The sequence below is a fragment of the Vibrio sp. 10N genome, from assembly GCF_036245475.1.
GTDB lineage: Bacteria > Pseudomonadota > Gammaproteobacteria > Enterobacterales > Vibrionaceae > Vibrio.
The window spans coordinates 1-57,671 of record NZ_BTPM01000003.1 but is presented as its reverse complement, the minus strand read 5'-3'; the positions used below and the strand labels follow the sequence as shown (position 1 = coordinate 57,671).

63 protein-coding genes and 1 pseudogene (1 of these 64 running past the window's edge) are annotated in these 57,671 nt (G+C 43.4%); 63 read left to right on the top strand and 1 reads right to left on the bottom strand.

Annotation, left to right across the window (positions count from 1 at the left end; all coding sequences use genetic code 11):
• From AAA946_RS23990 to AAA946_RS23840, 32 genes are all read left to right on the top strand, one after another.
• Window positions 1–1,232 carry the 3' portion of a ParA family protein gene (locus AAA946_RS23990; RefSeq protein WP_338167298.1) on the top strand. Its footprint begins 19 nt before the window's first position, so 1,232 of the gene's 1,251 nt are visible here — the last part of the coding sequence; its start codon lies beyond the left edge, outside the window; it ends in the stop codon at window positions 1,230–1,232.
• 9 nt (window positions 1,233–1,241) lie between these two features.
• Entirely contained in the window at window positions 1,242–2,216 is a 975-nt protein-coding gene (locus AAA946_RS23985) for a ParB family protein (protein WP_338167297.1), read from the top strand.
• A 974-nt stretch (window positions 2,217–3,190) separates the two neighbouring features.
• Complete coding sequence (gene mobH / locus AAA946_RS23980) at window positions 3,191–4,843, top strand: MobH family relaxase (RefSeq protein WP_338167296.1); 1,653 nt, start codon at window positions 3,191–3,193, stop codon at window positions 4,841–4,843.
• The gene (locus AAA946_RS23975; RefSeq protein WP_338167295.1) at window positions 4,840–5,175 is read left to right on the top strand and encodes a hypothetical protein; all 336 of its coding nucleotides are present in this window, start codon (window positions 4,840–4,842) and stop codon (window positions 5,173–5,175) included. The genes mobH and AAA946_RS23975 overlap by 4 nt, the downstream gene beginning before the upstream one ends.
• Entirely contained in the window at window positions 5,150–6,694 is a 1,545-nt protein-coding gene (traD, locus tag AAA946_RS23970) for a conjugative transfer system coupling protein TraD (RefSeq protein WP_338167294.1), read from the top strand. The genes AAA946_RS23975 and traD overlap by 26 nt, the downstream gene beginning before the upstream one ends.
• A gap of 2 nt (window positions 6,695–6,696) precedes the next feature.
• Entirely contained in the window at window positions 6,697–7,341 is a 645-nt protein-coding gene (locus AAA946_RS23965) for a DUF4400 domain-containing protein (RefSeq protein ID WP_338167293.1), read from the top strand.
• 437 nt (window positions 7,342–7,778) lie between these two features.
• Window positions 7,779–8,147 (top strand): type IV conjugative transfer system protein TraL, encoded by a 369-nt coding sequence (gene traL / locus AAA946_RS23960; protein ID WP_338167292.1) that lies wholly within the window; start codon window positions 7,779–7,781, stop codon window positions 8,145–8,147.
• Window positions 8,148–8,152: 5 nt separating this feature from the next.
• On the top strand, window positions 8,153–8,764 hold the full coding sequence (locus AAA946_RS23955) for a TraE/TraK family type IV conjugative transfer system protein (protein WP_338167291.1): 612 nt from the start codon (window positions 8,153–8,155) through the stop codon (window positions 8,762–8,764).
• Window positions 8,757–9,551, top strand: a complete 795-nt coding sequence (locus AAA946_RS23950) for a TraK domain-containing protein (RefSeq protein ID WP_338167290.1) — start codon at window positions 8,757–8,759, stop codon at window positions 9,549–9,551. The genes AAA946_RS23955 and AAA946_RS23950 overlap by 8 nt, the downstream gene beginning before the upstream one ends.
• Before the next feature lies 1 nt (window position 9,552).
• Window positions 9,553–10,905 carry a TrbI/VirB10 family protein gene (locus tag AAA946_RS23945; protein ID WP_338167289.1) on the top strand — a complete coding sequence of 451 codons (1,353 nt, stop codon included), beginning with the start codon at window positions 9,553–9,555 and terminating at the stop codon, window positions 10,903–10,905.
• Window positions 10,902–11,597 carry a type IV conjugative transfer system lipoprotein TraV gene (traV, locus tag AAA946_RS23940; RefSeq protein ID WP_338167288.1) on the top strand — a complete coding sequence of 232 codons (696 nt, stop codon included), beginning with the start codon at window positions 10,902–10,904 and terminating at the stop codon, window positions 11,595–11,597. The genes AAA946_RS23945 and traV overlap by 4 nt, the downstream gene beginning before the upstream one ends.
• A 2-nt stretch (window positions 11,598–11,599) precedes the next feature.
• Complete coding sequence (traA, locus tag AAA946_RS23935; protein ID WP_338167287.1) at window positions 11,600–11,932, top strand: TraA family conjugative transfer protein; 333 nt, start codon at window positions 11,600–11,602, stop codon at window positions 11,930–11,932.
• A gap of 23 nt (window positions 11,933–11,955) precedes the next feature.
• Entirely contained in the window at window positions 11,956–12,675 is a 720-nt protein-coding gene (locus AAA946_RS23930; RefSeq protein ID WP_338167286.1) for a hypothetical protein, read from the top strand.
• Window positions 12,676–12,680: 5 nt separating this feature from the next.
• A complete protein-coding gene (traC, locus tag AAA946_RS23925; RefSeq protein ID WP_338167285.1) occupies window positions 12,681–15,278 on the top strand; it encodes a type IV secretion system protein TraC in 2,598 nt (865 codons plus the stop codon).
• The gene (locus AAA946_RS23920) at window positions 15,271–15,801 is read left to right on the top strand and encodes a S26 family signal peptidase (RefSeq protein ID WP_338167284.1); all 531 of its coding nucleotides are present in this window, start codon (window positions 15,271–15,273) and stop codon (window positions 15,799–15,801) included. Before traC ends, AAA946_RS23920 begins: the two co-directional genes overlap by 8 nt.
• Window positions 15,795–16,925, top strand: coding sequence for a TrbC family F-type conjugative pilus assembly protein (locus AAA946_RS23915; RefSeq protein ID WP_338167283.1), 1,131 nt, complete (start codon window positions 15,795–15,797; stop codon window positions 16,923–16,925). Before AAA946_RS23920 ends, AAA946_RS23915 begins: the two co-directional genes overlap by 7 nt.
• Window positions 16,922–18,010, top strand: a complete 1,089-nt coding sequence (locus AAA946_RS23910) for a TraU family protein (protein WP_338167282.1) — start codon at window positions 16,922–16,924, stop codon at window positions 18,008–18,010. The genes AAA946_RS23915 and AAA946_RS23910 overlap by 4 nt, the downstream gene beginning before the upstream one ends.
• Before the next feature lie 31 nt (window positions 18,011–18,041).
• A complete protein-coding gene (locus AAA946_RS23905) occupies window positions 18,042–18,473 on the top strand; it encodes a lytic transglycosylase domain-containing protein (protein WP_338167281.1) in 432 nt (143 codons plus the stop codon).
• A gap of 117 nt (window positions 18,474–18,590) precedes the next feature.
• A complete protein-coding gene (locus AAA946_RS23900) occupies window positions 18,591–19,238 on the top strand; it encodes a hypothetical protein (RefSeq protein WP_338167280.1) in 648 nt (215 codons plus the stop codon).
• Window positions 19,239–19,545: 307 nt separating this feature from the next.
• Window positions 19,546–23,838, top strand: coding sequence for a conjugal transfer protein TraN (gene traN / locus AAA946_RS23895; protein ID WP_338167279.1), 4,293 nt, complete (start codon window positions 19,546–19,548; stop codon window positions 23,836–23,838).
• Between the two features lie 93 nt (window positions 23,839–23,931).
• Window positions 23,932–24,798, top strand: coding sequence for a hypothetical protein (locus tag AAA946_RS23890; RefSeq protein ID WP_338167278.1), 867 nt, complete (start codon window positions 23,932–23,934; stop codon window positions 24,796–24,798).
• 62 nt (window positions 24,799–24,860) lie between these two features.
• A complete protein-coding gene (locus AAA946_RS23885) occupies window positions 24,861–26,027 on the top strand; it encodes a hypothetical protein (protein WP_338167277.1) in 1,167 nt (388 codons plus the stop codon).
• Window positions 26,014–26,385 carry a hypothetical protein gene (locus AAA946_RS23880; protein WP_338167276.1) on the top strand — a complete coding sequence of 124 codons (372 nt, stop codon included), beginning with the start codon at window positions 26,014–26,016 and terminating at the stop codon, window positions 26,383–26,385. The genes AAA946_RS23885 and AAA946_RS23880 overlap by 14 nt, the downstream gene beginning before the upstream one ends.
• Entirely contained in the window at window positions 26,386–26,979 is a 594-nt protein-coding gene (locus tag AAA946_RS23875; protein WP_338167275.1) for a hypothetical protein, read from the top strand. It abuts the gene before it with no gap.
• Window positions 26,980–27,086: 107 nt separating this feature from the next.
• A complete protein-coding gene (locus AAA946_RS23870) occupies window positions 27,087–27,839 on the top strand; it encodes a DUF2726 domain-containing protein (protein ID WP_338167274.1) in 753 nt (250 codons plus the stop codon).
• A gap of 23 nt (window positions 27,840–27,862) precedes the next feature.
• Window positions 27,863–28,564, top strand: a complete 702-nt coding sequence (locus tag AAA946_RS23865; protein WP_338167273.1) for a hypothetical protein — start codon at window positions 27,863–27,865, stop codon at window positions 28,562–28,564.
• 282 nt (window positions 28,565–28,846) lie between these two features.
• Window positions 28,847–29,092 carry a WGR domain-containing protein gene (locus tag AAA946_RS24195; protein WP_445206137.1) on the top strand — a complete coding sequence of 82 codons (246 nt, stop codon included), beginning with the start codon at window positions 28,847–28,849 and terminating at the stop codon, window positions 29,090–29,092.
• Between the two features lie 335 nt (window positions 29,093–29,427).
• Window positions 29,428–29,730: a hypothetical protein gene (locus tag AAA946_RS23860; protein WP_338167272.1), complete on the top strand. Its 303-nt coding sequence runs from the start codon at window positions 29,428–29,430 to the stop codon at window positions 29,728–29,730.
• A gap of 159 nt (window positions 29,731–29,889) precedes the next feature.
• A complete protein-coding gene (locus AAA946_RS23855; RefSeq protein ID WP_338167271.1) occupies window positions 29,890–30,645 on the top strand; it encodes a DUF4942 domain-containing protein in 756 nt (251 codons plus the stop codon).
• 42 nt (window positions 30,646–30,687) lie between these two features.
• Window positions 30,688–30,990 carry a hypothetical protein gene (locus AAA946_RS23850; protein ID WP_338167270.1) on the top strand — a complete coding sequence of 101 codons (303 nt, stop codon included), beginning with the start codon at window positions 30,688–30,690 and terminating at the stop codon, window positions 30,988–30,990.
• Between the two features lie 58 nt (window positions 30,991–31,048).
• Entirely contained in the window at window positions 31,049–31,249 is a 201-nt protein-coding gene (locus tag AAA946_RS23845; RefSeq protein WP_338167269.1) for a hypothetical protein, read from the top strand.
• A gap of 13 nt (window positions 31,250–31,262) precedes the next feature.
• A complete protein-coding gene (locus AAA946_RS23840; RefSeq protein ID WP_338167268.1) occupies window positions 31,263–31,706 on the top strand; it encodes a GNAT family N-acetyltransferase in 444 nt (147 codons plus the stop codon).
• 57 nt (window positions 31,707–31,763) lie between these two features.
• On the opposite strand, the gene AAA946_RS23835 is transcribed toward AAA946_RS23840, so the two are convergent.
• Window positions 31,764–32,567, bottom strand: coding sequence for a hypothetical protein (locus AAA946_RS23835; RefSeq protein ID WP_338167267.1), 804 nt, complete (start codon window positions 32,565–32,567; stop codon window positions 31,764–31,766).
• 56 nt (window positions 32,568–32,623) lie between these two features.
• On the opposite strand from AAA946_RS23835, the gene AAA946_RS23830 reads away from it, so the two are divergent.
• The 31 genes and pseudogenes from AAA946_RS23830 (at window position 32,624) to AAA946_RS23680 (ending at window position 57,327) form a co-directional block, all read left to right on the top strand.
• Window positions 32,624–33,343, top strand: a complete 720-nt coding sequence (locus tag AAA946_RS23830; protein WP_338167266.1) for a tyrosine-type recombinase/integrase — start codon at window positions 32,624–32,626, stop codon at window positions 33,341–33,343.
• 15 nt (window positions 33,344–33,358) lie between these two features.
• Window positions 33,359–33,679 (top strand): hypothetical protein, encoded by a 321-nt coding sequence (locus tag AAA946_RS23825; protein WP_338167265.1) that lies wholly within the window; start codon window positions 33,359–33,361, stop codon window positions 33,677–33,679.
• 15 nt (window positions 33,680–33,694) lie between these two features.
• Window positions 33,695–34,498, top strand: coding sequence for a DsbA family protein (locus tag AAA946_RS23820; RefSeq protein ID WP_338167264.1), 804 nt, complete (start codon window positions 33,695–33,697; stop codon window positions 34,496–34,498).
• Window positions 34,499–34,626: 128 nt separating this feature from the next.
• Window positions 34,627–35,034, top strand: a complete 408-nt coding sequence (locus AAA946_RS23815) for a hypothetical protein (protein WP_338167263.1) — start codon at window positions 34,627–34,629, stop codon at window positions 35,032–35,034.
• A gap of 10 nt (window positions 35,035–35,044) precedes the next feature.
• Window positions 35,045–35,299 carry a hypothetical protein gene (locus AAA946_RS23810; protein WP_338167262.1) on the top strand — a complete coding sequence of 85 codons (255 nt, stop codon included), beginning with the start codon at window positions 35,045–35,047 and terminating at the stop codon, window positions 35,297–35,299.
• Between the two features lie 528 nt (window positions 35,300–35,827).
• Window positions 35,828–36,082: a hypothetical protein gene (locus tag AAA946_RS23805; RefSeq protein ID WP_338167261.1), complete on the top strand. Its 255-nt coding sequence runs from the start codon at window positions 35,828–35,830 to the stop codon at window positions 36,080–36,082.
• A 78-nt stretch (window positions 36,083–36,160) separates the two neighbouring features.
• Complete coding sequence (locus tag AAA946_RS23800) at window positions 36,161–36,385, top strand: hypothetical protein (protein WP_338167260.1); 225 nt, start codon at window positions 36,161–36,163, stop codon at window positions 36,383–36,385.
• 251 nt (window positions 36,386–36,636) lie between these two features.
• Window positions 36,637–37,272: pseudogene (locus AAA946_RS23795) on the top strand (RecT family recombinase); the annotation flags it as partial.
• Window positions 37,273–37,686: 414 nt separating this feature from the next.
• Window positions 37,687–38,127 (top strand): hypothetical protein, encoded by a 441-nt coding sequence (locus AAA946_RS23790; RefSeq protein ID WP_338167259.1) that lies wholly within the window; start codon window positions 37,687–37,689, stop codon window positions 38,125–38,127.
• A gap of 122 nt (window positions 38,128–38,249) precedes the next feature.
• A complete protein-coding gene (locus AAA946_RS23785) occupies window positions 38,250–39,449 on the top strand; it encodes a YqaJ viral recombinase family protein (protein WP_338167258.1) in 1,200 nt (399 codons plus the stop codon).
• A 9-nt stretch (window positions 39,450–39,458) separates the two neighbouring features.
• A complete protein-coding gene (locus AAA946_RS23780) occupies window positions 39,459–39,710 on the top strand; it encodes a hypothetical protein (protein ID WP_338167257.1) in 252 nt (83 codons plus the stop codon).
• Window positions 39,711–39,803: 93 nt separating this feature from the next.
• Window positions 39,804–40,769 carry an AAA family ATPase gene (locus AAA946_RS23775; protein WP_338167256.1) on the top strand — a complete coding sequence of 322 codons (966 nt, stop codon included), beginning with the start codon at window positions 39,804–39,806 and terminating at the stop codon, window positions 40,767–40,769.
• A gap of 84 nt (window positions 40,770–40,853) precedes the next feature.
• Window positions 40,854–41,066, top strand: coding sequence for a hypothetical protein (locus tag AAA946_RS23770; protein ID WP_338167255.1), 213 nt, complete (start codon window positions 40,854–40,856; stop codon window positions 41,064–41,066).
• A 255-nt stretch (window positions 41,067–41,321) separates the two neighbouring features.
• A complete protein-coding gene (locus tag AAA946_RS23765) occupies window positions 41,322–42,308 on the top strand; it encodes a DUF3150 domain-containing protein (RefSeq protein ID WP_338167254.1) in 987 nt (328 codons plus the stop codon).
• Between the two features lie 330 nt (window positions 42,309–42,638).
• Complete coding sequence (locus AAA946_RS23760; protein ID WP_338167253.1) at window positions 42,639–43,043, top strand: hypothetical protein; 405 nt, start codon at window positions 42,639–42,641, stop codon at window positions 43,041–43,043.
• Between the two features lie 10 nt (window positions 43,044–43,053).
• The gene (locus AAA946_RS23755; protein ID WP_338167252.1) at window positions 43,054–43,428 is read left to right on the top strand and encodes a hypothetical protein; all 375 of its coding nucleotides are present in this window, start codon (window positions 43,054–43,056) and stop codon (window positions 43,426–43,428) included.
• Window positions 43,418–43,657, top strand: coding sequence for a hypothetical protein (locus AAA946_RS23750; RefSeq protein WP_338167251.1), 240 nt, complete (start codon window positions 43,418–43,420; stop codon window positions 43,655–43,657). Before AAA946_RS23755 ends, AAA946_RS23750 begins: the two co-directional genes overlap by 11 nt.
• A gap of 163 nt (window positions 43,658–43,820) precedes the next feature.
• Window positions 43,821–44,255, top strand: a complete 435-nt coding sequence (locus tag AAA946_RS23745) for a hypothetical protein (protein ID WP_338167250.1) — start codon at window positions 43,821–43,823, stop codon at window positions 44,253–44,255.
• Entirely contained in the window at window positions 44,245–44,703 is a 459-nt protein-coding gene (locus AAA946_RS23740) for a hypothetical protein (RefSeq protein ID WP_338167249.1), read from the top strand. Before AAA946_RS23745 ends, AAA946_RS23740 begins: the two co-directional genes overlap by 11 nt.
• The gene (locus AAA946_RS23735; RefSeq protein WP_338167248.1) at window positions 44,700–44,993 is read left to right on the top strand and encodes a hypothetical protein; all 294 of its coding nucleotides are present in this window, start codon (window positions 44,700–44,702) and stop codon (window positions 44,991–44,993) included. The genes AAA946_RS23740 and AAA946_RS23735 overlap by 4 nt, the downstream gene beginning before the upstream one ends.
• Before the next feature lie 67 nt (window positions 44,994–45,060).
• Window positions 45,061–45,666 carry a hypothetical protein gene (locus AAA946_RS23730; RefSeq protein ID WP_338167247.1) on the top strand — a complete coding sequence of 202 codons (606 nt, stop codon included), beginning with the start codon at window positions 45,061–45,063 and terminating at the stop codon, window positions 45,664–45,666.
• 76 nt (window positions 45,667–45,742) lie between these two features.
• On the top strand, window positions 45,743–46,132 hold the full coding sequence (locus tag AAA946_RS23725; RefSeq protein ID WP_338167246.1) for a hypothetical protein: 390 nt from the start codon (window positions 45,743–45,745) through the stop codon (window positions 46,130–46,132).
• 202 nt (window positions 46,133–46,334) lie between these two features.
• Entirely contained in the window at window positions 46,335–47,291 is a 957-nt protein-coding gene (locus AAA946_RS23720) for a phosphoadenosine phosphosulfate reductase domain-containing protein (RefSeq protein ID WP_338167245.1), read from the top strand.
• A 72-nt stretch (window positions 47,292–47,363) separates the two neighbouring features.
• Window positions 47,364–49,256, top strand: a complete 1,893-nt coding sequence (locus AAA946_RS23715; RefSeq protein ID WP_338167244.1) for a vWA domain-containing protein — start codon at window positions 47,364–47,366, stop codon at window positions 49,254–49,256.
• A 75-nt stretch (window positions 49,257–49,331) separates the two neighbouring features.
• Window positions 49,332–49,640, top strand: a complete 309-nt coding sequence (locus AAA946_RS23710; protein ID WP_338167243.1) for a hypothetical protein — start codon at window positions 49,332–49,334, stop codon at window positions 49,638–49,640.
• 245 nt (window positions 49,641–49,885) lie between these two features.
• A complete protein-coding gene (locus AAA946_RS23705; RefSeq protein WP_338167242.1) occupies window positions 49,886–50,164 on the top strand; it encodes a hypothetical protein in 279 nt (92 codons plus the stop codon).
• Window positions 50,161–51,288, top strand: a complete 1,128-nt coding sequence (locus tag AAA946_RS23700) for a DUF7146 domain-containing protein (protein WP_338167241.1) — start codon at window positions 50,161–50,163, stop codon at window positions 51,286–51,288. The genes AAA946_RS23705 and AAA946_RS23700 overlap by 4 nt, the downstream gene beginning before the upstream one ends.
• Before the next feature lie 12 nt (window positions 51,289–51,300).
• Window positions 51,301–51,543, top strand: a complete 243-nt coding sequence (locus AAA946_RS23695) for a hypothetical protein (protein ID WP_338167240.1) — start codon at window positions 51,301–51,303, stop codon at window positions 51,541–51,543.
• Window positions 51,544–51,711: 168 nt separating this feature from the next.
• The gene (gene traF, locus AAA946_RS23690) at window positions 51,712–52,686 is read left to right on the top strand and encodes a conjugal transfer protein TraF (protein ID WP_338167239.1); all 975 of its coding nucleotides are present in this window, start codon (window positions 51,712–51,714) and stop codon (window positions 52,684–52,686) included.
• A 4-nt stretch (window positions 52,687–52,690) separates the two neighbouring features.
• The gene (locus AAA946_RS23685; RefSeq protein WP_338167238.1) at window positions 52,691–54,094 is read left to right on the top strand and encodes a conjugal transfer protein TraH; all 1,404 of its coding nucleotides are present in this window, start codon (window positions 52,691–52,693) and stop codon (window positions 54,092–54,094) included.
• 5 nt (window positions 54,095–54,099) lie between these two features.
• The gene (locus tag AAA946_RS23680) at window positions 54,100–57,327 is read left to right on the top strand and encodes a conjugal transfer protein TraG N-terminal domain-containing protein (protein WP_338167237.1); all 3,228 of its coding nucleotides are present in this window, start codon (window positions 54,100–54,102) and stop codon (window positions 57,325–57,327) included.
• Window positions 57,328–57,671 lie beyond the last annotated feature (344 nt).

The window sequence follows — 57,671 nt, the reverse complement described above, 5'->3', positions numbered from 1 at the left end:
CGATAGCGCAAACAGCACAAAACATGAACAATGAGCTTGTTGACTTAGAAGAGGCTCTAAAATCACAGTTGCGAGTAGCAGTAACGGACGAAGACTTGGTGGATGGGGTTGATAGGCTCGTGTATAACCATTCTATGAACAAAACGGCTGTAATAAAGCTGCTTGGTACAACCAAACCAACATTTAAGAAGAAAGTGGAAGAGGCTGAGGAACTAGGTATTATTGGTGAGCATACCTCTCAGGGAGTTCAGCACCTTTACACAAATGAACAAATTCACGTTCTTATGGAGCACTTCGGACTACCTACTTTCTTTGAGCGATATGACGGCCAGTTAATCGTAGTCGCTAATCACAAAGGTGGAACCGGTAAGACTTCAACAACAGTAACACTGGCTACCGCTACCGCATTAGACTTACCGCTCAACGCTCGCGTACTTATACTCGACCTTGATCCTCAAGGCTCTGCTGGACAAGGAACAATGCAGGTCGCAGATAGCAGTATCTTTGTTACGATGACGGACATTCTATTGGCTGAGTTCGAGCCTGAAAATGAAGAGAACGCGGTTAATGCTCTGCTTGCCAACGGCTATACGCTAGAGGACATCATTAAGCAATGTGCCTTCTCTACGCATCTATCAAACCTATCAGTTATAACGGCCTTCCCTAGCGATGAGCGCTTTGTCGATACTTATTGGAGCTTAGATGAGGCCAATCAAGATCGATTGCTGAGAAAGTTTTCTGAGGTGGTATTGCCTGTTCTTAAAGAGATATTCGATGTTATCTACGCGGATATGCCGCCTCAAGACAGTCCTATCACATGGTCAGCTTTGGAGGCCGCAGACATGATTCTTACACCTGTCACGCCGCGTTATTATGATTATGCTTCGACTGCCAATTTCATGAGCACCCTAGCGACGCGTCTGAGCACCCTGCCTTCTAAGGGTGCGAAACTGGCATGGCAAAAAATCGCTGTCGTTAACTACCAAGAGTCAAGCCGTCCAGAATATGACACGTTCCAAAAACTACTACGTTCTGTCAGAAATAACATGATGACGGAGACGATTAATCATAGTGACGCATTTACTGCCACCGCTGCACTTGGCCGCACAGTACTGGACATCAAAAAATCAGAAGAGCTATGCACGAATGGTCAATTTGATATTGCGGTTAGTTCTGTGAATGCATTTTACAAGCAGTTCCGTGGTGAACTTATGCAAGTTGCGGCGAAATAGGGCGATATTATGAAAAGAACACCACCAGGAAAAAGAGGCTCATTTACTGCTAAATCTGGCCTTGAGCTAAGTTCAAATGGCCCAATGACTAAGACGCTCACTTTTGGAAAAGTAAAGTACACCGCTAGACATAAAGTGTTGAAGTGGGAAGAGGTAGTGAAGAAGACAGTCGTTCACCATTTAAACCTGCGAAACCAAGAGTCTCTGGACAGTGACGCCGTTCGAGATATCTTGGAGGAAACTCGCAGAGAAGGTGAGATCAAGCAAGAAGGTGTAGCCTATTATAACAAAGAGCTAGACCGTTATGAGATTATTGACGCAAGCCGTCGTCGCTTATGCGCGATAGAAGAGAAAGTTAGTTTGCCGCTTTGGGTTTTAGATGAACAACCTGATGCGAAGGAAATTCAAGCCTATATTGATTTGACTCAGAAGGTGAAGCGTTTTTCTTGGAGAGAAGTTGGTATTGGATATTTAAAACACGCTGATGAGAAAGGTATCGATAAAAGTGATTTGGTCGCACTAGCTAAAGAGTTTGGCGTTAGCAAAGAAACGATGCGAAAGAAGGTCAACGCGGCGAACATAGACAAACGACTCATATTGTCGTTTCCTGATAGCGAATCTGTACCAACCACTACCTATGCAAAACTTGGTAAGATAGAAGCGACGTTGATGAAGTCGAAGATTAGTGTCGATGATTTTGTTGAAGATTCCAAGGCTTCATTTGAGCATGATGATTCAGACGTTGAAGGTATTCAAAAAGCGCTATTGGCTCATTATGAAGATAGAATCTCGAAGCTTAGTACGGCAAAACCTAAACGCAAAACTCGTGAAGAGTCGTTAGCGAAGTTTAGTAATCCTAAGCAGTACGCCCGTATTAAAACAAGCTCAGACGGTCACAAGACTACGTTGGAGTTCTCTAGATTACCTAAGTCAGTAATCGATGAGATAGAAGAGTTGGTGAAGCAAAAACTGACCGAGATATAGATAGATTTCCCACACACAATAAAAACCACAACCTCTTGCCCTGCAAGGGGTTGTTCGTTTTGAACACTTAAAAACAACCCCCCTTGTTCCCGCATATCGTTAGGGGAAACCTACGATGTAGGAGGCACCGAAAATGCGGCGTTACTATACTATTTGCTTAAACTATTGCGGAACGTATTGAGACATTTGAATGTGATATGGTGCTATAACTAAATGTAAGATGGCTGTGATGTAAAGTACGTGGTTGACTCGAACGAATCTAGAATCAGCACTCGCGCCATGTCATCGCTGTACGCTTCCATAGTTACCTTTAACCTTCCCTCATAGGGAGCACACATAGCGCAAACTACAGATGCCCCATTCAACTCTATTGATGGTATTTTCCTTAATCTAATATCGCTTGTTAGTATTATGGCAGCCTCTAATGCACTACTTGCTTCCACTAATTTATAATTAAACCAATCGCTTACGCAAAATATCATTAATACCCCCTGTGTTTTGAATGGAGATTACTAGTGAATTAATGGGGTTGTAGGAGTTATAGGCTCTTTTTGCGACTCAAATCAAATACAACCATACGTTGCTAGCAATGACTTGTAACCACAGCGTTATAGCTATAGCTGGAACGCCTTGCCTATATCAGTCGTAAAGCCTAACGGGTAAGCCCATCTTTACAAAATGATTAGGTATATGTGTGCTGCCGAAGTGCCAATCGTGCAGTTCAATTGTCGGTGGATAACAAAGTTCGAAACTTTTCGGTGCCTTTTGTCGTCGTTTGCCTTCTACTCTAAGAAGGTTTTGTCCAAAAGATTGTTAGTGGTCTAGCAAACTATATTAGGGTCAAACTAAAATTTTTTGGTAGGTTGGGAATCAACTCTAAAAAAACTCATATTCATTACATCGATCGTAAGTGGCTCAAATTTTGGAAATAGTAAAAATGATGTAACATAATCTTATAAAATAAGGATTGTAATATGTTGTTTGCGCTAATAAAACGACTGTTGAATAGAAATGTTCAACATGAACGCTATGGACTAGATAATTTAAATGACGATGTAATTGGCTACCCCCCCACCCCGCAGGGTATTCCAGTTGTACAGACTCCCGTACTTTTAGAGAGAATGAACGAGGACATCAAGTTCATTCAATGCGAGCTTGGACTATCAGATGATGAGTTTGACACCTATGTTAGACCCGTGATGATACGCTTTATAGAGTTGGTCGATCTCCTACCTGCTTCTGAGTACAAACATCATAGTACCGGTGGTGGTTTGGTCTATCACTCTTTTGATGTTGCAAAGCGAGCGATGAGAGCGGCACAACATACGCAATACCCCGCTACAAATGTATCTCAAGCCAAAACACAGCAATCCAATCGACACTGGAAAACAGCCAGTGTCTTATCTGCACTATTACATGATGGCGGTAAGGTCGTATCAGATGTCAGTGTTTGGAACGGTGATAGCGAAAACCCGCTTACTTGGGACGCACACTCTGACCAAACAATAAATCAATGGGCGAAACAGCATAAACTTGGTCGCTACTACATCAAGTACATGAAAAATCGCCACCAAAAACACCACAATGCGTCTATATCCGTGATGCAACGTATCATTCCGAAACAAACGTGGTCGTGGCTCGGTAACTGTGAGGATGGAAAAGCTATCCATAACACAATGCTAGAAGCGGTGTCCGGAAATAATCCCTCACATCCGATGTGCCAAATTGTGTCCAAGAGTGATGCGGAATCGGTCAGGCATGACATGTTGCACAACCACTCTCATGTGACCAAAGAAATTAAACGAACCCCCCTGTCAGAATTACTTGCTGATTTGATAAAACACAGAGTTCTCAACGAACAATGGTTAGTGAATCAGAAGAATGCAAAGCTGTGGTTTATCGACGACGAAATCTATGTTCTCTGGGACGCGTCAGTGAGTGAACTGGTTGAAGAGTTACTTACGGCTGGCTACATGATTCCAGCAGTGCCAGATGTTCTCGCTCGTATCTGCATTGAAGAAGGCATGGCAACAGAATACGACGCTGAGACATTGTATAGTCCTATTAGGCCAGAAATACTCGGAACGAAGGCAAAGCCAGTGACATTACAATGTCTCAAATTTAACCGCGTCGAAAGGCTTGTCCCATCGCCAGAAAAGCTCTATTCGCTAAAGCAACACCCAAGTAAGAAGAAAGGGAAAGAGGTTGCTAAAGATCATGGTCCTGCGAACGCTGATACGACACAGCCAGATCCAACACCACAAAGCACCCAAGAAAGCGGCAGTCGTTTCGAAACATTCCGAACAAGTATGGCCTCAATACTGTGTGCCTTATCAAAGGTAGCGCCTAAGACGGAAAGCGACGGTAATCTAGCGGAATCTAGCGAAAGCACAGCGACTTCTGAATCAAATGCACCGGTCAACACAACTGACCAGGATGTGCTTTTTGAACACCCCATAGCACGAAAGCTATTTGAGCTTGGCTACCAAGTGAATAAGGGCAAAGTTGTTATTGAACAACAGAGTTTGACGATAGCGATGTCCCAATTGGAATCTGCGGGCTTCAATGTTAACCCAATGAATTATCAAGAAGTCTTAGATAATCAACATGAGGTTGTAGTGGTATGAGCAAAAAAGACGATCCCAATTACTATGAGTTCCCCTACAGAAAGAATTACGAACTGCGCATAGCCGCTCTTTGGATAGCTACGAGTTTTGCTTTGTTCATTACTCCCCTAGTCATTGATGTACCCATGTCAATTTACTACATGGCGGGAGTCGCGTCGTTAATACTCGCGGTGATTTTGGGAAGGAATGGCATTGAATTGGCGATAAGAAAAAGCCGACTGAAAGGCTACAAGGTCGAAGCCATTGACCCAACAGCCAGTTCAACACTGGCTCTTTTCGGTATTAAAGACAAGGAAATCATAAAAAATGTCACTCGCAAGCAAAGAAAATAGCCTGTTCCTTGGCTGGGGCGGTGAATGGGGTCATGGTGAGGCTCAAGTCGTCTATGACCTCTTAAAGCGTGATGTGAAAAGCATTGTTGGAAAACAACGTGTTAGCAAGGGAAGTGGTTTTATACAGGGGATTCTTGAGCACGAAACTGATATCCGCTTTCCGTTCGCCTACGCTGACGGTCACAACCTCATAACCGGTGCGTCCGGTTCCGGTAAAACACGATTCTTCGATTTGGTGTTGAATCAGCTTATTCTCCGAAACGAAACGTGCATCTTTCTATGCCCGAAAGGTGATAGAGAAATACGAGAGATAGCAAAGTCTGCCTGTGCTGCAATGGGCAAACCCGAGCGCTATGTAATGTGGCACCCTGCCTATCCCGAAGAGTCGATTCGTATTAATCCGTTAAAGAACTTTAGCAGAGCGTCAGAGTTGGCGGCTCGTGTCACAGCTCTGATACCTGAAGATGGCGACTCGTTCTATCGTGATATTGCTAACACGGTCCTTCAGTACATCATCGACGCGATGCACATGATGTCTGAACAAGTTACGTTGATGTCGATTCGCTACTACTACGAACATTTTCCTACTCTCATCGAGAAAGCGTGTTTGGCATGGTTTGAACAGAACAAAGTAGAATGGAAGGACGCGTTATTTGTACCGCTTGAAGAAACCACTGACGCCGAGGTTAGAGCTGCGCTATGTACAAAGTTTTATCAAAACAAAGTCGCTCAAAAATATAGAAATAGCTCTATAGACTCAATGTGCTCTATGTACTTTGAGAAGCGTCGCGTACTTGAGCAGTCAACAGCAAACCTTCTGGCTAACTTAGCAAAAGTGACCTCTGGTGAGCTGGCAGAACTTCTATCACCTTCGGATAACAATGATAGCCGTCCTTCCTTTGATATGGAGTCAATCATTAAAACCAACAAGGTTTTGATGATCGGCACCGATTCTCTCTCCGACAGAATCGTATCGTCAGCCATCGGTAAAATGATATTAGCTGATTCTGCTGCTGTAGCTGCGAATCGATACAATTTTGGTGAAGATGAAGACAAGGTAATTAACCTCTTTGTTGATGAGGCCAGTGAAATGCTTTGTGAGCCGCTAATTCAAATGATCAACAAGGCGAGAGGGGCACGGTTCCGCTTATGGGTTGCCACTCAAACTATTTCAGATCTAGTCGCGGAACTTGGCAGTGAAGCCAAAGCTGATCAGATTATAGCGTCAACCAACAATTTTATTTCTTTTCGCTGTGCGGATACTGCGACTCAAGAACGTGTGTGTGCCAAAAACCCTCCCACAAAAGTTCGATACGTGATGCGAACGCAAGGGTTCAACGCTTCTAACTCTGAGATTGATGGGTTAGGGGCCAATATTGGTGAACGTTTAATGGAAGAAGAAGCCGATCTTTTTCCGAAGGAGCTAATGGGGCAGCTTCCCGATCTAGAATATGTGGCGTCATTTGCTGGAGGCAAGCTGTTTAAAGGGCGTATTCCCGTTCTTGGAAATGTGAGGTAACGATGGCTGAACAAACTGTCACTCGAAAACCGCTTTGGTTCCTTATGATTATTATAGCAACGCAAATTGCGGTAGTCGCCTCCTTGTCTTCAAGGGAACTTATAGTAGAGAGCTTTGAGACAGAGATCGGTTACATGCAAGACATATATGGAGAAGCTGCTACAGACGATATAGTGGGGCGTTCTCTATCGTTCTCACAGACTGTCTACATTAATAGTGGGGCATTAGAGCTAACAAAGAGTGTGCTACTACCAGTAGACTATCTCGACGGTACTCTAGCAAAGTCTGATGCGCTCTACTCTTTGTGGCAAGTAGTCGATGATATTGCAGGAAATATATATATTGCCATAGCTTATACCACGATGAGAGTGCTGTCATTTGCGCATTGGTTGCCACTGGTTGCTCTACTAGGCATTCCAGCCGTGCTTACTGGCTACTTGCAGAGGGAGATTAAGAAGGAATCCTTCGAGTACTCATCACCATTGAGGTTTGGTTTGAGCCAAAAGATGCTTTATATGCTGCCGATCATTGTATACAGCGTTTTCGTATTCCCATTCTCTATATCACCGCTGGTTATGGTTGTGCTGGTAGTTGTATTTTCTGCGTGTGTGTCTGTACTTATATCAAACGCTATAAAGAGAGTTTAGTAGTAACTGATAATTCTATGTCCGAGTGATTCATTGTGATGAATAACCTCTATCGGTGAGGTGTCAATAAGAAGCGACAAAAGAACTATGACACTAAAATAGCCATTGTTTCAAAGAAACAATGGCTATTTCTTTATTGGTTATTGATATTATTGTCGTAATGTAAATATGCGAGCTATTTCAATAATAAAGGCCTAGTAAAAAGGATGGAGTATATAGAATATTCAGGAATATTACTCTGTATTTTTAGGTCTTAATTAAATTATTGGTTTTATATGCTTCTTTATTGTGTGATGATAGTCGTTTATGTCGTGTCAATGGCCGATTCTATGCCTTTTGCTCTTCTTTCATGTTTTGGAAAAATTAATAGTCGAGATAGAATTGCCTATGAATAAATATTATTAATCTTAGTTCATAAATGACAGTGGGAGGTCACTATGCACGACGATGAATCTATTTCTATTCCAAATCTAGTTGATGAGATGGATCATTTTCTAATCTGGCAGGTAGATGAAGTTTGCATTATCGGGTTCGGTCTTATTCTAGGTATAGTAATTGGAAGTCCGATGACTGGATTTGTCATTGGCGCTATTTTTGTAAAATTCTACAAGCGTACCAGAGACGGGAAGCCCAAGGGATACTTTATTCATCGTTTTAGAGATTTAGGTTTTATGCCTGACTCTAAGAGTAAGGGAACGTCGGTCGATAATTTCAAAAATATGTTTAAGAGGATTCATAAAAGGGGTGTCATTAAGGAGCCCCAATCGTCTTATCAACCGGCACTTGTTGATAGATTTATACGTTAGTTGGAATGCTAGTAATGGACTTCAAAAAATATACAAGTAACTTCAAGTTCCTCCATTCATCGCAAAAGTTTCACATGGTCAGCAATACAGTCTTGGTAGTGCTGTTATCCGGCTCTCTTGTTATGAACATGCAGCAAGAAACAGTGGTGATAAATGGGCTGTCAGATTATTGCGAGGAAACGGCGATCTCACCAAATTGGATGAACGACGCTAACCATGAAAAGTTAGGTTATTTTGTTGCCACAGCGCTCGGGAATATCACACCGTCAACTGCAAAATACACGGATGCATCAGTAATGGAGTATGTGTCGCCGGAGATATACGAAGATGTTAAATCGGCGATGCATGACCAGCTTAAAGGCATTGTTCAAGATAGATTGACCATGCAGTTTTTTCCTGAGAGAGCGTTTGTAGAAGACGGTGTTACTTTTGTGACAGGGAAAGGTCGAATATCAGGACCAACGAACAGTGGTAATAAGTTTATTCGTACTTACGAATTTAAGTTCGATGTGAACAATTACACACCATCCATTACATATATCAACGTCTACGACGAAGCCCCTCGTGATAGAAAATGGAAAGAGAAGAAAGCAAAGGAGGCTGAGAAGAATGGTTAGATTGATGGTCACACTCACAGTATTGGTGTTCTCGGCAAATGTACTTTCTACACAGTTTGCAAGTATGACTGACGGCTTATTACCGAGTACGGCAAGCGATGCAAATAAGCCAGAAGTTCACGTTATATCAAACTCTCATGTTAACCGTATTGTTACGCCATTCGTCAATCCTTCTCTCAAAATGGATAGCGTGGGAGGGGTGGTCTACAAACAACAAGACAATGTGATCTATTTGTCTACCGGAAAAGGCAACAGGAATGATATCGCGGCCTTTGTGACGGAAAAAGGCGATGAAACGGTGGCGATTCCCGTTGTACTAAAGCCAAAGGCGATTGGTCCTCAACAAATTGAGATTGGTAGTACGCATAGTTTCTCATCTAACGCGATGGCCCAGCGCTTTGAGCGAAGCTATCCCCGAGATCAAACTATTGAGCGTGTCCTCAATGAACTAGGTAAAGGTGATCTACCAGAAGGTTACTCACTGCGTGGCGTGTCTGCGACGTATCTTCCGAAATGTACTCAATCAGGGCTGATATTCGATTTTTATCGCGGCCAGTTAGCGAGTGGCGGCGATTACGTGGTTAGCATTGGTACGGTTAAGAACAGTTCGAAAAGTGTCATTGAGTTTAAAGAAAATAACTGCGGTTCGAATGACGTTATCGCGGTAGCTAGCTATCCAAAAACTGTACTAAAACCAAATCAAGTCTCTGAAGTTTTCGTCATGTTTTACCGCAACAAACCGTCGGTTGGGGTGAAGCGAGATCGAAAGTCATTGATTGGGGGCTAGTATGACAAAGTGGTTATCCAAGTACTTAAAACCGTCACAAATATCGAAGCTATACGCGGGATTAGCGCTCATCGCTATTTTTGCTGTATCGGTCACGATCACCGAAATAAATGCGCCCACAAAGCGAGAGAGAGTGCCGGAAACGAATGTAACTAACATCATTACCTCCCAACAAACGCGTGAAATGGGGCTTGATGCAATAGCTGACAAAATGAAGTCGATGGCGATTGAGCAAGAAAAGCAGCAAAAAGAAGTACAGCGTTTGAGGGATGAAAACAAAAAGTTGAAAAAAGAAACAGTGAACTCTGTGGAACTGGCAAAGGCAGTAAAGAAAACAGAAGCAGAGTTAGTCAAACTGAAACAACAAAACTCAGACCTAGAAACTAACGTGAATCAACGCGTGAGTGATGCCGTTGAATATGCGCTAAAGAAACATAAAGTCAGTACCATCTTAACGGGAGGTAATTCATCGACAACGAGTCACGGTCAACCTATGTCAAGGCCAGAATTTTCTTCCGCAAACACCAATTCGACAACAATTCCGAACTTGCCAGTGCCACAACGCAAGAAGTCTGCACAAACAGATAATAGCTCAGCATTTCGCTATGGAGACTCGACGCAAGCCGCGTCGAGCAATACCGAACCTGTTGCTTCGGTATCAGAAGAAAGAAATGAAGCGCTTCTCATGATTATTGAGCCTGAAGTGGCGGCGGTGTCAGAAGGACAATCCGAAATATACCTACCGAAAGGGGCAATGCTTACGGGCGTACTCATTACCGGTGTCGATGCTCCGACAACATCAAGCGCACAAGAACAGCCAATGCCAGTACTCGTTCGAGTTAAGAAAGAGGCCATTCTCCCTAATTTTCGCACCCTTCAAGAAGTGAGAGAGTGTTTTGCTTTGATGGCTGGCTATGGCGACTTGGGCTCTGAGCGAGCGCATTTTAGAGGTGAATCTATAACGTGCGTTAAAGACGATGGCACCGTCATTGAACAATCGTTCGCGTCCTACGCAGTGGGAGAAGACGGCAAAGCTGGGATTAAAGGCATATTAGTTACACGAAATTCTACTGTTCTTGCCAATACAATGATGGCTGGTTTCGCATCCGGTTTGGCTAGTGCATTCAATGTTACACCTGTTCCGGTTATAGCAACGGAATCTAATGGTACTCAGCAATATCAGGATGTGTTTTCGCCAAGTGCAGTTCAGGGGGGCGCTGCTAAAGGTGCTTCTAGAGCTATGGACAAGTTAGCGGATTACTACCTCAAGTTAGCCGATGCAATGCACCCAGTTATCGAAGTATCTGCGGGGCGCACAGTTGATATGGTCATTACGGAAGGGACGACTCTATGATATATCGCAATTACTCCACACTAGCTCTTTCTGTATTGGCATTGTCTGGATGCTCAATAGGCCAATCTGAGTTTACGTGTTCGATGGGCTCGGAAAGCAGTATTTGTGCAAGCTCAAGGACTATCTATAAAGCGACGAATGGTGACATTGAAGAGAATGAAACAATCACTTATGTCGAAGACGGCGAACGTAAGCAAATGACTGTAGCAGAGCTAGAAGCGATGCGAGAAGGAACATTGAGCCCTGATAAGAAAGGAGAGATCAAGAAAGACAATTACGCACCTAGAAATGACTTCAAGCAGATAAATACAGGCAAACCCAAGCCGAAAGTGGTCTATGTACCCGCAACAGTCGTTGAACCGAAAATGCCCTACTCGTACAGCTATGATGGTCAAGCGCTTAGAAGCGATGCAAAGGTTATGAGAATTTGGATTAGCCCTTGGGTTGATGTCAATGACACATTGCATATGAGTAAAGTTCTATTTACTGATATGGAAAAAAAGAAGTGGACTATCGCTGATAGCTCTCAGCTGAATAGGCCGCAAACAACACTAACCAAACCGGTGGTTACTAAGACGACCGCTACTAACCCACAAGGCGATGAGCCGAAGAAGCGAGCGTTTGTGCCGCCACCGCCTGAAATTGAAAAACTGCAACAAATGTTTCCACAAAACACCCAAAACGGAGATTAGAAATGGAAAACTTTAAACTAAACGTCAGCAAGATTGAACTAACCAATGGACAAATGAATATGTTGTTCCTTTGTTCCCTTTTGGCATTGGTGTTCATGATGAACTCTAGTGCTTTGGCGGGAGCAGACAGTACATTCGATACATGGGTTTCGCAGATGACTGATTGGATCTCGGGATCACTTGGTAAAGGGATCGCAATTGGCTTCGTTCTTATTGGTATCGTCGTGGGTATGGTGCAGCAATCGTTGATGGCCTTTGCCATTGGTGTCGGTTGTGCATTAGGTCTGAACTACACACCTAGTATTCTGTCATCAATGTTCACAGCCGGCCTTTAATGCTAAGAGGGGGTGCGTTAGTTATGTATCGAGCAATCACCGTTTTGGCTTTATTACTGGTGTTCTTTGGTGCGTCTGCTAATGATGCTCCCGATCCAACAATTGCATTTAGAACGGTTGAAAAGGCAGAGAACATTCCAAATTCACGTTCGATAGTAATGTTTGAAAAAGGTGAAACGGTGGTTATCACGGATAATCCGAGATACGTCGTGAAAGGAGAATTGTTCGATATGTGGAAGAATGAGCCAGTAACATCAAGGCTAGAGCTCAAGAAATCCCGTCGAGTAATGCCATTGGAATCGTTAAAGCTTGATAGCTCTGGTTTATTTGAAACTACGGTCAATGATCACCATGACAAGACGTTAACGATATTCATCGATCCGACTTCAGATAGTGCATCAGAGCAAGTTCACATTATTAATAAATACGCGAGCGCGTATCGTTTGAGATTTGTTTTTACCTCAGTAGAAGCGACGGAGGACTCAGTAACTCGTCTGTTGACATTTGCATGTCGTGTTCAATCAAAACAGGCAAGTCAAATCGTGAGTTCCATTGTTCAGGAGCCAGATAGTGCCACAGACACGACGGCTACCTTTTGCCTTCAAGAGCAAGTCATCAAAACATACGCTTTTTCACAGTTTCTAAATATATCAACACTACCTACTTTGGTTGCCTCGAACGGTGTCTATTCGGAAGGGATGCCAAAGCCTTTTATTGGTTGGTTAGCTGAGAACATGGAGTAACAGCAATGTTCAAATTTTCGTTTAATCAGAATAGCGCCTCACAATTATTTAGGCCGCTAGCTTTTGATAAAAGTAACGACATTTTTTTGTGCGATGACGATACGATGGCGTTTTCATACATTTGCAATCCTGTATCTGGTTGGGATAGCCAAATGGTCGCCGCGATTCAATTGATGCTTAATGATCCATATCCAGTGAACTCAACCTTGCAGTTCGCGCTGTGGGCGAACCCTGATATTAGAGCGTTTCTTTCGGCTTCTGAAAAGTTGCGAATCAAGTGCAAAGATGAATTGATGCGTGCTTCTCATAATGCTCACCTCGGTTTCTTATGGGGAGGAACGAGTCAGCCGGTTGAAACCATTCAAGCGACAAAAGTACGCAATTTTCAAGTGGTCTTAACATTTAAAATACCAATATCTTCAGCAGAGAAGAGCGCTGAAGATATCGAGACACTAGTGGCAATACGTCGAAAGATGGAAGAGCGATTGAAGAAGGCGCATTTAGATCCTCTAAGAGTAACCAATGATCGTTACTTGTCGCTGCTAGATACGATGTTGCATTGGACACCTGATGCGGAATGGCGAAAGGTGACTCAAACAAAGGCGTGTGAAGACACACCACTTAACGAACAAGTTTGCCAACAGGATACGTTGATTGAAAAAACGCGCCACGGCGTTGTTATTCGTAATGGTCAACATAAAACTCATGTCAATATGTTGACAGCTCGTAGGTTTCCAAAAAATACGTACACCGGAGCGGCGTTCGGTTGGTTTGGGGATATTTTTGATGGGCATGGCTGCGTAACTCAGAATTTCTTGATCACTCTGAACATGAGTTTTCCCGATCACTCATCTGTTAAAGGGGCGGTCCAGAGCAAAAAAACTCGTTATATTCGCAATACGTTTTCTGCACTTACTCGCTTCGCACCACTCATAAAAGAGATCAACGATGATTTAGAAGAAGTGGACGCAGCACTTCGTAAGGACAATAAAGCTGTTAAAGTGACGTTAAATGCAGCTGTGTTCGGAAATAGTGAAACAGATGCGGAAGACGGCGTTACTGCGCTGCAAGGTTATATGCAGCAAACTGGCTTGAACATGATGAAAGAGGATTCTTTCTCGATACCATCATTTATTACCAGTTTACCTTTTGGGGCGTGTGAAAAAGCGGTGAATCAGAGTCAACGTTATTTCACAATGACAACCAAACATGCAGTCCCTCTATTGCCTATCTTTGCAGAGTGGAAAGGGACCAATACACCTGCCTTACAGTTCGTGAGTCGATCGGGTCAGATTATGAACTTCGACCTTTTTGACTCTCAAACCAACTATAACCTTCTGATTTACGCCGAAAGTGGTGCGGGTAAAAGTTTCCTTACCAATGAGATTGTTCGCTCATACCTGTCTATGGGGCATAAGGCGTGGACGATTGATGCCGGTGAGAGCTACAAGAAGCTATCAAAGTCTTTTGAAGGTAATTATACCGCGTTCAATGAAAACAATACGCTGTCGATTAATCCATTCACAATGATCCCAGAAGGGGATGAAAAGGCGTTTAGAGACTCATTGGAAATGTTGGCCGGTAGTATTATTGCAATGGCCTTTACGCGTGAAGCTCCTACTGACTTACAGCACTCGGAAATCGAGCGAATTTTGACTCTGGTTTGGGAGAAAAAAGGTCGTGCCGCGTTAATTGATGATGTCGCCAACTTATGTATAGAACAAGACGATCCACGCGTTCGTGATATCGGTATCCAGTTGTTTGCGTTTACAACAAAAGGTCAGTTTGGCGAGTACTTTGATAAGCCGCACAATATCGAGTTCAAAGGTGACTTCAACGTACTTGAACTTGATGGTCTAGATAAAACACCAAGACTGCAAGCTGTGGTTCTTTTTATGCTCATGGTTCAGATCTCACATGCTCTGTACGATGAGTATAAAGATGACCGTTCAATAAAGCGTTTGGTCATTATCGATGAGGCTTGGGACTTACTTGGTAACTCTCCGGCGGTTACTGCGTTTATGGAAAAAGCATTCCGTCGTGTGCGAAAGTATAACGGTGCCGGCGTTATTGTTACGCAGTCCATTAAAGATTTGCAGAAGTCCGAAGCTGCAAAGGCTATAGCCGAGAACGCAGCAAACTCGCTCATCTTAAAGCAAAAGGATTCAACCATATCGGAAGCTGAAGAAAACAACCTCATGTCGCTTCCTCCTGCTGCGTATCGATTGCTCAAGCGCGTTACCACTGAAAAAGGACATTATTCAGAGATCTTCTTTAGCTCAAACGTGGGTATGGGGATTGGTCGCTTAATCGTAGACCCAATGCGCGTGATGATGTTTTCAACGAACCCTAATGACAACAAGGCTATTGATGACCAGATAAGCATGGGGCTTAGTCCTGAAAATGCCATGATGGAAGTCGTAAAACAACGTGAAATGCTTCGATATAGCATTGAAAAGCCCTCTTTTCTGACCGCTAACTTACGTGCTATAGAAGCGAAGAGCGCTGCGCAAGCGATGTTGTCTATCAATACAGTGGCTCCTTTACAGCGCCGTATAACAGATATTAAGCAAGACGGCATCAAGAGAGCCGCGAATGAGTGAAGTTAAGAGCAGCAAGCGTTCGCATCCATTGTCGTTCCCAATCAAAATGATTTGGTTGGGCATTTTCATGGTGATTGTATTTGATATCGCTATAACAGCTTTTAGCAAGCACTACTCGATTGCAATCGACCCTCAAGAGGTGAGGTGTATCGAAGAATATCGAGTCTACTTCATGGATAAGAAAGTTGGAGAGATACAAAGAGGCCATATATATGCGTTCTCTGCGAAAAATCTTGAACCCTATTTTAAGGACGGCTCATGGCTAGGAAAATACGCCTCTGGTATTGAAGGCGATACGATTGTTATTAATAAACATGGCGTGTTTGTGAATGATAGAAAGGTCGCAGACGGCTTTGCGGTAGCAAAAAAAGCTGGCCTTGACGTTGAAACACTCTATCGCACTTTTACTGTTGGCAAAGGAAAGATTTTCTTCACTGGTACTGCTGAACGTAGCTACGACTCGCGCTACTACGGGTTGGTCGATGTCAGTCAGATTGTGGGCGAGGCGACACCGATATGGTAAACCTCAGACTCAGCGCACTTCTAATGTCGTCCATTGTGGCGATGCACTCCCACACTAGCAGCGCCACAGCCGCGCACGACTTAGCTAGTCAAAAGGCAACGGCCATTGAACAGGGAACCGCATTACTCACGGATGATTACATTAACAATCTTATTATGGCAAGTGAGTCTATTGCGCGTTCACATGCCAGTGAAGAACTTATTAAACACCGTCCATCACGAACGCACTATAAAGTGCTGATATCTGCCTCTATGGGGGAAAAAGAACTTCGCAACTTGCTGATGGCCTATAAACACCGCCAAGACGTATCGTTTGTAATTCGTGGATTATTGCCAGAAGAACGAACTATTACGGACGCGGGAAAACGCATTATTCGTTTGGTGGCAGATTTTGATACGGTGCCTAACGTTACCCTAGACCCTAGACCGTTTCGTGCTGTGAAAGCCGAGTATGTTCCGCAAGTACTCGCCTACGATGGTTCGAAGTTGGTGGCATCGGCGTCGGGTATTACAAATCTGACATGGTTAGCTGACCAACTAAAACGAGGCGAAACGGGCTTTATCGGTGAGTTTGGTGCGACAACGAAAATAGCAGAACGTGACTTGGAAGATATCCTTCGAGAGCGTTTTAATGCACTGGATAAGCAAGCGCTCATTGATGGGGCCAAAGAGCGCTTTTGGGATAATCGCCAATACCTAACGCTCCCTAAAGTTCAAAAAACACAGCGTCGTACTTTCAGTCCAGATTTGATTTTGCAGCAAGACATCATCACGGAAGAAGGCTATGTCATCGCACTAAAAGGACAGCAGTTTAATACGCTAAAGCACATGCCCTTTACACAACGCTTAGTTGTCTTTGATGCCACGGATAAAACGCAATTGGAGTACGTGAAGTCTTTGCCTGAATCGACACTGAGAACGAAATACATCACGACCAAGTTTGATAACTCATTGAAGTGGGATGCAGTGAAAAGTGTTGAAAGATACCTTGGCGCTGAAGTGTTTCAATTGAACTCAGACATTATCAGTGCCTTTGATGTTCGAGCGGTTCCGTCTGTTGTGACCGCAAATAACCAAGACGACTATTTCATTATTGATGAAGTCAGAATGGAGGGCGTTCGATGAAAACACATGCCTTTCTATTATCAGCTTTGTTAATGACAGCAGGTACGACGTATGGGGCTACGCCGTCAAATCTTGGAGAGTGTCAAAATGCCGGTATCTTGGATAGCTCCATGTTCTCTGATGTGCCGTGGAATGCTATGTATCCGATCAAACTGGCAGGTATTACATTGGGTCCAGATGGAGGCGGTGCGCCCGATGCAGCTTCAGATAAAGTCTTCTGCTCCTGCCAAGATGACCTCGGCATTTTTGTACCTGGCTTTACTCAAGCGATGTACGAACCATCAAGGTTGATTGAACTAGTACGTCAGCCAGATTGCATGATGACACTCAATGGCACCGATATGTCGATAACTAATGGACGTATGAGAGGCAATATCGGCAGTACAGAAACCTTAGAGGGCGACAAACCCGCGTTTTGGCACTATCACTACTACGCTTACCCGCTATTGGTCCTTTTGGAAATGCTCTATCCAAGCCGTTGTGGTGATGGGTATATCGATATGGACTTAATGTACATATCGGAGCTTGACCCCACTTGGATGGACTCTGAGCTTGGTTTTTTCGCTAACCCTGAGAGCGCCATATTCTCTAACCCTATCTCTATAGCCGCGTGTATGGCCGACGCTGCCGCAGCGACGGTAGGCAAGCCGATAGATTCTATGTATTGGTGCGCTGGCGCATGGGGTGAGCTCTATCCGTTTACCGGCTTTATCAAATCTAAGAGCTCGATACCAAGCAAAACCAGTTTACTCGCAACACGTTCCGTAGCAGCGCTGCACCGACGTTTGTTGGCGCATCAAACGATGGGCAATGATGCACTGTGTGAATCGAAGATATTTCCAACTATTCCTAAGTCTCAGTACAAGATGAACATGATGTATCCCGTGCCCGAGCGCGGTGACAACCGAGTCTTTGCTATTGAGAAAGAAGATGGGACGGTAGAAAAGAGAACGGGCGGCGACGGCGGGGCTCATGAGATAGGCGCACCGGCCATTATGTGGGGTGAGTGGCGCAATATTCCTTCTAGAGAAGACAATATTTACATGCTGTGGAAATGGAATGACTGCTGCATAACCTACTACTAGTTAAGCGCATAAGAATAGGCATTTGGCATATATGTATCGAGTTACTTTAATACTCTTGATGTTTTCAATGAACAGCTACGGCTTCTGTTTTGATGAGGCCGGTAAAAAGTTCGATATTAACCCATTGCTACTCAAAGCCATTGCTTATACAGAATCACGGCTCGACCCGAACGCAATCAATGACTCGAATACGAATGGCACAACGGATTACGGGTTGATGCAAATTAATAGCTCTTGGTTCGCTCGGCTCGCTGATTTCGGAGTTTCCGAGAACAGTGTTATTAATGAACCCTGCACCAATGTTTATGTTGGGGCTTGGATATTAGCGCAGAACATGGCTCAAACTGGCGACGGTTGGTTAGCGGTGGGCGCATATAACGCGGGATATCGTGAGTCTCGAAAGAAAGCAAGAGATAGGTATATCGACCTTGTACAAATCAATTTGATGGAGTTGCAGAAATGAAAATCATCCTTTTGATTCTGGTCAGCTCTATCGTGATGATGGGTTGCGAAAGCACGGTTATGTGTAAACCAAGCAACTTTATTATCGAGCAACAACGTCAATCAACGGAGAAATGAAATGGCGAACAAACGTAAATACTCAAGACCCAATATCGAACGACAACTTGTCGTTAACTCACAATCGAGCATTGATGCGTGTGAGAACTTCGTCAACCGTACTATGTCCTCTTTGTACGCGCTGGATGTCATCCTGTACTACATTGCTGACGGCCAAGTAGCAGAAGCGGCCAACGATGAAGTTAAACGTATCTTTGATGCCAAACACGATGTCTTTGATCAAGATGTTTTGAAACTCAGTGAAAGGGTCGAAGCGTGTGAGGCTGATGAGGCCAAGTACACGGAAGAGTTTTCTCGAAACTACAAAATCTACTCCCCGCTATGCGCAAGCTATCTCAAGCTGATTATGAAGTTTGAACGCTGTATTAATCTTATTGACTCCCTTTGGTTTGCTGGTGAAGTCACATCGAAAAGTCGCACTACGCAAGTCATGAAATTAGGTCGCCACCTACGCAATCTATCCAGTCAGATTAATAATATTTCTCGCCGTGCGATGGAAATTGCTCGCAACGAAGGTAAAGAGTCAGAAGTGACCGAGGCAGTTAAAGAAATTGGTGCCGAAGAAGCACTAGCCGAAGCGGTTATTGAAAGTAAAAAGAACGCCAAAACAGTAGAAAAAGCCGAAGCTGAAGAAGAGATCGTCGCATAAAACATACCCCCTTTGTCATGAAGGGGGAATCGAGGTACAAATGAACAATGTCGCGTATGCAAGTAACGCCGTCACCTTAGATGACTATTTTCATTCAAACATTTGTAATGGAAAGTCCATCTATTGTGCATTTGAATTGGAGTCTGGCTCCATCGAAGCGAAGTACATTGCTCAACAAATGACCAGGTGCGGCGTTGAAAAAATCGAATTTCAGAATGGCTTAGTTCTGTACCCTGACTGCTCAGTATCGACTAGGAGTAGAGCTGAGCTCTATGTCGTATTTGAAAGAAACGGAGGGGTTTTTTAAGTGCTTAGAGATCGTTTCTTTGGTCGTGTAGGTAAAGCAATCAGCTACACGCTGATTATTACCACGCAGACGTTGACAGCGCATATTGCTTACGCGCAAGACAGAATGGCGAATGCTATTGCTGAAGCGAACCAATTAGCGACGCAATTAAGCAGCCGTTCATTGCCTCGCATCAATGCTGATGGTGATGTGATTGTCAATGGGCAAGTGTTATCGAGTAGCAAGCAGTTAACCGGTCAAAAGAGCAACGATTACCTACCAGCCGAGACAAATACCTACGGCAATGACGGAAAAACCCTATTGCAAGGTCAGCAAGCTCAAAAAAAATATGATCAAAAAACGGCAGAAACCGCAGAAACATCCGGTGAAATTGCTTATCACATTCTGAAAACATCCTTCAGCTCTCAGAAGCCTGATTTGACCAATGACCCAATGTGGAACAACACCGATAATGTGTTGGCGAATCTTCCAGATATTGCCAAAGGCTTTGCGAACTGTGAAATCGATAAAGAGTTGGTCAGCAGTGGTAACAGTTACCATGTGCCAAAATACGAAACCTGCGAAAAGCTTCCGGCTATTGAAGAGTCTTTTACCATTGTTCATGACTATGAGGTGGGGATAATAAAACACCATAGCGGCCCCGTGAACATTGGTGAATGTGGTGATGGCTGTTTGAGAACGTGGGTTGGTACTGTAGGTAATGACTACTGGGGAGGGCGATGCGTCTTAGAAACAGAGGAAATGGAGCTAGAGGTCATTCAGCCCGACGCTATCATCAGTGCTAAGCTTGAGAGGGCTAAGTTTGATGATTATTTCCGAGTATCATTAAATGAGGACATCATCTACATTGGACCCTATAGCAGCTTTCCAACTTGGGCTATTGGTAAAGGCTGCGAGTTAAGTACCTCTTGGGATAAATGGCCTGATATTGATATCACGGGTTCATTTACCCAAATAGGTGAGTACGATACTGTCAAATTTAAGAATGAAACCCTTGTCGATTCCGGTGGCGATGATAAAGGTGGCGAAGGCTTTTCTTCCATTCTTATTCACTATGATCCAACCAAACTCATATATAACGACGTATGGACTACATTAGAGCAAATCGACAAAGCTCTGGAGATCAAAAAACAACTTGATGATGGCTATTGTACCGGTCATATAACCTGTACCGACATGCCAGCTCTCGATGAAAATGGTTGTCGTACCGACAATGGCATAAAGGTTTGCGAAAGCGACTTCCAATCAAACCCTATATTTGATCTTGGCATTAGCCCATTTTGTAAGCGTGTTGATGTTGTGTCTGATTGCGGGTTTAACGATGGTCAAATTTGCTTTACGAACATGGATGGCATCGAAACGTGCTTTGATAATGACACGATAGATAGAAATACCTGTCAGCAATATGAAGAAGATCCTGAATGCAGCTATATAAAGACGGAATGTGTCGGTGGCGCACAGGGTGACAGCGGGAATTGCTACGTTCAAGAAGATACCTATGACTGCGGTTTTACTGCCAGTACCGGCCAAGAAACGGAAGAAGAGGTTCTGCGTTGTGACGGCCAAATACAATGCATCGGTGAAAGCTGCTATTCGCCGGTTCGAGATATGCCAAACGAAGACTTTGGTGAAGTTAATGCCTACCTAGAAATGCTCAAATACGCCCGTTCTGATATGAGCTGCGTCGGTGTTCCTGAACGCCCGTTCGACCCTGAATCGCCGCCTGATCGATACTATCCCGTAGAGGGCTGCGCCGAGGGGTATGTCTATAACGCGACGTTAGATAAATGCTTGAGCAACTTAGGTTGCGACTATGATGATGCGAACTTCTACGCTGCGTCACATCGAAACGGTATTCAAGTGGTCAAGCAGAATGCCGTTATCGCGGATAACAGTTCTGTGACGCAATGTATTGCAGTTCAAAAAGGACAACAGGCATACACTTGCGGAAATGCTGTACAGCGTCTAGGAACGGATGTTTTCCATGAAGTGTGTACCAGTGATGTGGATGGCACTATTCCGAATAGCTGCCCGAATAATGAACATGATCTAAATAGCCTAACTGGGTATTGCGAAGTCCCTCCTATTTTGGAATGTCCTGAAAACTATGAGTTAGTAGAAGGAGACAATAAGTTTGACTATTTAGATGACAACTGCATATCAGTTAGGCTGAGTATCAATAAAAATTGCCCTAATGGTTATTCGTATGACTCTAATAGTGACACTTGTAAAAGAAAGGAGGCTACACCTGCTATTCCAATATGCCCAAGTGGATATACGTTGAGCGGGAATATATGTGAAAAGTACAGTTACTCTTCACCAAGTATTGTTTGTCCTTCAGGCTTTAACGAGAGTAATGGGAGTTGTCGAAAGTTAACAAATCCCACATCAAGGACAAGCTATTGCAAAACGCCAAGTTCGTGTACAGGTAATACACAATTGCTCGATAGTAGTAGCTGTAAGTACCAATGTAATAGAAGTGGTGCAAGTGAAAATATAGGAATTGAGTATGGTACCAAAGGATATACTTGTGGTGGAAAAACATACGTAAATGGTAAGTGTTATTCATCCGAATACGCTGATAAGGTAAAAGTATGCCCTAGTGGTTATACCCTAATTCACGGAACCTGCTCAAAACTAGAAACGAGAGGGATTATAAATACTTGCCCCAATGGGTACTCATTAGTAGGCAATCAATGTAAGCGTGAACTGACTACGAACTATACACCAGTTTGTAATAGTCCATTTGTACTTCATCCCAATAGGTCAGAATGCTGGATGCAGCCGGAAACTATGCCAGTAGAAATGAGCTGTCCTTCCCAGTTTCCTGTGTGGAATGAACAAGAAATGCGCTGTGTGGTTGACCGCTATGATGCTATCAATACCACATCTGTAGAGTTCAAAGATAACGACCAAGCTAACAGCGAGCAAGTTGCCAACGTCCAACTAAAACAGCTTATGCAAACCGTATTGGCACCGTTCGCCTATCTGATGGATGCGGCGATTCCGTCCGTTGTTGCTAACGCTGAGCTTCATGACACAGAAGAGTCACAAGTCACTCAAGAGTCGATGAATAAGTACATCGCTGGTAAGTTTGGTGAAATCGCAGAGACGATGGAAAACGACTTAGAGACGTACCAAATGGCGCAAACGCAGTTAGGCGTGAGAGCTATGGCGGCGGCACCTCAAGTTCAGGCCAATTCAGCGCCACAAGTCCAATCCTTCGCTGCCCCTCAGTCGGCCTCTGCCGGTGGCGACCAAAATGTGACTTGCGAGCTATTCAGAGGCGAGGCAATGGAGTGCAAGATTGCCGTGGGCGGTATGCAAAACTGCTGTGAAAACCCTGTCGCGGTCAGCCTATCAGATTACATTTCACTGACTAGAAGCATGATGAGTATGGATGCCATGACCGGCGCGGTATTTAACATCGAAGGCTATCACGGTGTATGGGAAATGGGCAAAGGGTACGTTGCGGAAGGTGCTGATGCCGCATGGAACTTTGTATCATCGCCGTGGGCGAGTGGTGCTGATGCTGCAACCGGTGTTGGACAGGCTGCGGGTGAAGCTGCAACAGAAGGCATGATGCATACGTTCTCGCAAGCGGTAATGACATACACGAATGAGTTTTTGAAGAGTGTATTCAGTGATGAAGTAGCTAAGTTGTTCTTTAAAACCACAGTAGATACAGCAACAAAGGAAACAGTCATTCAAGCTTCAGCGCAAATGGCGGCTGTTGGACAGGTCTTGATGTATTGCTATTACGCTTACTTAGCCTACGTCGTATTCAATTTGCTCATAAATATTATTTATGCTTGTGAAGATGAAGAGCTCGATTTGGCAATGAAGCGCGATTTACTGTCTACGCACTACATAGGCTCTTACTGCAAAACAGAAGTCTTATTTGCATGTATTGAGAAGCGAAATGTCCATTGTGCGTTTGATAGCCCGTTGTCGAGAATCATGATGGAGCAGATCTATAAGCAACCGCAAATGGGGCTGGATTGGGGAACGCCTGAGAGTCCGAATTGTCGTGGAATTGGCATAGCAGAGTTGGATAAGGTCGATTGGGATCAAGTGAATCTGGATGAGTGGATTGGGATTCTAATTAAAACCGATAATTATACCGATATGGTTGATATAGATTTGGACTCGCTGACTGGTAGCGGCTCATCCTTAAAAACAAACGATGATAGAATGGATGTGTTAGAGCGTAACCAAGAGCGCTTCAAAGAGGTGGACATTGATGGCATACGCCGTGACGCATACGAAGATGGTTGGAATAGAAATCAATAATTTAGAACTGGTTAGCATATATCGATGTTCGATTTTGGAATTTATAAAGAGCTGAGATAATAGAATTAAAAGACAACAAAACGGATTTTTAGCATGAAGATAAAAACAACACTGACTTTGATGACGGCATTGGTTCTAAGTGGTTGCCAATCTACACCAGAGCCAGTAGAACCACGAGAGTTTGATTCCAACGCCAGCTATGCGTACAACATCGCCAATCAAACGTCTTTAATGCGAAATGACAGCCCTTTGAGAGACTTTACGCGTGAAGAAGTAAATGATGTTAAAGCCAAACTGACGCGTCCGAGTGGTGCGGAAGCATCAGTGGTGTTGGGTTCTTTAACTATCTTGACAGGTAATCTAACGGGCATTATCAATGTTGCTGGCGGTGGCGCTGCTTACTTAGCTAATTCAGGTCATACCGCAGCAAATAGTCGTTTCATTGTGGTGTTGAAGAAATCAGACTTTGATAGCAAGCTAGACGCGGCAAACTATATTGTTCGAGTAACACATCAAGCAGCAACTCAAGCGCTTACATATTACGGCAAAGTAGAGATTGAAACAGACGATTCCCCTTTCGATATTCTGACAATCGATGGAGAATTATCTGGTCTTGTAACGGCGAAGGACGTAAGGGCTGAATTATTACAAGAAGGGCACTTTGAAGTAGATGGTGAAATTCAAGAGGTATATACGTATGGTGTTACATTTGGGAATAATGACGCATCACATTTACTAGTTACGCCACCGTCACCATTGTTGTTGGCGTCTACTAAAAACGAAGTGCGTTTTGATGATTTTTATAAAAGATATACAAAGGCGTTGCCAAGTCAATTCTATATATACACACCGTCATTTCCCAAGGCGAGAGGAAATAAAAAGGTCTATACGTACCCTAGCGTAATCGTCCCTGCTATCTACACCCAAGGTAAAAAACACGAATTTGTTAAGCCAGAGTAGTAACCTGCTCATTTGCGCCTTTAGCCTTGCTATTGGCGCTTTTTTTTGAAATGGATGTTCACATGAAACCCAAACATATCGGACCATTATTAGCTATTTTATTAGCCGGTCACGCTTACGCCGAAGTCAGTGTAATAACAGACAACAAAAGCCATATAGTACTTAATGTAAGTGAAAAATACGTGTTGGGTGATAACGACACACTGACCAGCGCAAAAGGTATCGTACTTGAACAGGCAAAGAGATCTGCGACGGACTATGCCGGAACCTACGTTGAATCGACATTGGTTGTTGATGGAAACAAGATAACGAAAGAGCAAGTTAAGGTGCTCTCTGCGGGATTCTTAGAGGTAACGGACAGTGACTTCAAACGTAGTGTTAATCAATCTGGAAGCATAGTGTTAACCGGTGATTCAACGATTCGTTTGTCAAAGAAGGCGATTAATGACGGTTTAGCCAAACTAAAATCCGACCCCGAGCGTCTTGCTAAAATAGAACAGCTAAAGACCAAGAACGCCAAGCTACAGGCGCAGCTTGTTGAGCTAACCAAGAAAATCAACAGTTCAGGTACGACTCGCGCAGACCTGATGGCTTCGCGGGATGCGATATTGTCTGACCTGAACTCCAACCGCGAAGCAACAAAGCAAGTTTTTGAGCAAGGTACGCTTTTTCAACTGGCTATGCTCGATGACAATGAATATGAGTTAGCGCTCAAAGATATTCAGGACAATGTTTACGGGTACTTCAAGAATGAAATGGAAGTTACTCTTGGTAAGCCGAAAATGTCAAAATCTGGAAGTGGATATGATGTTTCCATTAAAGCAAGTTGGAACATAAAATCTAAGCCTGTACGTGATACTCTCGATAAGTATTTTAATTCCAAATATAATGAGAGAACTTATATTTCGTACTTGTCTGTAAGCGAAAATAGCGCTGATAGACAGAAAGAGCCATATACTAGAAAACTGTATGATTATATCGTTGATAATAATCTGGCGATAAAGGTAAGTATTGGTGATAAATATCGATACATACCACTTTCAGCAGGTTCGAAATTTATAAGTCATAAGGGTGTTAAAATCAATTACTCGGACAATAAATCGAATAATTTAGCGCATAATGGTTCAGAAAATCCAGTGCGAATATACATGAGCGAATTACAGCTTAAAGCCGCTACTAAGGTTGAGGCCGAGGTTGTGGTTCTACGAGGTAAGTATGCGAACCGTTAGTGGTAAGTCTGCGCTGATATTGTTCGCTGCGATTGTGCCATTTTTCGCTCAAGCAATAGAAGCGTCTGGTTGCGTGGAAACAACCGGTAGCCTTTCAAAAGATAGAGTTATTGCTAACGCGTTGGCTAAAGGAAATTTAGCTCACGAGCTGGGTTCGACCGTCACGGCCAGTTCGAATTTGGAAACTAAGACCATTGAAAGTAACGGTTCGATTGAAACAGTAGATACTCTCACCGAGAGCGTATCGTTAAAGAGTGAAAATTATATCGAGCGGGTTTTAGTTACCGCTCAAGGTTATGAGCAAGTGAATGGATCAAAGCATTACTGTGTTCACTTGAGACAACAGGAGAGTCGATAGATGAAACATAAACTAACTACCCTAGCAACTGTGCTTATTTTGGCTGGCTGTGCTTCTAGTGGGCCAACGAAGACCGAAATAGTGAAAGACCAGCTAGCGGCGAAAGAGCTTCAAACGTCGGCTGAGCAGAAAGCGGCTGAAGCTACGCTTTCAACGATGCCAGCATGGGTCATAAATCCACCAAAGTCCGATGAAGTAGGCGTGTATGGCGTCGGTATAGGCGAAAGCAAAAAAGTGGATGTTGCCATGAAAAAAGGCCAGTTGAATGCGCAATACGAATTGGCAAAATCCTTTGGACAAGCATTATCGGGAAATGAGCGTTCATATATTAAAGATGGGTCTGTAGGTTCGACGGATGACTACACGCAGCTGATCGATTCAATAGTAGCTGAAGTGCCTATCAACGGATACGAGGTCATTGAAAACAAGGTAGTTGCCGAAAATGGCAAGTTTACCAATTACACATTGATGCGTTTGACCTACGATCAATTTGGGAAAGGTCTGACGGTGGCAGAGCAAAAAAGTACGGATGAAAAAATTAAGTCGGAATTTAGCGACTTATACCAGAGGTTAGATTCGATTAAACAAAATTGAATAATATAAGTCAGATGACATTGAGAAGATGAGCATTTTGCAATAAGTATTGGCAAAGTGCTCATGAGTTAAAATTGACTGGCATTTCTCTAAGGAATGAAGATTTAATGTTCGCAGGAAATATATTTGGGGTTATAGTTTCAGCAGGTATCGTAATGATATTTGTGTTGTTGATATTGAAATCGCTTGCCTTCACTAAAAAGAGTGGTATAAAACCATCATTAAGCATTTTTAATAGAGCATCCTACCGTAGTACGAATTACCTTTGCACAAAAGCAGAACAGAACTTTCTTTCTCAACTGTTGAATAAACTCCCTCTTGAATTGGTCTATGTCAGTGCAAAAGTGAGACTAGCTGATTTAGCACTACCAATTAACTCAAAAGATATTGGGTCATTTAATAAAGTCGCAAGAAAGCACGTTGATTTTGTTATATGTAGTCGAACGGATAGTAAGATATTGGCGTGTATCGAGCTAGACGATTCCAGCCATGCTTCTCGTTCGGCGCAGAAGCGCGATGGTGAAAAAAACAAAGCATTGAGTGACGCTGGCATTCCATTATTCAGAGTTACGGCGTCACGCGGGTATTCTCAGAAAATTCAGCAAATAGTTCGGTTCCTAAATTTAGAGCCAATGAAAAACACATCAACAGTAAAGCGCTCGAACGAAATTAAAAAAAGTCCTGTGAAAAAGGTGGAGGAACAAAAAATACCTCGAACTAATAAAGTCGTAAAAAAAGATATGAGTGCATGCCCAAGATGCAATAGTGGTATGGAGAAAATCGAAATGAAATGGCCCAATAGAGGATTTTCTTTTCAAACTTGCACTGTATGTTCGTTTAGAACCGAGCCTGAAAAATAAAGCACATACCTTTGGAATTGACGATGGAACAGTTTATTCTCAACTACCTTACTAATCTTGGCTATCTGGTAATGCCGGTAATGGCTATAGTTGTTGGACACAATATATTGCTGCGATTGTTTGGTCGTATGATTGGCGATAATACAGTCACACGGTTTGTCTACTACGTGCTTGGTATTGTTGGCGTCCCACTTCATGAAATATCCCATGCGTTCACTGCGTGGCTATTTGGACATAAAGTAACTCAAGTCAAGCTCTACGGAGTAGGAGAAGGGGGGTTGTCAGGCCATGTATTACACAGTTGGAATCCGCGTAGCATATATCAACGGCAAGGTTTGTTTTGGATTGGCATTTCGCCGCTTATCGTTACGATACTTGCGGTGAACATGATTGTAGATACGCCTGTTGAGCTAGGACCACTTGAAGGCTGGCGCTCCGTTGCTTGGTACGAACTGCTTGCGGTTGGCATGGTTGCATTTTACTGCATACCAAGCATTGCAGATTTAAAGAATGCTGTGAAAGGGGCAGTGGTTGTCGCGTTGGTCGCTCCCATTCTTATGTTGATGGCACCTTATGTCGGGTTTGTGGGTATGGAAAAAATCGTAGCGAAGTATTGGAGCTGTTTGTGGGGAGTGCTGCTGTTCTCAATGTCGGGTTGGTTGATTTTTATTAACCTATCCCTATTAGAGATAGGCATTAAAAAAACATACAGGTTATTTTGGTAGCTGTGAATATACCTTGTCTGATTTTGCCATTATAAATATAAAGAAAACGATTAGTGCAATTGTTAATACAGCTCCAAGTAGCTCGTTTAATGTGGTTAGTTGGACCAAGAATAAGAGTGACGCAAAGAGTGACAAAACAAGAGTTATGTCAATGAGGCGCGTTATGACAGGGTGTTTTTTTCTTACTAATGCGTAGCGGTACGATAGATTTATCATAATTTCTAGCCTATTATCAATAGGGGTTTATTTGTCTGAACATAACAATAAAACAACGTAGATGGAATGTTTGATTCCAAGGGTGGATTTATTTTTTTATATTTCACAAAAAATACACGATATTATGCTCTGGAATACAAGAGAGATTTATTTGATATTGTTGTACAAAAACATTATGGTCGAATTGGCACACAGTTAGGGCAGAATAGAACGCATCCTTTCACTGAAGAGTCCGAGGCGATGGCCTTCTTTGAGTCAGAATGCCAACGAAGACTCAAGCGGGGTTATGTTTTGTGTGACGCTGTAACTTAATGATAATGAGCCCTTATCTTGCCCATTACCCGCATGATTTGTAATCTGTGCATCTAACCTTAAAAACTAATCATCTTTTAAGGTTGTGGTATGGGGTTAATAGATTGGGATTTTGATTAATAACATTGAAAAACATATACTTAGCTCGCCTGTCTGGTTTGGGGCGTGACCGTGTTAAAAGGAACTGTTAGATATGAAATCTAGCGTCCAAAATGAACAGTAGCGGTTTGTATCGATATACCTTGAAAAAGGCAACTCACTCACCGTTCATTTGAAACAGTACGCAATTGCAGCCGTTTCGTAATCAAATTGAATCACCGGAGACTAATAATAAAATGATAGATTTTTCGTCAAACATGACCACGATGGACAGAGCTAGGTTGTTGGAAATGAACTTTGACCATCCAGAGGATTTAGTTTTTGGTAAGCTACTTGTCGAGTTGGGCAACCAATCAGCGGAACGGGTGCGCTCAAGCGCGATGAAGGTTGAGCTTAGTACATTGAAGGTGCTGGCCGAAGCACTTCAAGAGCAGATAGCTCTTATCAAGAAAGAACGTGCAGAAGAGATAGCCTGCATGATGAGAAACGATGGATTTACCGTTGATGATGTATTGTCATGGAGGAAGAGCCAGCTTTAAACGTCTAGGGGCGAAGTAGCTGTAACGACTTCGCCTTTGCGCTGTCTTACCTAGCTATACCCGATATCAATAGGTTCTCTTCTCAGGCAAGAGTTGTCAATTTTGGAATTATATATAATACGCTAATATCTAATTATACTTGATTTTGGAGAGCGAGCCATGAACTACCAACTTAAAGAGAAACTGAATGCTAAACAGATTTGCGAAAGACGCGATCAGATTGAGGCGATTCTTACTCAGGCAATTACCTTGCTCGGTGAAGCGGATAGCTTGATGAAAACGGTATCGAACTACGGACTAAGCTTTGATCGCAACACTTTCTATAGTCCGAGTGACGCAAATCAACGGCACCGTAGTTTGTCGAACCTGACCAAACAAGTTGATCAAAAACTCTGGCAGCACATTTTGGAACTAGGGCAGTTCCGATCTTTGATGAGTGCAGACAAGAGAGCCGAAATTGATAAAGATATGGAGAATCCTCCGGCGCTAACATATGCGACGTTGACGGCCACTTTCAATGACTTACTCAAGAATCGAGTCAACATGCTTCAGGACCTAACCGAGTCCGTGTTTAAGAATCGTAGTAGTGATTACAAGTCCAATCGCGGTCACAAGCTCAATAAACGCCTCGTGTTTAATAATGTCTTTTGCAAGTACGGGTGGAGGTATCAATCGGATTTGCTAGAGGATGCTTGTCGCATTTTCACGGTTCTAACCGGCTGCGATTCGCCTCACATCCTAAACGTGTTATCCGATAGCAGGGAACCTCTGATTGCTTTCGATGGGGCGGTTAAGTTCGTCGCATATCAAAATGGAAACGTACATGCGTGGATTATTGATGCAGAGCTAGAGCATAAGGTGAATGACATATTGAATGGGGTTTTTGATGGTCAGTTACCCGATATGGCGGCATAGATATATAATTGGTTATTAACGTATTATATATAGTGAGGAAATATGCCACAGTTTCACGACATAACCGGTCAGTTTTGGCTCAACAAATCCGACGTTCTAGCCTTACCGAGTGATGCAGGGCCAGAGGGGGCTACATCATGGTTAATCGCTGTGCTCCAAGCGGCTAATAAGCTTACCAAGAACGAAGCTCAAATTGTCGATGCGTCAGTTTCCGATTCTCCTATGGCTGAGTTGCCGGACGTTCACATTGAAATCGATATCAATGCCGCATTCTCAATGTTGCATGTCACCTGTTGGAGTTTCCCAATCCCTGAAGATGGCGTTGTACACGTAGAGTTCAAATAGGACATTTAGGAAATAACATCAGACTAACTACAATGGAGTTATTTCAGGAGGATACGATATGATAGCTTCATGGTACTCAGTGACAGGACAAGCAGTACTTCAAGCTCCCAAAGTGGTATTTGATGACTCACTCTCTCTCGATGAATGTGTAGAGCAAGTAGCATCTGAATACCAATTGGAAGTACTAATCAAAAAGGATAGAGCGCAATGGGCCTATCTCGGTAACAAAAAGCAGCGTATGGTTATCTCACTAAAATAGGCACTAAATCTAAATGAAAACACGACATATCACAGGCACCGAGTGGGAAAACTATTCACCGGTGCGAAGGAAAATCGTAGAGCTCTATAACGAGTCGAGTGATGTTCACTACGAACAACCGGAATTGGATTTTGAGGCCATTGACGATCACTCGGCTTTACATTGCTTTTCTATCGACGGTATAGGCGGGGGAGTGTTGGTTGAACAGCTCGTTGGTAATGAATCGTGTGCCATCATTACGTTCGCAGCCATTGAACCTCTTTGTCGTGGAAAGGGCGTCGGGTCAGAGCTCGTGTCTCTTGCAGAAGAAACGCTTAGAAACGTTGGGATACGCTTAATCGGCGTTCAAATGAACGCCTACGACAAACCAAATTTTTGGTACAAATTTGGATTTACTGAACTGGTTCCTTTTGGAAATGGGGTGGCTCTGATTCAAGCGAGCTACTTTCGAACCTAAGTTTTGTTCAATCAGAACAACCAGGAACCAGAAGCCAAAACTCATCTGGAAAGCTCACTACTTCTTGCGATAAAACAAGTAGTCAGTACTGAATGGTAACGCAATCAACTGATCATCCCTCAGTGCATCACTACGTTTCTTTCTCGGAATCGTTTTGTAGATAGCGATGTCGTGCTCTGGCCCTACAATGAAGAATCCAAGTTTGACTCTTCGGCGCTCATCGTTTGCATAGCTGAACATGCCCGTGTATTTCTTTCCTGTAGCCAACCGACGCTGTATATGTGTAGCTCCATTGCTGAACGCATATATTTCATTCGAATCAACGACAATTTCAGCCTTGAGGCCAAGGGCGTCCGTCATCAGTTTTGCACTAGGAAATACAGATTGGACTTCAGACAACCATATTGCCGAGTGATCATCTTGGGGGTCTTCTGCTAAGAAAAACCGCTTTACCGCAACCCACTCATCCGGCTTAACGGCAACGGACTCGAAAGCATCTTGAATATCATAAGTGAGCTGATACGCAAGCGGGTCTAGAAACTCTGGAAAGCGAGCGGGATAACGCTTGGCCGTATGCTTACCGGATTCCATCGCTTTTTGATAGTACGATAGAACCTCTTCAAATCGGTTATGAGCCTCTTCGTAAACGGCCACGGAAGGTGCTTGCACTATTCGACGGATGTATTTCGGCGGCTTATACCAAGTGATAGTGCCATTGTTCAATTCGAAGGGCTTATAGAGGATGTCGGGTGAAAAACAGGCAAGAACGTCAAACTGTTCATCGACCCATTTAAGCCAATGACGTTCGGCATCATAGAAACTCTGCCATGCTGATTTACTTGCGCTGTTAGAGCTAGACATTTCGGAAAACTTAACATTGGGTTAATATCTTATTATATAACATGGGAGAATCGCCAGTGTCCAGATTGAACAGACGAATTGACGCCATCAGGCCAGCCATTGAGACAAAAGACGGTGGCAAGAAAAGGCGTAAAGAAGAGTCGAAGCCTCCGCGTTCTGATGAAGAAGCCAATCGCATTTTCGATGAGCTTTGGGAGATTAACCCTCTGCTATCTCTCACTGCGCAACTTTGCTCGTTGACCGGCTTGCGCTACACAGATGCCGCATGGTTACGCTATGACGATTTCTATGATGAATATGGAAACTTCCGCTCTCAGTTTCAACTTTGTCAGCAGAAGGTGTACCGACAACGAGTTGCGCGTAACCCCGATGAAGAGAGTGAGGCATTTCGGAGATCTCAGACGACGATATACAATACTTCAGAGATACAACAACTTGTCGAAGAAACTCGCTTTTACAGTGCAAGTAAAGAGTACCTATTCGCCAATAAAAGGAGTCAAGCTAGGGATGAGAACGGGCAAGTGATTGAACGTCCGATGTCAGTTGAAAGCGCAAGCGCACATCACCTAGTCATACGCACCAAGCTCAAGCTCCCATATACACTCGGGACGCACAGTTGGAGAAAGTATTTCGTAGCAAAACTCGTCAAAGCAGGAGCGTCAGTTGAAAAGATTCGAGATCTACTAGGGCAAGCAAGCTTAACCAGTACCAACCATTATCTCCACAGTGAAGAAAACGAATTGAAACAACTGGTTAATAACATTACATTACGATGATCACAAAGGAATTTGATGGACAAATTTGATATTGAGTCAGCATTGGAGCTGCTAATCATGCAGTGTAAGAAAAACAATATAAAGCTAGCAGGGGCTTTGGAGATTGAATCGGCAGATGCGGAATCTCCGTCAGTAATCGGCTTTACTTCTACCAATGTGAAATGCAGCCAAACAGAGTCTTTTAAAAACATTCACACAATGGTCAACACAAAAGGCGACCTTGACCAGTTCTTGATGGAACTATCTACGGCAGAGCCCTTTTATCATTCAGAGGAAGATGAGCGCTCGATTAGCTTTGGTCGCTCAAATCCACAAATCTACGTCACACAGCACTAGAAGGACACGGTTGCAATGACACAACAAAACAATACGCTCCCTATTATCGCACTTATAAGCGGCATTATAGGTATGTCGATTGGCGGTTATTCGCTTTCGAGAGTCGATACTTTAGAACAAAGAAACCAAGAACTGACCCAACTTCTCATGCTGGCTGAAGCAGAAAGTTCACCTCAAACAGCAGAACCTTTGAGCGATGAGCTTTTCAGCCAGTTTGTCATGGACAACCCCGAAACCATTATCAAATCGCTTACAAAGTTCCGATTTGAACAAGAACAAATGGCGCAAGCGCAAGAGTCAGAGCGTGTAGTGTCGTTTGAAGATGCTATCTACAACGACAAGAACGACCCGTACTTTGGTAATCCAAATGGTAAACATGTTGTTGTTGAATTTGCAGACTACAACTGCGGTTACTGTAAGCGTCTCGCGCCTACATTAGAAGAGTTCGTCAGGATTAACCCTGAAGCCAAGGTTATTATCAAAGAGTACCCAATCTTCCAAAACAAGCCATCGTCTGCGTACTCGGCCATTGTTGGAACAGCTATTTTCATGACAGAACCGGCTCTCTATGAAAAATACCATCACGAAGTGATCAGCCAACCAAACATCACTGTTGACTCGGTAGATGAAGTAATTGCCAAGTTAGGGTTAAGTAAAGATAGACTGAAGCCTAAGTTTGAAGCAGCCAAAGAGCAGGTAGAAAAGAACCGAGTGCTTGGAAGTCAGCTAAAAGTTACGGGAACACCTACCCTTATCGTCAATGGGCAAAAAGTTGGTGGCAACGTGAGCGCTCAAACGCTTATGGGATACTTTAACTAGCGTTCCAATTGAACAATCTGGACTCCTTCCTTTAGCGGCCTTTGTGCCGCTTTTTATACCGACCAATTTAGGAAATGAAAATAGCCGTGATGTAATGGAGGTGATCGCTAAAAACGAGGATTGCCGACATGGATAGAACAATCAAAGAGCTCATGCGAAACCCTAACGCATTGGCGAAATTTCATTTAACTGGTCAATTGCCGACAGTAACGTTACAACCAAGTGAAGAAACCCCTCTACGCTCGCTAATTAATCATATTCCGGTGCGCTACTGGTCAATGTTTCGCGGTACAACGCTATCCCGAGATTTAGGTTTTAAAAATACCGCAATGAAGTTCTCGAATCTTCATCAGCTAATGAGGTACATAGGTTTTAACCGAAAAGTTGCGAGAGCAGAAAGACTTCCTTACCAGTTCTATATTGATCGAAGCAAACAGACGGTCACTTTAAGCGATCTTGTTGAAGCCACTCGCGCTGTACCAAACGCCAAGCTGCTTGACAACGTTAAGGCTTGTTTACCAGAGCATCTAAAGTAAGGGGGCGATGATGGAAAAACTCTCAACATACGAAATAGCAGAGCATATGCTTGAAAGCGGGAAGGCATACAGTATAACTACTCTCTACAAAGAGCTTGGGTTGGATAAAGTCTATGTGGCCGGAAAATTTCATAATATCTATGTGAGCAAAAAATACAAAGTGAACGTTATTGAAGAAAAACCTAGAACCATACGGGTTATCGATATCGAGAATAAATGTAAGCGCCAAAATCTTTGGTCTTCCGTATTACAAGGCGACCTCTAAGGCTACTCAAAAAGACAACTTTGGGAACAGAACTATGTAGAACCCAATGACATAACAATGGGTTACTACATTTGTTATAGGTGTTTTTAATGAGAAATCGTTGTAATGAAAGCGGCTTGTGCTTTCATTATCAGCGGATTTGAGCAAACGCAGTGCGCTAGATATATAAGGTAAATACAGGACACAAAAATATGCGCTTATACTTTGGAAAATCTGAAAGTCGTGCTAACGTTAAATCAGTTTTTGTGAGCGATACCAACCTTGGTTAGCTTCAAAACCGACCCTCCTTGGGTCATAGCAGTCGTTGGGACTTTAAAACCAATGTGAAGTGTGGAAACACATTGCTGATTATCAGCGTAGCGCAGGACTCGACCTGATCATGTTTTTCATGGGATAACGGAGCTATCACAACCTAGCCGTTCTAACTTTCAAACCGTTAAGTGGTCACACTTAACACTCTATAAAACCCATCGGGCAAACTCGCCCTTGGGGTCGCAGTATGACCGATTTTTCTATAAAGAGGTCATTATGACAACATCACTATCTATCTCAATTACCAAACATCACATAGCAAGCTGTGTGAGCTCTATTCATAAAATTTATGAATTTGAGGGTGATCGCTTTGCCGTTCGTGCAGAGTTAGCTCGGTTAATTGAGCACATTGCCAACGCTCCCAAAAGAGCTTTTCGGCAATTGAAAATATTCACAATTCAGCAAGCTGCGAACCTTCATACTGAAGATCGCGTAGCTCTGACTCAAGCCCTTAACAACGTAATTCGTTAAGGTAAAAAACCCACAAGGGACACGTTCCCTTTGGGCTCATGCGTGTCTCTTGTTTTAAACTAAATCAAGGAAATGCGTATGAATATAATAAAAAAGACTTTCCTTCATTCTTTGGCTGCTCTGTTCCTAGCAATAGGGGCAAGCTGTTTGGTCACAGGAGGAATAAATTTAGCTCAGTCGAACAGTAATCTTGGCTCTAACGTCACGATTGTTGTTGCGGGGATCGTTCTTTTGATGATTTTTATGGTCATTGAAATGGGCATCACTATCTATGAAGTGTCTCTTACTAATGACGGAGGGTAATATTGGTTGAATAATCGCCTAAATGTTATACTCAAAATTGAAAGGAGAAACACCATGACAACTGGCGCTATTATCTATCTCGGCTTGTGTATCGGCTTCCTAACTCTTGTTAGTGTCGCTGGATGGCAAGTTGTAAAGTACTACAGTAAGAAATATAACCTAGATAACTAACACTCTAGGTTAACCTCAAACCCTAATGGGACACTCGCTCCCATAGGGAAGATGTGTCCCTTTTTTTTGGAGATACATCTATGTCTAACACTCAAGTTGCTGCAACTGAGAAAGTTGCAAACCTACCGGCTGCCAAGCCAAAAGTTTCGCTGATTACAAAGTTTGCTGAACGTTTTAACGTCGATGGCGGTAAACTGATGGCAACATTGAAATCTACAGCGTTTAAGCAGCGCAACGGGCAACCACCAACTGATGAACAGATGATGGCTCTACTCATTGTTGCTGACCAGTATCAGCTAAATCCCTTTACTAAGGAGATTTATGCTTTCCCTGACCAAAACAACGGCATCATACCGATTGTCGGTATTGATGGTTGGTCAACCATTATGAACAATCACCCTCAATTTGACGGCATCGAGTATCGCTTTGCCGATACTACTGTTGAGCTCAAAGGGCTGAATAAGCCGATTTTTGAGTGGATTGAATGCGTTGTTTATCGAAAAGATAGAGAGCGTCCAACCATAGTTCGTGAGTACCTTGATGAGATTTATCGCGCACCGTTCGAGAAGAATGGAAGAGTGATTAATGGACCTTGGCAAACTCACACTCGCAGATTTGCTCGTCACAAAGTTACCATTCAAACCTTGCGCCTTGCGCTTGGCTATACCGGTCTCTTTGATGAAGACGAAGCAAACCGCATCATTGATGCAGAGGCAAAAGTTATCAGTTCGCAACCGGCTATTGAGCTCGATGCGGATTTTGATTCTGATGACTCTCCATCAAGTACATCGCCAGTTCAAATTGAACAAGGTGGTATTGATGATGCAGAGTTCTTTGAAGCCACGGCGCAAGCTGAACCTGAAGTTGAGTATTTCAATACCAGCTTTGGACAGGTTTTAAAGAAAGACGCCAAGATGATTGCCCAAATGGTCGAGTTCACTAAAGAAGGCGGCTCATGGGATACAACGAAAGACTCTTTTGAAGAACGTTACAGCGAGGCAACGCTTGATTTCGCATTAAGTGAGCTCAAAGTGGCCTTCAACGAAACGTTTGACGAAGAATAAACTAACCCAAAAGTGGGGGTAATGACCCCATAGGGCGTTACCCCATCTATATAGAGAGGTAACAAAATGTCAGAATTAACAATGACTTCTGAAGCATATAATCAAATGTCTTTTGAGCAAGTTGATCGGTCTGGACTCAAAACCAACGTTGAGTGTCCTGATTGTGGTATGCAAGCGACACGCCGAGATTTCGAAGCATGTCATTCTGGTTCGGTGAACCAGCATTACTCGCTTGATTGCTCATGTGGCTATCATGAATGCGACCAAGACATGTGCTCAAAATGCGAGCAGTCGCTCGATGTAGACAACGATTCATCCATGTTAGCTGAAATGCTAACAACTCTAATGGAGAATTTAAGAGATCAAAGACGGATACACCCCGTTGATTTGAGTCTTTTAAAGCTCTATGCAGTGAAAAATGTATCGAGCATTAACGACTTTTTCTCTCGTACTAAGCGTGATTTATCAGAGCTTAGTTATGAAATGAAATTTATCGACACTGAATAACCTAAAGCACGGTTACGCTCGCATGAGATAACCACTTAGCTACACATTAAACCCAACAGGGCGTACTTGGCCCTATGGGGCATAGTGCGCCCATTGTTATCAAGACTTTGGAGAAAAGCACTATGGCTATCGTAGATTTAGTACAACGCAGCGATGCGTGGCATGAATGGCGTAAAGGCGGTATCACCGCTTCCATGATCCCCGTGATTATGGGTATGTCACCCTACCAAACCCCTTATCAATTATGGGCCGAACTGGTTGGCTTGAAAGAGCCTGATGATTTGTCTAACAACTTCCATGTTCAACGTGGTGTTGAGCAAGAGCCTGAAGCGCGTGATGCTGTAGAAGCCCAATACGGTAAGCCTTATTTGCCGGTTTGTGTCGAAGCAGATCATGAACATTTGTTTCGAGCTTCATTAGATGGTTTGTATTCAAATGGTGCAGATAAAGAGGTTCTTGAGATTAAATGTCCTTGTGAAAAAATCTACAACGAGATTTTGGAGCTAAAGGGCAAAGCACCATCTTTCCAGATGTACGCAGCACAAGTGCAGTGGCAGTTAAATTGCTCTGGCGCGAGTCAAGGCAAGCTTTTCTTTTACCTCAGAGGGAAGCGGCCAATTTGCACAACAATTAAGCGTAATGATACGTTCATCGCTCAAGCTGAAGAACAAGCCGTAGATTTCTACAAGCGCGTTCAACACAGTGAGCCGGTGCCAATGATTGAAGGTCGGGATAAGGTTGTCTATGACACGCCGGTTTCCAATACAGACAATACGTGGCTTGCCCGTGTTGAACAGTATAAGGAAAAGTCTCAAAGACTGTCTGGATTGCAAGATACAGTGAAAGCCATCAAAGCTGATTTGAAGCAACTTGAAGGCTACTTTACTGAGCAGATACCAGATGGACTTAAAACCTTCGATAAAGATGGTATTCGCGCTACTAAGGTAGAACGAACCGGTAGTATCGACTACGAGAAAGTACTCAAGGCCATTGAAGATCATTTTAATGCGGTGATACCGCAAGACTTGATTGAGAAGTGTCGAAAGGCTGACTCAGAATATTACCGCATTACCGTTTCTAATGAGCCGACCAAAACAGAAGCCGTTCAAACCGAACAGCCGATGGTGGAAAGTCGCACTGCAGAAACACCTAGCGTTTCACACGAACAACCTGGCGAAGCCAGTGTTGAAGTAGAAACACCTAAATCTGAGAGCGTTCAAGAAGAACCGGTGGCAACACCTAAACCTGAAGTGTCAATGCCTAGTGCGCCGATACCGCAAGGTAACTTCTTCGAAAAATCTCAATCCAACATGTTCTTTTAGGGGGGCGATATGTCTATCAAAGCCACAATTGAACAGAAAATTCCTCAAATTGAAGTCAACCTAGATGGTCCCGAAGGCAATATCTTCACCCTGTTTAACTTAGTGAAGCAGCTTTCTGGAAAGCTCGGGCTTGATGGCGATTTGATTATCCAACGTATGCAACATCGTAGCGGTGGATACGAACATGCAGTGAAGGTCTTTGATGCCTACTTTGGCAACTATGTCACGCTGCGAACTAAAAACCCTGAACGCTTTGCCTAACGCATAACGTTCTACCGATTAAACCTCCCTAATGGGCGACACTTGCCCTAAAGGGGTCATAGTGCGCCCTCATTCTTTATAAGGAAACGTATTATGACTACTCCAACAACTCTTACTCCAAAAGCTTTCCCTATGGACATTTTTGGTTTCGCTGGCACAAGTGTTCAAGTTCAAGGTTTTGAACCTATCGCACATCCAAATGTACCCGTGTTGAAAAAAGAGTATGTGTTTCGGAAAGAAACGCTGCGCGATGTGATCAATTTTATTGATTGCAGCTTTGGCGACGGATTGTTTGTAACCGGTTCTACTGGTTGCGGTAAAACATCCCTCATCGAGCAAGTTTGCGCACGACTCAACTATCCCGTTCAATCATTCACTTGTGGCGGTTCCACTGAGTTCATGGACTTGGTAGGCCAATGGGTGATGATTAAAGGGGAAACCGTCTGGATGGATGGTTGTTTGACTAAAGCCATGAAAGAAGGGCATGTATTGATTCTGAACGAGATTGACCTAGTTGATCCGGCAGAGCTCGCTAACATGAATGCCATTATGGAGGGCTCACCTTTGGTGATTTCTCAACTTAATGGTGCTGTGGTTCACCCACACCCTAACTTCCGCGTGGTTGCTACAGCTAACTCAAATGGCTCTGGTGATTCAGGCTTGTATTCTGGTGTTATGCGTCAGAATTTAGCTTTTATGGATCGATTCAGTGTTATCAAAGTGAGCTATGCGGCACCCGAAGTTGAAGCTGAAATACTGGCGAAAGTTGCACCGCAACTTCCAAAAGTAATCAGAACAAAAATGGTCGAACTCGCTAATAAGGTTCGCACTGTTTTTCAAGGTGAAGATGATGCCGGTGTTGAATTATCGGTAACATTCTCTACTCGCACATTAATTCGTTGGGCGATTCAAACTCAACGTAGCCAAGGTGCGCCATGCCCATTAAGTTATGCGCTTGACCGAGCTCTACTTAATCGATGTTCAGATGAAACAGAAGTGGAAGCTATTAACACTTGGGCTATCGCTCTGTTTGGTTCTAACTTCGAACCAGAAGCCTAGTGCTTCAATAAAGACACCCAACGGGGTATTTACTCCGCATGGGATAAATGCCTTTTTGGATAAACCGAAAATCAAGAGGTATTTATGTTCGACATATATTTAATGTTGTACTTGGCTTTGCGGTTCTTATTTGCACACAAGCGGTCTATCGGTAAGTTTCTAGGAGACTTGGGACAAGCTGGATACACTGGTGCGTTTGTTGCTGCGGTTTTAACCGATGTAACATTGAACTGCTTTGCGTTGTTTGGACTAGGACTGTCACTAACCTATGTGGCAACCAAGCTAAAAACAGCGTAAACTTTAAGCACAGAACAACGAAGGAGGAAGTTATGGAATTTGTACTCATTGTATCAGCCATAGCTTTGCTAATTGGTCTACTTACACTTAACGCACCGCAGCTTATGAACTGGTGTAAGAGTAAGATGAACCAACATTAAGACAACGATAAGAGATAGCGACTAGCACTCTTATCTACAACTCAACCGCCAAGGGCATACTCTCGCCCTGTGGCGCAAGGTATGTCCTTTTTTATTAAAAATTGGAGATACCATTATGACCACATCAACTGCAAAACAAGTCCTTCAAGACGTTATCGCGGTAAACCTACATTTTTCTATCTGGACAGGTCGGAAAATGTTAGAAGAAAATGACCTTTCTCTAAACGGCGAAGCGCCCCCACGAGAAGTCATTAACCTCGGCTCCAAGCACACAACTGATCCTAAAGCGCTGAAAGTGTTTCACACTCTCAAACGTCAAGCGGAAAGGCTGTGTCTACGAGTTGGTATTCCGTTTTTGGGTGGCTACGCTATTCCAACCCACAAAGCAGATGACGTAGCCAAAGAACTAGCAAAAATCATTGCCAAGTTCGAGGCTGAGAAAGATGCTTACTTGCTCAAACATGAATCCATTCAAGATGAGTGGATTGGCAAGTTTCCCAACTATGAACAAATCCTTCGAAAAGCGTTAACGCCAACAGAGGATGTGAAGAATCGGATTAACGCCAATTTTTCCATGTTCCAAGTCCAATCGGCTGAACACAAAGTGCAAAGTGCTTCTACGGGTTTAGATAACCAAGTAGAGAACTTAACCGGCACATTGGATTCAGATATTTTGAAAAGCGCCAACAAGCTACTTGCGAGCCTAACTGGTGCAATTCAACCAAACCAAGTCAACGTTCGTGGCCTTCGTGACCTACGAGAAAAAGTTGAGGGTTTGGCCTTTCTAAATGGTCGGTTTTCCAAACTTGTTAACAAGATTAAGAAAGTCGAAGGGGCAATGCCCATTACCGGCAAACTCAGTCAAGACGAAATCAACTTGCTTTCAGGACTTCTCTTTAGAATGTCCGACGAAAACAAGCTACAAGCGTTAATGTCGAGTATGAGTGAACCGGAACCAACCAAAGATGAAGTTACTCCATTCGAGCCAGCTTCTATTTCAGATGATGACTTTGAATTTGAAGCAGACTTTGATTTTGATGAGCCGACAACGGTGCAGAAAACATCAAATCCAGCAGACAACTCATCGTTCAGTTTTTTTTAAATAAAGGAATAGATTATGAAAAATGATCTCATTTGGGTGCGTTACGCACTCTAAACAATACTCACGCTTCTGGCTGTGTATTTCGCTCTGTCACCGGCACTTAAAGCAATTGCGACTGCTAAAACGGGTGACGTATTATTTTTGCAAGTCATTGCTGATTGGTTGATTGAACAATTAAAAGGGCTCTTCACAGCAGTTTTGTGCGGTGGTGCTATGTGGCTAATCAAACAATCCAAGCTAGGTTACTACTACTAAGTTAACCGGCTTTCCAACCTCCCAACGGGAACTATTCCCGTGCGGGGTAGTTCCTTCTTTTTTAAGGAACTACTTATGCAAAACCTTCAGACATTGGGTGTTCATAGGACACACCAACCTTTTACGTTAGTTTTTGATGTGCAGCCATGCCATCGTCATTTTCGGTATAGCGCAGATATCTCGCTCATCGACGGTGAATCACTAACCATTCAGGCTATGCCGGTCTATCGCAGTGGAACAAGTTCTCTGACTGATCAAACCGGTTCCGTTCGACTTGAAGTTGTCAAAAACAACCCTAGTCGGAGTTGGAAGCTTTATGAGCTCATTTACACCAACGTTGTCACATCACATAGCGACTTAGGCCGCGCTGTGCTGTGCGAGTTGGAAGAGGCTCTAACGAAAGCCGGTGTTCTTCCTGAACATCAGCAACTTTCCATTACGTTCAAGCAAGACAACATCTTGCGTTCAATTGCCGCATAGGAGGCATGTTATGTATCAAGTAAAACTCGAAGTTCATGGTTGCGAAATTAAGCGGTATGTAGCAAAAGTAAAGAGTGAACAGACTGGCCTTTTCTTCTCCGTTGAGGTCACTCACGCTCATGCCGACACTGCTTACCACTCGATATTCGACCAAGATGTAAAATTTGCGGTTGAAACTTGTATTGTTAAGAACCCTGACACATGGACGTACCACGATCTAATCAAGCGTCAGTATGTTATGAGTCAGCATATGTGGATATATCTTGCGAAGCTGCTCGTCAACCTGAACGTAGTGGAGAAAGGGCAACAAGTTGAGTTCTGCTATGAACGGAATGGACTTCCTTTTACAACCTACGTAAGAGCGGGAGAGCTAGATGCAGCTTAAAGCCCATATCGAAGTTTGTGTAACGTCATTGTTGTTCAGACTTATTGAAAGCTGTTCGCTTGTTCGCTATATGCACGAGTTCGACAAGCATACCTTCCTCATCGATGTTCAAGCCTCAAGAAAAATTGGCTCTGACATGGAAGAGATCGTCATGCTAATTGCGTATCACTCTGAGTATGACAAGAGTGAGTTAGTCAATTGCCAGTTTATTCATATCACAAAAGAGTGATGCCATATGTGTAAGAACTGTAAAGATGGAATTTGCACTAACCGTTGCGTTCCTATCAAACCAATAAAGCCAACCCGCTAGGTTGGCTATCAACAAACCCAACGGGTACACGTACCCGACAGGGGAAATGTACCCATTACTTATTAAGTTAAAGGTACATTTTATGAACAATCATACTTTACGCGAGCAAGCTATCATCGATGCTTCGAACCTCTACCTGAACTACGCACTACCGAGAGATATTCCCTTTGGTGGTTGGGAAATGAGAGAGTTTATTGAAAGCAATACGATGAGCGTTTATACCGGCGAACCTGTTGAGGTAATTCTAAATCTTATCGATGTTACAGCAGATGCTCTTATATCATTTGCAGAATCTAACAAAGAGAAAGATGAAGAAGTGGCGGCAAGATGGCTCAAGCAGCACATCGAAGTTGAACACCTCAATGCGCTTACTAAAGGTGCCTTAGCCGATATTTGGTATGACGCTGAAGACCATAACGATTCTGAAGCGGCTGCTATCATCATTAATACGCAAAATGCGATGAGCACTGTTTCATCAAAACTCCACACTGTAATGGTTGGGGGTGATGATGAATAAGATCATAGAACGGCCACAACGGGAAACCGATGCCGGCCACAAAATATTCACCAATGTTGTGAGGTTGCCGCAGCAAGACAGTGGTAACGCACTAAGCATTGTTCGACTGAACAATAAGCATATTGGGGAATTTAAAAGACGTACCGCCGTGTTCATACAGAACACTCATAATCGAAAGTGGACTATCCGCTACATTATGGGAAACGGTGGCACAGTAAAGGGGCTTACCAAAAGTTCTCTTGCCATTGATTACGATGGTATTTGTGACCTAGCTGTTCAGTATGAACAACCAGCACGGATTATCATCAGAAAGGCTACATTTAACGAAAGCTTGATGTGGTTATTGAAGTCTCCGGACCTAAATATTCGGTTAAATACTCGAATCGCTCTACTTAGCGCGGTACTTGCCATCTACAGCGTCATGTTGACGTTTGGAGGTATGGCATGAGTATCTTCAACATTTGGTTAGCTGCTATTTATAACCTAGCGGTGAGACTCTACAGAGGTGAGCACAATGTTTTACCACTGGCGATGTGCGAAGCAGCGAGAAGAAGCTTTTGGGTTTTCTTTGCTATCAACTTCGTTTTTTACGTCATAGAAAAAGTCATTTGGGGTAAAGGCTTTCCTCACCTTGGGGATGCCATCTTAGTGACCTATTTAGTTGTCGAACTTGCTGCCATTTGGTACGCAATGTGGCAGTTAAACAAAGAGCCTAAGCAAATCAGTTTGACGGCTTAGAATTGATAAATCCAACCGTAAGGGTAACGCGCCCTTATGGGTAGTGTTGCCCTTATAAGGAAGCACTATGGACGCACCAATTAACTTCAAAACCTATAAATCTGAGTTTTCCCTTTGGGGTGAAAGCGAAGATTTATTTATCGACACTGAGCTGTATGGTTGTAATGAAACCGAGTTTGAAAAGTGGCTGAATAACCAACGACTTTTCATTAAGCGGTACGCTACATCAACTTACACTCAACTTAAAGACATGCAAATGCCGACTAAGAAATGGTCATTTTTCCAAATGCACTATGAACGGCAAACGCGAACAAACTATCTCGTCAATCGTTATCCTGATGGCTTCTTTGAAGCAAAAGGCAAAGACGAAGATGAGGTGGCTTGTTTCCTTCCTGACACTTACGGAAAGAAGAAATATCGAATTTCTTTCTACCGTAAAAATGGCCCTGTGAATCACGAAACCTATTCACACCGACTAGATGCACTTTCTCACTTAGCTAATCGCGGCTTTACCGCTTGCGAGGGTGCGCTAGATGCACTGGTTGGAACGAATGAGTGGAATCGGGGCTTATACATAACGAAATGGCTTGCTGAAGGTATTCATCCGATGGATGGCCTGAAGCGTGAAAGCCACAAACCTGAAGTGCAAATGCTCTTTGCTGATGCGCTTTAAATAACTAACCCAACGGGGAAACTACTTCCCTAACGGGGTGTATTTCCCTGTTTTATAAAAACTTAGGAGATACATTATGGGATTTTTCTCATTTAAGACAGCAGATACACAAGAGTCAATTGCGAATGTTCACGCGGGACATCCAAACAGCAAGCGACCTGTTTATTTACTACAGCCAAATGGTAAAGAGCCTTTTGAGTGTACTCATTACGATGGGTATGGAGTTTTTGGCGGTGTTGATGCTTACGCTTGGCTAGCCAAGATGAACATCGATAATGCGGCTGACTTAGACCTTTACGATGACTGTGATGAATTACGGCAGTGGGGAATAGCTCTGGCTTTCCATACTCCTAATAAAGTCCAGTTTCCATTGAAGTTCAGTTACAACAAAAACGCTGTATATGAACATTTACCGAAATCAGAAAGTTGTGAATACCAAGGGTACTTTTACGATTGGAATTTTTAGGTGATGTCTATGCAAATTACTTATGAATACTACTGTGTCCTTCGTTCACACTCTTGGAGTCGCCATAAGGCTACCAAAACACTGAGGACGAACGGTTCATACTCTTACTTTACGTATCACTTAGTAGAGTAACCTTAATACACACCTAAACGGGTAGACCTTACCCGTTGGGTCATAGGTTTACCTTTTTTTGGAGAAACCTATGAAGAAACTTACTCACGTTGTGTCATTTTCAGGTGGCCGGACTAGCGCTTATCTGGTTTGGCTTATGGAGAGAGCGCGGAAAGAGTTTGGTTGGGATGTTAAGTACGTCTTTTGCGATACCGGCGTTGAGCATCCTGCAACTTACAAGTTCATTAGAGACATCATCAAGTTTTGGAACATTGATCTGATTATTCTACGAGCCGTGGTTAACCCCATTCTCGGACAAGGTAACTCTTATCAACAGTTCGAGCACAGAGACTTGATGAATAGCGCAGTAATGCCGCCTTTTGAACCCTTTATGTCAATGATGATCAAGTACGGTACACCAACGGCTTTAGGCCCGTATTGTTCAGAGCGTATGAAAAAAGACGTTACTGAGGCGTACTGTAAAGATCACTTCGGCAAAGACAACTTTGTAACATGGTTAGGAATGCGTACCGATGAGCCAGCTCGGTTAAAGCCGAAAAAAGGCATCAAGTACCTTGCAGACCTAATTGATATCGAAAAACAAGATGTTTTGGAATGGTGGAGACACCAACCATTTGATCTTGAGTGCGAAGAATGGGAAGGAAATTGTCTGCTGTGCGTTAAAAAGTCATCTGCAAAGATAGCTTTGGCAGCGAGACAAAACCCACACTTCTATCGCATGTGGAAATACCACTTGGAGCAAAAAACCGTTCGAGAAAAAGAAGGGTACGACAAGTTGGTTATGTATCGGGGAAGACTCAGCTTAGATGGGATCGTTCAACTGTATGAAGGACGAACACAAGCCGATATTTTCTCTCGCATGAAATGTCAGAAGCGCTTTGAAACGGGCTCCTGCACTGAAAGCTGTGAAGCGTTCAAGCTTGAGGGTGAAGAAATCAATTTCAACGTCGTTAACCAACAGGTTTACAAAGACTTCGAAATCGAACTTGAAAACCTGCAAGACCAATTAGAGCTATTCGCTGCTTAATTATCCTTACTGAAACCTACGGGTAAACCTTGCCCGTAGCGGCATAGGTTTACCTTTTATGGAGATAGACCTATGAAAAATGAACTACTGAAAGACTCACTGCCACTTATCGGCGCTGGCCTTGGTGACAAGCTAGGCGTAAAGATAACGGTATCGGGAAATCAAGCTTGGACAGACGGCAAGACCATCAACGTCCCAAGCTTCAACATTTCTTCCAAGGAAGAAAAAGATGCGGTTCTTGGCTTTATGAGTCATGAGGCAGCACACATTAAATTCGATACCTTTAAAGGGATTCAACGTAGCGATGTCGATGTACCGGTTCGTAAAGTGTTCTGGAACATATTCGAAGACCTACGCATTGAGAAGGCCATGATTGATAGCATGATTGGCACGAAGAAATGGATTAACCAAATTTGGTTAAACCGGCAAGCTGAAGGCAAGCGAAAGCCTGTCACTGAAGATGCCGAACCCATTTCGATCATTAACGACCTGTTGTTATTTCACTGCCGAGTAAATCACCGAGGCCAAACTCATTTACAGCCGTACTTGGATGCCGCCGAAAGTGCCTTTATCGGTAAGGTTTCATGGAAACTGCATAGCAAGCTAATAGCGCTGTTAGATAGCAAGCTCGATACCTTATCAAGCTCTGTCGATGCCATGAACCTTGCGAAAGAAGTGGAAACACTTTTGCAGCAGCATGAAGAGGATGAGGATGAGCAAGAAGAACCTGAACAAGAGCAATCAAGTGAAGGTGATGAAAGCGAGTCTAACGAGCAATCTGAAGAGTCTGAAAGCGAAAGCCAAGACGAATCTGAAGATAGCGACGATAACTCTGAGCAAGCCGGTGATGAAGATGATTCACAGTCGGAAGAAAACGCTAACGGCAATAGCCAAGGCGAATCTAACGATGAAGAATCTGAAAGCGCACCTGGAAGTTCAAGTGAAACATCCAATCGTGGTGAAAGTGAAGAAGATTCAGAAGCCGATGAGCAATCATCAAACTCTGGTCAGCTACCACAACAACCAAATGGGCCATCCAAAGAAGAAGTTGAAGCGGCGATTACATCAATGCTAAATGCTTCAGAGGATGACATAGAAGATGAAATGGAATCTTTCGCAAACTCGATGGAAACGTTAGCAAAGGCTAACGCTAGTCGGGAGGTCGCAATCCCTAATTCATCAGCTATCAACGGTAATAAAGGTTATGGAATAGACCGCTTGCAGCGATGCAAACGAACCTCTAACCAACTTACCGCAACACTACAAGGCGTTGTTCAGCAACAGCTTGTCGTTAGAAGCCGTACTGCTAATAGCGGTAATCGGCTTAATAGCAAAGTGTTGTATAGAGGCGCTACAGGTGATCCACGTTTGTTTAAGACTAAGACCAAGAAAAAGGAGGTAAATTCCATTGTGGAAATTGCCATCGATAATTCGGGCTCTATGGTCAACCAAACAACGAGTGACGGTAAAACCCTTCTTGCTGTAGCGAAAGACGCGCAAACGGCCTTAGCGTTAGCTCTTGAGAAAATCAATGGCGTTAACGTAACAGCGTCAGCGTTTCCTACGTATGGCTCAAGATATGAGGTTTTCAACCTTCTGACTGAAAACGAAAAAGCAGCCAAGCTTGCTGATCGTTTAGAGGAAGTCCGTGGTTCTGGTCATCATACGCCGAGTGCAACTGCCATGTGGCATTGCATAAAGACTGTCATGAATAGCCAGAAGAAAAAGAAAATCATCTTGTTTATTACTGACGGCTGGCCTAACGGAGAAGAACACCGACCTCTCATAGAGTTGGTTCGTAAAGCTGAACAAAACAACATAGTTGTCATTGGCATTGCGATTGGTTCTATCTCAGAAAGACCAGAAAATTTTAGACAATACTTCAACAACGCCGTGTTCATTGAGGACATGAGCGAGTTGAAAAAGGAAATGTTTGATATCGCCAAGAAAGTCATTGTCGATTGAAAACAGCACCATAAACCAACCCACGGGTACACTTACCCGTTGGGGGTGTGTACTCGTCAATCCGAGGTACACATTATGAACCTGCACCCATCTTTAGATAAAGAACGGCAAGGTAATCTCTTTCCGGCATCAATGGACAGTGACACCGAGTTTTGGTTTATCTGGTCAGACGAAGAAATTATACACATCCAGAAAGCGATGCTAACGCAAGCGCTATCTGAATTACGGGACCACCGTAAATCTCCAAAAATGCGTATGGAAGCATGGAACTGGTTGATGTCAGATGATGACCACCCGTTCTGTAGCCGACTCTGCGCTGCCAATAATGGATACGATATCGACATTCTACGGTGCCAAGTGCGCCGATTAGTGAAAGATATCTAGTCACCATACAGAAACCCAACAGGGAGCATTCCCTAATGGGGCGTGTTCCCTCTAAGGAGCACAATTATGCCTTTCTTTTTGATCGCTTTTTGCGTCCTTTGCTTTGGCGTAGCTTGCTACGCCTGTGAGCATTACGCGCAAAAATACTGATAAGTCTCGCGTTCGCATTCTTCTTCATTGGGGCTTTTCAAAGCCTCTTTGGTTCGGGGTTTTGATAAGCCTCAATGAACCAAACGGAGAACGCTATGAACGCAACCACTACTCGTTATCAACTCAACGAAACCACTTCAGAATGGACGGACAGTGAAATTCGAAACCTTTGCTTCAACATGCTGAAAGAAGCTGTAAGGGAAATTCGAGATCACCGAAAGTCTCAACAAATGCGGGAAGAGGCCAGAGAATGGTTATTGAGCAATAGCCAATCACCATTTTCAGCCATCAACTGCTGCGATTACGCTGGTATAGATATCCACAGCCTAAGAAAGAACGTGGACCGTCTAACCAATGGAGGACTTTATTTATGAACTTCCGTAACAAGTCAGATGCGGTGAGAGCCGCAGCTCAAGGACGATGGTTAGAAATTTTTGGCGCTTTGGCACCAGATTTACGCGATGCCATTGAAAGCCGACCACACCATGTACCTTGCCCGAAAAACGGCGGTACTGACGGTTTTAGACTCTTCAAAGACGCTGGACAAACTGGCGGGGGGATTAGTAATCAAGATGGCGCTATGCCTGACGGTTTCTCCTTGCTCATGTGGCTGTTTGAGGAAAACTTCGCAACGATTCTCAACGATGTCGCTGAGTATTTGAACGTCGATAACTGGAAGGACAACAATGTTCAACCGAGACAAGTCAAACACTCTGAAGATTACAAAAGTGAGATTGTTGTAGATGAACAGACGCTAACAAAACGTCGCCACAAACTCAGAGAAATTTGGAGACACAGCATTGCGCTGCATCATCCAAACGCTGAGTTGGCGAGAAAATACCTTTCTAGTAGGGGTATCGACGTTAACCGGTTAAGTCTTGAAGGTTTAAGTAAAACCATGAGACTGCACCGGCATTTGGCGCTTTGGCAAGATGACACATTCTTGGGGTATTACCCTTGCTTGGTTAGCTTAGTCAGCTATGACGACGGCACACCGGCAACTCTTCACAGAACGTACCTTGACGCAAATGGGCAGAAACTAACGTTTGCTAAAGGTGTGAAAGTGATGGCGAAAAAAATCATGTCAGCTTGTACGGGTAAACGTATATCGGGCGGAGCAATCCGCTTTGGTAAACCAGTTGGGGGAGTGCTTAATGTCTGCGAAGGCATTGAAACTGCACTTTCTGTCATGCTCGCTAAACGACAGGCCGTATGGTCTTGTATTAGCAGCACGATACTTGCTACGTTCGAACCACCTGAAGGCATAACGCACATTAATGTGTGGGCAGACAAGGACAGGGAGAAGAACGGCAAGTCTGCCGGATACGATGATGCAATCAAGCTCTTCGAGCGAATGGAGAAAAAGGGGATCGTAGTGAACATTCTACTTCCTCAAGACCCCATTCCAGAGAACGATAAAAGCGTAGATTGGAACGACATCTTGGTTCGACGCGGTATCAACGCGTTTCCGAAAACGTCCCATCTAGCTTACGCATAGGAGTTTGAAAACATGATCACGTTTATCACAGACATTAGAAAAGACGATGAACCTGACATTCTGACACCGGTAAAGCACGACGCTTTATTGATCGTCAGTATAGAAGGCCAGTTGCTCAATAGATTCGAAGCTCCCGCATTGGGATGGTCACACGAAAGTCTTTGCGCTCTTAGTGACACATTTCCAAAACAGTGGTCCGTATGCGGTGCTGATGCACTACTAGGCGAACAATGGGTTGGTAGCAGCGAAATCTAATTATTAAGGAAGCTCTAGCCTAAACTACCTCTCAATTTTGAGGGGTAGTTAGGTTGCTTCAAACACTCTCACTTCGGAAAACAAAAAACTATGAGTTAATAGAGTTAACGGCTGAATACTTGTCAGCGCGATTAACTGTATTTACTCAACTAATACATCGGATAACTCATGACAAGAACAACAATAGCGCTACTAACACTGGCTTTTACTAGCTATCAATCGATAGCTAACACAACGGAAAAATTGACACCACAAGAGGCAGGATTCGACCAATTCTACGAAGAAAAGGAGAGGGGTTGGTACTGGTACGAGCAAAACCAAAAACCTGAAGAGGAAACTGTACCTGAGCCATCTAACCAACCGACTGTTATTCCCAAAAAGCAGAGCCAAGACGTTCAATCTGAACGCCCCTTGAGCCAGAAATGGTTTCGAGAAAACTTCGAAAAGTACCGTGACGCAGCAATGAATAATCCTCATGACAAAGAAGCGATGAGAACCTATCTCTACCTAGAAAAATACATGACAGATAAGGCGATGGCATTTGGTTATGAGCGACAAAAAGCCATTTACTCTGATCCGTTTTTGGATAGCACTGCTAGACGCTCTACAGCAAATTTCGGCATGAGGTCAATGAACATTGATGCAGCTAACCAAAGAAAAGAGGTTTTAAAGCGATTGGCAGAGGGTTCGGGGATCGTATTCTTCTTCCGTTCAGACGATAGCTACAGCGCTCAACAAGCGCCTTTACTTGTCAATATTGGCAAGCACTATGGTTTTGAAATAAAGCCTGTCAGCATTGATGGCAACAATTTACCAGAGTCACCTTGGGAGGATTCGGAGATTGCAGTTAACCAAGGGCAAGCAGAAGCGTTGGGTGTACAAAAAGTCCCCGCGATGTACCTGTTTGTCGCTGATACAAACGAATTTGAAATGATTGCTCAAGGGCTTCAAGCTCAAACTCAGCTTGAGCAAAGAATCATGTACGCTGCCAATCGAGGTAACTTGATTAGCAACAATGAGTTCAACACCTTAAAAGCAAGTGGTTTATATAAGGATATCAATGGCAATACAGGCGTTATTGGGGTGCCTCACGACGCACCAGAAGCTTTTATTCAACTCTACAAATCATCACAAGGACAGTAATAAAATGAATAAAGTCACACTAGCACTATGTCTTGCTTTACCACTGAGTTTTCCAACACTTGCCGGTTCGATTTCTACACAAATGGACAGTGCGTTCAACTCAATGGTCAATACCACTACGCCAAAGATGTACAACACTGCACGTAGAGGGGTGCTATCAGGCGGTGGAGTCTTTGTGAGAAACGACATTAAGCGCACTAATTTGGTTTCAATGACGCCTCCTACGTTCTCATCTGGATGTGGAGGAATCGATCTGCAAGGAGGTTCTTTCAGCTTTATTAGCGCAGATCAGTTTATTGAAACTTTTCAAGCCATCGGGTCTAACGCTATCGGTTATGGCGTAAAGCTTGCGCTCCAAAGTGCATGTCCTACGTGTGAAAACATCATGACATCACTACAAAAAACCGCAGAATTTGTGAACAAAATGAACATTGATAGCTGTCAAGCTGCGCAAGGAATCGTTGATGCAGGTGTACAGCTCTCGGCTGGATTAAATGCAGATAATGCAGCAAAAACAGCTAGAGTCGCTGCCGGTGGATTTAGTGACATATCCGAAGCAATGAACTGGTTAAATACTGAAGGAGAAACAGCAGCGAATAACTTAAAAGATAACGATCCAAACAAATACAAAGAAGCAATTACAAAGAATATTGCATGGGGCGCGTTTGTTCAAAACAATGTGAAGTCTGCATATCCATCAGGTGATAACACATTATTAGAGCTCTTTATGTCGATTACCGGCTCAGTGATCGTCAAAGACGATGGGGGAGACGACCAACCCGTTCGAACCATTAAATTAGCCGGTCATCAAGTCTCTCTTGCAGACCTCATGGCTGACACCACAAGTAAACCCATCAAGATTTACCAATGTGATACTTACGACAAGGATGGCTGCTTAAAGGTAAAACCAAACCCACAAAAAAGCTTCACCGACAAGGGAATGAAAAAACGAATCTTCGATGCGATGGCGGGCTCTAACGGAATCATACAAGCTTACGCCAACGATACCGATTGGAGTAATGAAGCAAAAAAAGCACTTAGCTTGTCATCAATTAACGCTCAATTGTGTCTCACAAAAATCTATGAGGCCATGTCCAACAGCAAAGATAACGAAGCGTCGGCAATATCCATAGCAGACGCCTGTGCCGCACGAATGTCATTGGAAATGACGTTTTCGATGGTTATTGGGTTTATTCGTTCAGTTGAAACCATGATCAAAAATCCAGATCCTAAGTTCACAAACACCGCAGCGCTTGAAGAAATGCAACTGGTACTCGAAGAAAGCCGAAAAAGATATATGGAAGAGTATTCCGTCCTCTCTGAAACATACTCTGTCAACAACATCATCAAGATCATCGAGAACGCACAATTCACCGGTGGTGATGCTCGTGGTATCACTAGAAGGTAGGGAATATGGGTACAGTTATTTGGGAAATAGCAAGTTATGGCGATGTCATAACCTTACTTCAAATCTTTAACGCCATTTCTGTCATATTTCAAAATGGTGGTTATCAATCCGCAGCCATAGCAATCAGTATATTTGTTGTGATTGGTATGGCTGTAACCAATCTAGTCGGTGGTGCAAAGGAAACTGGCCTAACGAAAGTTTTCGCAGGGTTTATCGTCTTCGCATTTGGCTTTGGTACGCTTACTTCCGTCAGCATAGAAAACCGCTACGATGGTACAGTGACGCAAATCGACAACATTCCTGTCGCCGTCGCTGTACCGGCATCACTGATTAGCAGTGTTGGTCTTTGGATTACAGAGAAATCAGAAATCGCGTTCTCCAACACCGGCTCACAAAGAATCACGACTGATGGATACCTCTCACCCCTCAAGGTTATAGCTAACTTACGTCGAGCGACTTACTCAGATAGTTGCCCTTCTGGTATGGCCGCTTCCAGCAACAGTTATAACCTTTGTTACAGCTTGAGAAACTACATGGCCGACTGCGCGGCAGTGAAAGCCAATCGTGATACTCAAAGCCTCGAAATGCAAAAGGACTATATTCTTACAGCTATGCAGTTCAATTCGAACGCTTTCTCTACGGAACTGATTAAGGCAGATAAGAGTGTTGAGTCGATGTCCTGTAGTACTGCCTACACCAGAATCGTCAGTGAGCTCAGTGCTACCGAAACATCTAGGCTTAATGCCCTTGGTGGAGTCTTAGGCACTCGCACCGGTGAAACAGGTATCGACAAGATACAATCAGCAATGGCAGCCATTGCCGCTGATTCAACCAAAGCGACCAACTTCGCTAACTCAATCTATCTCGCACACCCCGCAGAAGGCGGAACTGTTGACTACTTCATGAAAATTGGTGCAGGCGACATTGCAGAAAACTACGCTACTTCAATACAACAGCGTAACTATGAATGGTCATTACAAGCCGACATGTTCTTGAGCATCATGGACAAGGCTCTCTCTATATTTGAAGCAATAATGTACGCTATTGCGCCATTTATCGGGCTTATGATCCTGACCGGCAGTACTGGTATGAAGACGTTGCTTCTCTATTGCCAAATGTTGCTAGTTATACAGTTCATGCCTCCAATGCTCGTCATCGTTCAAAACATCATTTTGGCGGATATGGCCGCTTACGAAAAGAGTCTGATTGGTCAAGGGATGGTTGTTGGCTCTCTCGATTACATGATTGCACTAACTAAAAAGGCAAATGAACTCATGGGGATGGGCGGCATGATGGCAACTACCATTGTACCGGCTTTGGCTATGTCACTAGCCACAGGTTCGGGCATGGCAATGATGGGTGCTATGCGTGGCCTCGCTGCTCCACCAAAAGACAGTGACGCTGTACCAAACAGTGCCACTCAAGGAGGTACACAAGACTTTGGTAAGCTAAATAGCTCCGCTCTCAATCGCTACGGCGATGCGTGGACAGAAAGCAATAAAGATTCCGTCGTGGGTGTAAGCTCTGCTTCAGATTGGAAGTCGCAAATAGATGAAAAGCACTCTAGAGCAACCCAAGCGGAAAGCTCCTATCAGAACACTCGCTCCGATGTAGCTCAAGCTATGAATGACCAAAAATTCACATCTTCTCAAATTGCGAAGATGTCAGAAACGCAAGCATCAAGTACGACTGATAGTTCAGATTGGGTTTCTTCTGCCTCGACATCATTCACCGATACTGGTCAAATTTCAGAATCCAATGCAAAAATGTTAGCAGGACATGTTGGCTTGGCAGCAAGACTCGGGCTAGATTTTGCAAACATCAATGGTGAGGTAAAAGAAATGTTCACCGATGGATTGACTTCGAATGAAGTCCAAGCTCTTCAGAAAATGTACGACACAGGCGAAATAGACAAGCTACAGCAAAGTTTCAAAGATGAAGTCATTGCCGAGTCTTCTGAAAGTAAGGATTTAACTGTTGGTAACTCTAAAATCGATGGTCAAATAAGTAAGGTTGATGATGCCTACAAAGAAGCAAAAACAGCTAAAGAGGAATATTCTGCTTCCATAAGCACAATGCGCGGTATCAAGGCCGAAGATTCGGACATTGAGGGTATATATCATCGCCTTGGTGAAGATATCGCAATGAAACAAGAGCACGACAGACTTTATGATAGCCTTAATGATATTGAGCGTGAACAATATGCAGCTTCAATGGAAGAGCTGTCTCTACGCATGGACGAAGACACAGCGAAGATGGTCGCTTTGTCATCTACACTGAAAGACGCCAATCGAAGTGATGACTTCTTTGATGCTGTGACTAAGAGCGGTGTTTTCTCAACACCAGAGATAGACACTGACAGCCTCAACCAGAGATCAGGAAACACCCACCTAACTACATCAGGTAGCCAAGTCAGTACAACTGAGCCTTCAACGACAGTAGAGAGTAACGTTCCCACAAAGGCAGCAGTGGATCAATTCGATGAAGAAAACCAAGCGAGAGTTCGTCAAGCTCAAGAAGCCCAAGCGCGAGCGGCGGCAGAAAACGCTAGGGCACTTCAAGCAAAAAATGCAGCCATTATTGAACAAGGAGAAGAAAATATTGCAGCTAAAAGCGATTTTTCCTTCTTGAATATGGCTCAAAGCGGAGAGCAATTGGAGAGATACTACGAAAAAATCAAGAGCTTTATTACGGATTCCGATGAACCTGAGACACAGAGGACAAAAGAGCAAGTTATTCAGGATGCCAACCAAGATATCGATGAGCAAATTGCCTATCATGACCGAATGATTGCGCAGAACTCAAAACCACTAAGTGATCATTATCTCAGCGACGATACGAAGGAATATTACCGACAGAACATAGCAGACCACATGGAACTCAAAGATAAACTTGAAGCTGAAAAGACTAAACTAAACTCAGGACAAGCATATAATACAAGTGTCGAATTAGATAGAGATCAAGATTGGTACTCTGATAGAAAAGAATTATCAGAGCGTCTAGCAACAGCCGAACAAGTCAGGGAAATGCTAAAACAAAACATAGACAATGTAGGTGTAGATGAAACCGCAAAAAACAACTTAGATCAATTTACAAACATGAATAATGAAGAGATATCATTCCTCAAACAGCAGATTGAAAACATTGACAACAACAAAAACTATTCTATGAACAAAGATGACAGTTCAAGTGCAAGAGCTCAAAGAAACCCTACAGAGGGAATACCTTTATAACACCTAATATATTCGTGGCCTCACTTGTTAGCTATAACTTGTGAGGCTTTCTCAAAATAACAATAAATGAAACTCAACAACCACCAAAGTCTCCCTACAAGATTGTTTACGTTCTACACTGAGTATGTTCGTTTTTATCATTTGATTACAAACCCATGATAAACCCTCTCGATAATTTCTATATGTTCAATAAAAAACCTTCTATTTCCAATAGACAGTTAGTACTTTCCACCGCCAAAACCATACCACCATTTCGCAGCCTTTCCACCTTTTGGCTGAATGGAACCACTCTCTAGCTTAATAAAGACAAAAAACACATACAGACCAATTAAAAACAAATACAT

Coding starts and splice junctions, on each gene's coding strand:
- AAA946_RS23985 (WP_338167297.1), top strand. CDS start 1,242: ATGAAAAGAACACCACCAGGAAAAAGAGGCTCATTTACTGCTAAATCT.
- mobH (WP_338167296.1), top strand. CDS start 3,191: ATGTTGTTTGCGCTAATAAAACGACTGTTGAATAGAAATGTTCAACAT.
- AAA946_RS23975 (WP_338167295.1), top strand. CDS start 4,840: ATGAGCAAAAAAGACGATCCCAATTACTATGAGTTCCCCTACAGAAAG.
- traD (WP_338167294.1), top strand. CDS start 5,150: ATGTCACTCGCAAGCAAAGAAAATAGCCTGTTCCTTGGCTGGGGCGGT.
- AAA946_RS23965 (WP_338167293.1), top strand. CDS start 6,697: ATGGCTGAACAAACTGTCACTCGAAAACCGCTTTGGTTCCTTATGATT.
- traL (WP_338167292.1), top strand. CDS start 7,779: ATGCACGACGATGAATCTATTTCTATTCCAAATCTAGTTGATGAGATG.
- AAA946_RS23955 (WP_338167291.1), top strand. CDS start 8,153: ATGCTAGTAATGGACTTCAAAAAATATACAAGTAACTTCAAGTTCCTC.
- AAA946_RS23950 (WP_338167290.1), top strand. CDS start 8,757: ATGGTTAGATTGATGGTCACACTCACAGTATTGGTGTTCTCGGCAAAT.
- AAA946_RS23945 (WP_338167289.1), top strand. CDS start 9,553: ATGACAAAGTGGTTATCCAAGTACTTAAAACCGTCACAAATATCGAAG.
- traV (WP_338167288.1), top strand. CDS start 10,902: ATGATATATCGCAATTACTCCACACTAGCTCTTTCTGTATTGGCATTG.
- traA (WP_338167287.1), top strand. CDS start 11,600: ATGGAAAACTTTAAACTAAACGTCAGCAAGATTGAACTAACCAATGGA.
- AAA946_RS23930 (WP_338167286.1), top strand. CDS start 11,956: ATGTATCGAGCAATCACCGTTTTGGCTTTATTACTGGTGTTCTTTGGT.
- traC (WP_338167285.1), top strand. CDS start 12,681: ATGTTCAAATTTTCGTTTAATCAGAATAGCGCCTCACAATTATTTAGG.
- AAA946_RS23920 (WP_338167284.1), top strand. CDS start 15,271: ATGAGTGAAGTTAAGAGCAGCAAGCGTTCGCATCCATTGTCGTTCCCA.
- AAA946_RS23915 (WP_338167283.1), top strand. CDS start 15,795: ATGGTAAACCTCAGACTCAGCGCACTTCTAATGTCGTCCATTGTGGCG.
- AAA946_RS23910 (WP_338167282.1), top strand. CDS start 16,922: ATGAAAACACATGCCTTTCTATTATCAGCTTTGTTAATGACAGCAGGT.
- AAA946_RS23905 (WP_338167281.1), top strand. CDS start 18,042: ATGTATCGAGTTACTTTAATACTCTTGATGTTTTCAATGAACAGCTAC.
- AAA946_RS23900 (WP_338167280.1), top strand. CDS start 18,591: ATGGCGAACAAACGTAAATACTCAAGACCCAATATCGAACGACAACTT.
- AAA946_RS23890 (WP_338167278.1), top strand. CDS start 23,932: ATGAAGATAAAAACAACACTGACTTTGATGACGGCATTGGTTCTAAGT.
- AAA946_RS23885 (WP_338167277.1), top strand. CDS start 24,861: ATGAAACCCAAACATATCGGACCATTATTAGCTATTTTATTAGCCGGT.
- AAA946_RS23880 (WP_338167276.1), top strand. CDS start 26,014: ATGCGAACCGTTAGTGGTAAGTCTGCGCTGATATTGTTCGCTGCGATT.
- AAA946_RS23875 (WP_338167275.1), top strand. CDS start 26,386: ATGAAACATAAACTAACTACCCTAGCAACTGTGCTTATTTTGGCTGGC.
- AAA946_RS23870 (WP_338167274.1), top strand. CDS start 27,087: ATGTTCGCAGGAAATATATTTGGGGTTATAGTTTCAGCAGGTATCGTA.
- AAA946_RS23865 (WP_338167273.1), top strand. CDS start 27,863: ATGGAACAGTTTATTCTCAACTACCTTACTAATCTTGGCTATCTGGTA.
- AAA946_RS24195 (WP_445206137.1), top strand. CDS start 28,847: ATGTTTGATTCCAAGGGTGGATTTATTTTTTTATATTTCACAAAAAAT.
- AAA946_RS23860 (WP_338167272.1), top strand. CDS start 29,428: ATGATAGATTTTTCGTCAAACATGACCACGATGGACAGAGCTAGGTTG.
- AAA946_RS23855 (WP_338167271.1), top strand. CDS start 29,890: ATGAACTACCAACTTAAAGAGAAACTGAATGCTAAACAGATTTGCGAA.
- AAA946_RS23850 (WP_338167270.1), top strand. CDS start 30,688: ATGCCACAGTTTCACGACATAACCGGTCAGTTTTGGCTCAACAAATCC.
- AAA946_RS23845 (WP_338167269.1), top strand. CDS start 31,049: ATGATAGCTTCATGGTACTCAGTGACAGGACAAGCAGTACTTCAAGCT.
- AAA946_RS23840 (WP_338167268.1), top strand. CDS start 31,263: ATGAAAACACGACATATCACAGGCACCGAGTGGGAAAACTATTCACCG.
- AAA946_RS23835 (WP_338167267.1), bottom strand. CDS start 32,567: ATGTCTAGCTCTAACAGCGCAAGTAAATCAGCATGGCAGAGTTTCTAT.
- AAA946_RS23825 (WP_338167265.1), top strand. CDS start 33,359: ATGGACAAATTTGATATTGAGTCAGCATTGGAGCTGCTAATCATGCAG.
- AAA946_RS23820 (WP_338167264.1), top strand. CDS start 33,695: ATGACACAACAAAACAATACGCTCCCTATTATCGCACTTATAAGCGGC.
- AAA946_RS23815 (WP_338167263.1), top strand. CDS start 34,627: ATGGATAGAACAATCAAAGAGCTCATGCGAAACCCTAACGCATTGGCG.
- AAA946_RS23810 (WP_338167262.1), top strand. CDS start 35,045: ATGGAAAAACTCTCAACATACGAAATAGCAGAGCATATGCTTGAAAGC.
- AAA946_RS23805 (WP_338167261.1), top strand. CDS start 35,828: ATGACAACATCACTATCTATCTCAATTACCAAACATCACATAGCAAGC.
- AAA946_RS23800 (WP_338167260.1), top strand. CDS start 36,161: ATGAATATAATAAAAAAGACTTTCCTTCATTCTTTGGCTGCTCTGTTC.
- AAA946_RS23790 (WP_338167259.1), top strand. CDS start 37,687: ATGTCAGAATTAACAATGACTTCTGAAGCATATAATCAAATGTCTTTT.
- AAA946_RS23785 (WP_338167258.1), top strand. CDS start 38,250: ATGGCTATCGTAGATTTAGTACAACGCAGCGATGCGTGGCATGAATGG.
- AAA946_RS23780 (WP_338167257.1), top strand. CDS start 39,459: ATGTCTATCAAAGCCACAATTGAACAGAAAATTCCTCAAATTGAAGTC.
- AAA946_RS23775 (WP_338167256.1), top strand. CDS start 39,804: ATGACTACTCCAACAACTCTTACTCCAAAAGCTTTCCCTATGGACATT.
- AAA946_RS23770 (WP_338167255.1), top strand. CDS start 40,854: ATGTTCGACATATATTTAATGTTGTACTTGGCTTTGCGGTTCTTATTT.
- AAA946_RS23765 (WP_338167254.1), top strand. CDS start 41,322: ATGACCACATCAACTGCAAAACAAGTCCTTCAAGACGTTATCGCGGTA.
- AAA946_RS23760 (WP_338167253.1), top strand. CDS start 42,639: ATGCAAAACCTTCAGACATTGGGTGTTCATAGGACACACCAACCTTTT.
- AAA946_RS23755 (WP_338167252.1), top strand. CDS start 43,054: ATGTATCAAGTAAAACTCGAAGTTCATGGTTGCGAAATTAAGCGGTAT.
- AAA946_RS23750 (WP_338167251.1), top strand. CDS start 43,418: ATGCAGCTTAAAGCCCATATCGAAGTTTGTGTAACGTCATTGTTGTTC.
- AAA946_RS23745 (WP_338167250.1), top strand. CDS start 43,821: ATGAACAATCATACTTTACGCGAGCAAGCTATCATCGATGCTTCGAAC.
- AAA946_RS23740 (WP_338167249.1), top strand. CDS start 44,245: ATGATGAATAAGATCATAGAACGGCCACAACGGGAAACCGATGCCGGC.
- AAA946_RS23735 (WP_338167248.1), top strand. CDS start 44,700: ATGAGTATCTTCAACATTTGGTTAGCTGCTATTTATAACCTAGCGGTG.
- AAA946_RS23730 (WP_338167247.1), top strand. CDS start 45,061: ATGGACGCACCAATTAACTTCAAAACCTATAAATCTGAGTTTTCCCTT.
- AAA946_RS23725 (WP_338167246.1), top strand. CDS start 45,743: ATGGGATTTTTCTCATTTAAGACAGCAGATACACAAGAGTCAATTGCG.
- AAA946_RS23720 (WP_338167245.1), top strand. CDS start 46,335: ATGAAGAAACTTACTCACGTTGTGTCATTTTCAGGTGGCCGGACTAGC.
- AAA946_RS23715 (WP_338167244.1), top strand. CDS start 47,364: ATGAAAAATGAACTACTGAAAGACTCACTGCCACTTATCGGCGCTGGC.
- AAA946_RS23710 (WP_338167243.1), top strand. CDS start 49,332: ATGAACCTGCACCCATCTTTAGATAAAGAACGGCAAGGTAATCTCTTT.
- AAA946_RS23705 (WP_338167242.1), top strand. CDS start 49,886: ATGAACGCAACCACTACTCGTTATCAACTCAACGAAACCACTTCAGAA.
- AAA946_RS23700 (WP_338167241.1), top strand. CDS start 50,161: ATGAACTTCCGTAACAAGTCAGATGCGGTGAGAGCCGCAGCTCAAGGA.
- AAA946_RS23695 (WP_338167240.1), top strand. CDS start 51,301: ATGATCACGTTTATCACAGACATTAGAAAAGACGATGAACCTGACATT.
- traF (WP_338167239.1), top strand. CDS start 51,712: ATGACAAGAACAACAATAGCGCTACTAACACTGGCTTTTACTAGCTAT.
- AAA946_RS23685 (WP_338167238.1), top strand. CDS start 52,691: ATGAATAAAGTCACACTAGCACTATGTCTTGCTTTACCACTGAGTTTT.
- AAA946_RS23680 (WP_338167237.1), top strand. CDS start 54,100: ATGGGTACAGTTATTTGGGAAATAGCAAGTTATGGCGATGTCATAACC.